This window comes from Kitasatospora sp. NPDC056446, from assembly GCF_042796115.1.
Taxonomy (GTDB): domain Bacteria; phylum Actinomycetota; class Actinomycetes; order Streptomycetales; family Streptomycetaceae; genus Kitasatospora.
This window is the reverse complement of the sequence record NZ_JBHTRF010000011.1, coordinates 1-55,326: the sequence shown is the minus strand read 5'-3', so window position 1 is coordinate 55,326 and position 55,326 is coordinate 1. Positions and strand designations below refer to the sequence as shown.

The 55,326-nt window shown below is 74.4% G+C and carries 52 protein-coding genes and 1 tRNA gene (1 of these 53 only partly in view); 20 read left to right on the top strand and 33 right to left on the bottom strand.

What is annotated here, in order from left to right:
• The 6 genes from ACFQ6N_RS10330 to ACFQ6N_RS10305 form a co-directional block, all read left to right on the top strand.
• Positions 1-339, top strand: partial view of a hypothetical protein gene (locus tag ACFQ6N_RS10330; RefSeq protein WP_380648312.1) — the 3' portion only. Its footprint begins 600 nt before the window's first position; 339 of the gene's 939 nt are visible here — the last part of the coding sequence; the start codon falls outside the window, past its left edge; the stop codon is at positions 337-339.
• A gap of 458 nt (positions 340-797) precedes the next feature.
• Positions 798-1,250, top strand: coding sequence for a hypothetical protein (locus ACFQ6N_RS10325; RefSeq protein WP_380648310.1), 453 nt, complete (start codon positions 798-800; stop codon positions 1,248-1,250).
• Positions 1,237-2,112 (top strand): class F sortase, encoded by an 876-nt coding sequence (locus tag ACFQ6N_RS10320; RefSeq protein WP_380648309.1) that lies wholly within the window; start codon positions 1,237-1,239, stop codon positions 2,110-2,112. Before ACFQ6N_RS10325 ends, ACFQ6N_RS10320 begins: the two co-directional genes overlap by 14 nt.
• Positions 2,113-2,331: 219 nt before the next feature.
• Positions 2,332-3,177 carry a hypothetical protein gene (locus ACFQ6N_RS10315; protein WP_380648307.1) on the top strand — a complete coding sequence of 282 codons (846 nt, stop codon included), beginning with the start codon at positions 2,332-2,334 and terminating at the stop codon, positions 3,175-3,177.
• Complete coding sequence (locus tag ACFQ6N_RS10310) at positions 3,174-3,977, top strand: response regulator (protein WP_380648306.1); 804 nt, start codon at positions 3,174-3,176, stop codon at positions 3,975-3,977. Before ACFQ6N_RS10315 ends, ACFQ6N_RS10310 begins: the two co-directional genes overlap by 4 nt.
• Positions 3,974-5,176, top strand: coding sequence for a sensor histidine kinase (locus ACFQ6N_RS10305; protein ID WP_380648304.1), 1,203 nt, complete (start codon positions 3,974-3,976; stop codon positions 5,174-5,176). Before ACFQ6N_RS10310 ends, ACFQ6N_RS10305 begins: the two co-directional genes overlap by 4 nt.
• Before the next feature lie 180 nt (positions 5,177-5,356).
• Here ACFQ6N_RS10305 and ACFQ6N_RS10300 read toward each other — a convergent pair whose 3' ends face one another.
• Positions 5,357-5,557 carry a hypothetical protein gene (locus ACFQ6N_RS10300; protein WP_380648303.1) on the bottom strand — a complete coding sequence of 67 codons (201 nt, stop codon included), beginning with the start codon at positions 5,555-5,557 and terminating at the stop codon, positions 5,357-5,359.
• Between the two features lie 220 nt (positions 5,558-5,777).
• Positions 5,778-5,851: transfer RNA gene (locus ACFQ6N_RS10295), tRNA-Thr, on the bottom strand.
• Between the two features lie 288 nt (positions 5,852-6,139).
• On the opposite strand from ACFQ6N_RS10295, the gene ACFQ6N_RS10290 reads away from it, so the two are divergent.
• The 3 genes from ACFQ6N_RS10290 (at position 6,140) to ACFQ6N_RS10280 (ending at position 8,815) form a co-directional block, all read left to right on the top strand.
• Positions 6,140-7,231: an ABC transporter ATP-binding protein gene (locus tag ACFQ6N_RS10290; protein ID WP_380648302.1), complete on the top strand. Its 1,092-nt coding sequence runs from the start codon at positions 6,140-6,142 to the stop codon at positions 7,229-7,231.
• Positions 7,232-7,437: 206 nt separating this feature from the next.
• Complete coding sequence (locus ACFQ6N_RS10285; protein ID WP_380648301.1) at positions 7,438-7,881, top strand: hypothetical protein; 444 nt, start codon at positions 7,438-7,440, stop codon at positions 7,879-7,881.
• Between the two features lie 46 nt (positions 7,882-7,927).
• Positions 7,928-8,815: an NDP-sugar synthase gene (locus ACFQ6N_RS10280; RefSeq protein WP_380648300.1), complete on the top strand. Its 888-nt coding sequence runs from the start codon at positions 7,928-7,930 to the stop codon at positions 8,813-8,815.
• 199 nt (positions 8,816-9,014) lie between these two features.
• On the opposite strand, the gene ACFQ6N_RS10275 is transcribed toward ACFQ6N_RS10280, so the two are convergent.
• The 7 genes from ACFQ6N_RS10275 to ACFQ6N_RS10245 form a co-directional block, all read right to left on the bottom strand.
• Positions 9,015-10,688 carry a DoxX family protein gene (locus tag ACFQ6N_RS10275; protein WP_380648298.1) on the bottom strand — a complete coding sequence of 558 codons (1,674 nt, stop codon included), beginning with the start codon at positions 10,686-10,688 and terminating at the stop codon, positions 9,015-9,017.
• Positions 10,689-10,932: 244 nt separating this feature from the next.
• Positions 10,933-11,925 (bottom strand): 23S rRNA (guanosine(2251)-2'-O)-methyltransferase RlmB, encoded by a 993-nt coding sequence (rlmB, locus tag ACFQ6N_RS10270; protein ID WP_380648297.1) that lies wholly within the window; start codon positions 11,923-11,925, stop codon positions 10,933-10,935.
• A 137-nt stretch (positions 11,926-12,062) separates the two neighbouring features.
• Positions 12,063-13,457 (bottom strand): cysteine--tRNA ligase, encoded by a 1,395-nt coding sequence (gene cysS, locus ACFQ6N_RS10265; protein WP_380648296.1) that lies wholly within the window; start codon positions 13,455-13,457, stop codon positions 12,063-12,065.
• Positions 13,458-13,553: 96 nt separating this feature from the next.
• On the bottom strand, positions 13,554-13,949 hold the full coding sequence (locus ACFQ6N_RS10260) for a PPOX class F420-dependent oxidoreductase (RefSeq protein WP_380648295.1): 396 nt from the start codon (positions 13,947-13,949) through the stop codon (positions 13,554-13,556).
• 149 nt (positions 13,950-14,098) lie between these two features.
• On the bottom strand, positions 14,099-14,590 hold the full coding sequence (gene ispF, locus ACFQ6N_RS10255; RefSeq protein WP_380648293.1) for a 2-C-methyl-D-erythritol 2,4-cyclodiphosphate synthase: 492 nt from the start codon (positions 14,588-14,590) through the stop codon (positions 14,099-14,101).
• Positions 14,580-15,335, bottom strand: coding sequence for a 2-C-methyl-D-erythritol 4-phosphate cytidylyltransferase (ispD, locus tag ACFQ6N_RS10250; RefSeq protein WP_380648415.1), 756 nt, complete (start codon positions 15,333-15,335; stop codon positions 14,580-14,582). The genes ispF and ispD overlap by 11 nt, the downstream gene beginning before the upstream one ends.
• Before the next feature lie 343 nt (positions 15,336-15,678).
• Positions 15,679-16,161, bottom strand: coding sequence for a CarD family transcriptional regulator (locus ACFQ6N_RS10245; RefSeq protein ID WP_014136563.1), 483 nt, complete (start codon positions 16,159-16,161; stop codon positions 15,679-15,681).
• 427 nt (positions 16,162-16,588) lie between these two features.
• Here ACFQ6N_RS10245 and ACFQ6N_RS10240 point away from each other — a divergent pair, with 427 nt between their 5' ends.
• Complete coding sequence (locus tag ACFQ6N_RS10240; protein ID WP_380648292.1) at positions 16,589-17,284, top strand: DUF461 domain-containing protein; 696 nt, start codon at positions 16,589-16,591, stop codon at positions 17,282-17,284.
• 146 nt (positions 17,285-17,430) lie between these two features.
• Here the strand turns inward: ACFQ6N_RS10240 and ACFQ6N_RS10235 are convergent, their stop codons facing one another.
• Both ACFQ6N_RS10235 and ACFQ6N_RS10230 read right to left on the bottom strand, forming a co-directional pair.
• Entirely contained in the window at positions 17,431-18,126 is a 696-nt protein-coding gene (locus tag ACFQ6N_RS10235) for a response regulator transcription factor (protein ID WP_030061050.1), read from the bottom strand.
• Between the two features lie 2 nt (positions 18,127-18,128).
• Positions 18,129-19,577 carry a sensor histidine kinase gene (locus ACFQ6N_RS10230; protein ID WP_380648291.1) on the bottom strand — a complete coding sequence of 483 codons (1,449 nt, stop codon included), beginning with the start codon at positions 19,575-19,577 and terminating at the stop codon, positions 18,129-18,131.
• A 305-nt stretch (positions 19,578-19,882) separates the two neighbouring features.
• Between ACFQ6N_RS10230 and phoU the strand changes: the two genes are divergently transcribed.
• Together phoU and ACFQ6N_RS10220 are read left to right on the top strand one after the other, a co-directional pair.
• A complete protein-coding gene (gene phoU / locus ACFQ6N_RS10225) occupies positions 19,883-20,581 on the top strand; it encodes a phosphate signaling complex protein PhoU (RefSeq protein ID WP_380648290.1) in 699 nt (232 codons plus the stop codon).
• A gap of 174 nt (positions 20,582-20,755) precedes the next feature.
• Entirely contained in the window at positions 20,756-20,935 is a 180-nt protein-coding gene (locus ACFQ6N_RS10220; protein ID WP_380648289.1) for a hypothetical protein, read from the top strand.
• Positions 20,936-21,074: 139 nt separating this feature from the next.
• Here the strand turns inward: ACFQ6N_RS10220 and ACFQ6N_RS10215 are convergent, their stop codons facing one another.
• Together ACFQ6N_RS10215 and ACFQ6N_RS10210 are read right to left on the bottom strand one after the other, a co-directional pair.
• Positions 21,075-21,671, bottom strand: coding sequence for a lytic polysaccharide monooxygenase (locus ACFQ6N_RS10215; protein ID WP_380648288.1), 597 nt, complete (start codon positions 21,669-21,671; stop codon positions 21,075-21,077).
• Between the two features lie 334 nt (positions 21,672-22,005).
• Entirely contained in the window at positions 22,006-22,764 is a 759-nt protein-coding gene (locus ACFQ6N_RS10210) for a phosphoglyceromutase (RefSeq protein WP_380648287.1), read from the bottom strand.
• A 149-nt stretch (positions 22,765-22,913) separates the two neighbouring features.
• Between ACFQ6N_RS10210 and ACFQ6N_RS10205 the strand changes: the two genes are divergently transcribed.
• Complete coding sequence (locus tag ACFQ6N_RS10205; protein ID WP_380648285.1) at positions 22,914-24,266, top strand: MDR family MFS transporter; 1,353 nt, start codon at positions 22,914-22,916, stop codon at positions 24,264-24,266.
• A gap of 27 nt (positions 24,267-24,293) precedes the next feature.
• Here the strand turns inward: ACFQ6N_RS10205 and ACFQ6N_RS10200 are convergent, their stop codons facing one another.
• Both ACFQ6N_RS10200 and mshA read right to left on the bottom strand, forming a co-directional pair.
• Positions 24,294-24,824 (bottom strand): YbjN domain-containing protein, encoded by a 531-nt coding sequence (locus ACFQ6N_RS10200; protein WP_380648284.1) that lies wholly within the window; start codon positions 24,822-24,824, stop codon positions 24,294-24,296.
• Positions 24,825-24,928: 104 nt separating this feature from the next.
• Positions 24,929-26,302, bottom strand: a complete 1,374-nt coding sequence (gene mshA, locus ACFQ6N_RS10195; RefSeq protein WP_380648283.1) for a D-inositol-3-phosphate glycosyltransferase — start codon at positions 26,300-26,302, stop codon at positions 24,929-24,931.
• A 235-nt stretch (positions 26,303-26,537) separates the two neighbouring features.
• Here mshA and ACFQ6N_RS10190 point away from each other — a divergent pair, with 235 nt between their 5' ends.
• Positions 26,538-27,371, top strand: a complete 834-nt coding sequence (locus ACFQ6N_RS10190; protein ID WP_380648282.1) for a class I SAM-dependent methyltransferase — start codon at positions 26,538-26,540, stop codon at positions 27,369-27,371.
• Positions 27,372-27,592: 221 nt separating this feature from the next.
• Here the strand turns inward: ACFQ6N_RS10190 and ACFQ6N_RS10185 are convergent, their stop codons facing one another.
• Positions 27,593-28,153, bottom strand: coding sequence for an O-acetyl-ADP-ribose deacetylase (locus ACFQ6N_RS10185; protein ID WP_380648414.1), 561 nt, complete (start codon positions 28,151-28,153; stop codon positions 27,593-27,595).
• Between the two features lie 237 nt (positions 28,154-28,390).
• Between ACFQ6N_RS10185 and ACFQ6N_RS10180 the strand changes: the two genes are divergently transcribed.
• The gene (locus tag ACFQ6N_RS10180; protein WP_380648280.1) at positions 28,391-29,902 is read left to right on the top strand and encodes a SpoIIE family protein phosphatase; all 1,512 of its coding nucleotides are present in this window, start codon (positions 28,391-28,393) and stop codon (positions 29,900-29,902) included.
• A gap of 186 nt (positions 29,903-30,088) precedes the next feature.
• On the opposite strand, the gene ACFQ6N_RS10175 is transcribed toward ACFQ6N_RS10180, so the two are convergent.
• The 7 genes from ACFQ6N_RS10175 to ACFQ6N_RS10145 form a co-directional block, all read right to left on the bottom strand.
• On the bottom strand, positions 30,089-30,439 hold the full coding sequence (locus tag ACFQ6N_RS10175) for a DUF2516 family protein (RefSeq protein WP_380648279.1): 351 nt from the start codon (positions 30,437-30,439) through the stop codon (positions 30,089-30,091).
• A 133-nt stretch (positions 30,440-30,572) separates the two neighbouring features.
• Positions 30,573-31,145, bottom strand: a complete 573-nt coding sequence (locus ACFQ6N_RS10170) for a hypothetical protein (protein ID WP_380648278.1) — start codon at positions 31,143-31,145, stop codon at positions 30,573-30,575.
• 2 nt (positions 31,146-31,147) lie between these two features.
• Positions 31,148-31,555, bottom strand: coding sequence for a helix-turn-helix domain-containing protein (locus ACFQ6N_RS10165; RefSeq protein ID WP_380648277.1), 408 nt, complete (start codon positions 31,553-31,555; stop codon positions 31,148-31,150).
• A gap of 117 nt (positions 31,556-31,672) precedes the next feature.
• Positions 31,673-32,479 (bottom strand): alpha/beta fold hydrolase, encoded by an 807-nt coding sequence (locus ACFQ6N_RS10160; protein WP_380648276.1) that lies wholly within the window; start codon positions 32,477-32,479, stop codon positions 31,673-31,675.
• Between the two features lie 85 nt (positions 32,480-32,564).
• Positions 32,565-33,701, bottom strand: coding sequence for a MerR family transcriptional regulator (locus ACFQ6N_RS10155; RefSeq protein ID WP_380648274.1), 1,137 nt, complete (start codon positions 33,699-33,701; stop codon positions 32,565-32,567).
• An 87-nt stretch (positions 33,702-33,788) separates the two neighbouring features.
• Complete coding sequence (locus ACFQ6N_RS10150; RefSeq protein ID WP_380648273.1) at positions 33,789-33,980, bottom strand: hypothetical protein; 192 nt, start codon at positions 33,978-33,980, stop codon at positions 33,789-33,791.
• Positions 33,977-37,222: an SNF2-related protein gene (locus tag ACFQ6N_RS10145; protein WP_380648272.1), complete on the bottom strand. Its 3,246-nt coding sequence runs from the start codon at positions 37,220-37,222 to the stop codon at positions 33,977-33,979. Before ACFQ6N_RS10145 ends, ACFQ6N_RS10150 begins: the two co-directional genes overlap by 4 nt.
• A gap of 193 nt (positions 37,223-37,415) precedes the next feature.
• On the opposite strand from ACFQ6N_RS10145, the gene ACFQ6N_RS10140 reads away from it, so the two are divergent.
• Entirely contained in the window at positions 37,416-38,024 is a 609-nt protein-coding gene (locus ACFQ6N_RS10140; RefSeq protein WP_380648271.1) for a YceI family protein, read from the top strand.
• A 166-nt stretch (positions 38,025-38,190) separates the two neighbouring features.
• Here the strand turns inward: ACFQ6N_RS10140 and ACFQ6N_RS10135 are convergent, their stop codons facing one another.
• On the bottom strand, positions 38,191-39,171 hold the full coding sequence (locus ACFQ6N_RS10135; RefSeq protein ID WP_380648270.1) for a LysR family transcriptional regulator: 981 nt from the start codon (positions 39,169-39,171) through the stop codon (positions 38,191-38,193).
• Between the two features lie 111 nt (positions 39,172-39,282).
• On the opposite strand from ACFQ6N_RS10135, the gene ACFQ6N_RS10130 reads away from it, so the two are divergent.
• Together ACFQ6N_RS10130 and ACFQ6N_RS10125 are read left to right on the top strand one after the other, a co-directional pair.
• Positions 39,283-40,620, top strand: a complete 1,338-nt coding sequence (locus ACFQ6N_RS10130; protein ID WP_380648269.1) for an MFS transporter — start codon at positions 39,283-39,285, stop codon at positions 40,618-40,620.
• Between the two features lie 9 nt (positions 40,621-40,629).
• Positions 40,630-41,109, top strand: a complete 480-nt coding sequence (locus ACFQ6N_RS10125; RefSeq protein WP_380648267.1) for a macro domain-containing protein — start codon at positions 40,630-40,632, stop codon at positions 41,107-41,109.
• A gap of 143 nt (positions 41,110-41,252) precedes the next feature.
• Here ACFQ6N_RS10125 and ACFQ6N_RS10120 read toward each other — a convergent pair whose 3' ends face one another.
• On the bottom strand, positions 41,253-41,786 hold the full coding sequence (locus ACFQ6N_RS10120) for a GNAT family N-acetyltransferase (protein WP_380648265.1): 534 nt from the start codon (positions 41,784-41,786) through the stop codon (positions 41,253-41,255).
• 183 nt (positions 41,787-41,969) lie between these two features.
• Here ACFQ6N_RS10120 and ACFQ6N_RS10115 point away from each other — a divergent pair, with 183 nt between their 5' ends.
• On the top strand, positions 41,970-42,770 hold the full coding sequence (locus tag ACFQ6N_RS10115; RefSeq protein ID WP_380648263.1) for a TetR family transcriptional regulator: 801 nt from the start codon (positions 41,970-41,972) through the stop codon (positions 42,768-42,770).
• A 79-nt stretch (positions 42,771-42,849) separates the two neighbouring features.
• Here the strand turns inward: ACFQ6N_RS10115 and ACFQ6N_RS10110 are convergent, their stop codons facing one another.
• The 8 genes from ACFQ6N_RS10110 to ACFQ6N_RS10075 form a co-directional block, all read right to left on the bottom strand.
• The gene (locus ACFQ6N_RS10110) at positions 42,850-44,130 is read right to left on the bottom strand and encodes a GNAT family N-acetyltransferase (protein ID WP_380648261.1); all 1,281 of its coding nucleotides are present in this window, start codon (positions 44,128-44,130) and stop codon (positions 42,850-42,852) included.
• Positions 44,131-44,170: 40 nt separating this feature from the next.
• Positions 44,171-44,692: a GNAT family N-acetyltransferase gene (locus ACFQ6N_RS10105; RefSeq protein ID WP_380648259.1), complete on the bottom strand. Its 522-nt coding sequence runs from the start codon at positions 44,690-44,692 to the stop codon at positions 44,171-44,173.
• Between the two features lie 74 nt (positions 44,693-44,766).
• Entirely contained in the window at positions 44,767-46,083 is a 1,317-nt protein-coding gene (locus tag ACFQ6N_RS10100) for a C40 family peptidase (RefSeq protein ID WP_380648257.1), read from the bottom strand.
• A 241-nt stretch (positions 46,084-46,324) separates the two neighbouring features.
• Complete coding sequence (locus ACFQ6N_RS10095; RefSeq protein ID WP_380648255.1) at positions 46,325-47,404, bottom strand: hypothetical protein; 1,080 nt, start codon at positions 47,402-47,404, stop codon at positions 46,325-46,327.
• An 88-nt stretch (positions 47,405-47,492) separates the two neighbouring features.
• Entirely contained in the window at positions 47,493-49,349 is a 1,857-nt protein-coding gene (locus ACFQ6N_RS10090) for a threonine/serine exporter ThrE family protein (RefSeq protein ID WP_380648254.1), read from the bottom strand.
• A gap of 206 nt (positions 49,350-49,555) precedes the next feature.
• Positions 49,556-50,209: a DedA family protein gene (locus ACFQ6N_RS10085; protein WP_380648251.1), complete on the bottom strand. Its 654-nt coding sequence runs from the start codon at positions 50,207-50,209 to the stop codon at positions 49,556-49,558.
• A gap of 143 nt (positions 50,210-50,352) precedes the next feature.
• Positions 50,353-52,710, bottom strand: a complete 2,358-nt coding sequence (locus ACFQ6N_RS10080; RefSeq protein WP_380648249.1) for a tetratricopeptide repeat protein — start codon at positions 52,708-52,710, stop codon at positions 50,353-50,355.
• 61 nt (positions 52,711-52,771) lie between these two features.
• Positions 52,772-54,676 (bottom strand): ATP-binding protein, encoded by a 1,905-nt coding sequence (locus tag ACFQ6N_RS10075; protein ID WP_380648247.1) that lies wholly within the window; start codon positions 54,674-54,676, stop codon positions 52,772-52,774.
• 237 nt (positions 54,677-54,913) lie between these two features.
• On the opposite strand from ACFQ6N_RS10075, the gene ACFQ6N_RS10070 reads away from it, so the two are divergent.
• On the top strand, positions 54,914-55,234 hold the full coding sequence (locus ACFQ6N_RS10070; RefSeq protein WP_380648245.1) for a hypothetical protein: 321 nt from the start codon (positions 54,914-54,916) through the stop codon (positions 55,232-55,234).
• The last annotated feature ends 92 nt before the right edge of the window (positions 55,235-55,326 follow it).

Below are 55,326 nucleotides of genomic sequence, written 5' to 3'. Positions count from 1 at the left end.
TCCGGCGCCACCATCGACACCGTCCTCGCCCTGGACACCGACCACCTCGACCTCGCCGGCCGACGCACCCGCCCCGGCCACAGGCCCCTCCAGTGGGAATCCGGCACCGCCCGCCTCCTCCCCCTCCTCATCGCCGGCCGCGCCAACGGCCCGCTCTTCCTCACCGACCGCCGCGCGCCCGCCGGCACCCCCGCCGCCGACCGCTGCCCCCACACCGGCCGCGCCCGCCTCTCCTACCGCCGCGCCGCCGAACTCCTCGCCGCCCACACCCGGCCGCTCGGGCCGGGGTGGACGCTCCGGCAGCTCCGGCCGGGCCCGGCGCGCTCCGGCGGTGCCTGAGCCCCGGCGGCGGGCCGGGCCGGCCGGGGCTTCGGGCGGCGGGGGTTCCGGACGGCGGGGGTTCCGGACGGCGGGGGTTCCGGACGGCGGGCGGCGGGGCGGGGGTTTCAGGCTTCGGTGACGTCACAAGCCCCGGCGACGTCACGGGCGGCGGCCGTTACGAAGCCGATGGGCGGCCGTGACACGACCGGCCGAGGACCGCGACACGGCCCTCCTACCTTCGGTGTCGACGCCCCGGCCGTACCGGCTGAAGCGGCCGTACCCGCCCTACCGGTCGGAGGGGCGTCCGCGACGAGGACGTGCGCGTCCGGCGCCGACGACGAACGTCCGCGACCACACCGCGCCACGCCGCGGCAGAGGAACCCCGCAGTCCTGAACGACGCGGTCCTCGACGCCGCGCGGGCCGCGGTCCGCACCGAAGACCGACGTGCACCACCGATGCAGATGGAGAACACCGCATGAGCAGGAGCCGTACCCACCGCACCCCCACCCGCCGCGTCCTGGCGGCCTGCGCCCTGACCGGGGCCGCGCTGCTGACCGCCGTCACCGGCGGGCAGGCCTGGGCCGACGGCGCGCCGAAGCCCGTCGCTACCGCCCCGGCCGGCGTCGTCGCCCCGGCTGCGGGTGCCGCGCCCACCGCCACCCCGAGCGCCGCCCCGGCGCCGGGCACCCCGAAGGCCCCGGCCGCCGCCGCCCCGACCGCGACCCCGAGCGCCGGCCAGCCGCAAGCCCCGAACGGCACCCAGCCGCAGGTCCGCGAGGTGCCGAAGGGCGCCGCGCAGGCCGGTGACGGCTCCGGTGCCACCGACAGCTCCGGCCTGATGCTCGCGGGCGGCGGCGCCGTCGCGGCCGTCGGCGCCGGCGCGCTGGGCTTCGCCCTCCTGCGCCGCCGTTCCGGTGCGCGAGGCTGACACCGGTCCCGAGTCCGCCGGGGCCGCCCCGGTGGTGGGGACCGGCAACCGCAGCGGTACCGGGGCCGCACCGGCCCCCGGACCCGGGCAGAATCACGAACGCGAACGCGAACGCGACCGCGGCCGCGAACACGAGAACGAGCACGAGCACGGCCGCAGGCAGGGACACGGCCGGACGCGCGGCCGGGAACGCGGCCGACGGCGGGCCGCCAAGCCCGGCCCGAGCATCCTGCGTCGTACGGCTTTCGGCACGGCGGGCCTGCTCTGCCTGGTGCTGGGCGTCTCGCTGGCGCTGTCCGGCCGTGAGACCCCGGTCGTACGGATCGAGGCCTCCGGTCACGGCGGCGGCACGGACGCCCCGCCGCCGTCGACGGTCGGCGCGTCCCGGCCGAGCGTCCCCGCCCCGAAGCCCCTGCCGGCCTCGCCGCCGACCCGTCTGCTGATCCCCTCCGTCGGGGTGGACGCACCGGTGACCGACCTCGGCCTGAACGCCGACGGGACGGTTCAGGTGCCGGCCGCCGACCGGGGCGACGAGGTCGGCTGGTACCGCAACGGCCCCAGGCCCGGCGAGCCCGGACCCGCCGTCCTCATCGGGCACTACGACACCGTGCACGGCCCGGCGGTCTTCCGGCAGCTGCCGAAGCTGCGGCCCGGCGAGTTGATCACCGTACGGCGGGCGGACGGCAGCACCGTGGACTTCACGGTCCGTACGCTGGTCCAGGCCGCCAAGGACACCTTCCCCACCGAGCAGGTCTACGGTGATACGCCCGGGCCGGCGCTCCGGCTGATCACCTGCGGCGGCCGGATCGGTTCGGACGGCCACTGGACGGACAACATCATCGTGCTGGCGGACCCGGCCTGACCGGCGTCGGCACCGGCGTCAGCGTCGACACCGGCACCGGCACGGCCCTGACGGAACCACCGGGCGCCACCCGGACGACCTAGCCAGGGTGGCGCGGGGCGGCTGCCCGGCTCACGCCCGGCGGCCGCTCCGCGCCGTCCCGTGCCACCCGCCCGACCCCGCACCACCCGACCCGCACCACCCGACCCGCGCCGCAGACCAGGAGGACGAGCACCGACCGTGGCAGCCCCACCCGCACCCCGCCGCCGGCCCGGCGCCGCCCCCGTGGCGGCCCTGGCCGGCCTGGTCGTCCTCCTCGCCCTCGCCGCCCTGGCCTTCGGCCGCGCCACCCCCGGCGGCCTGCGGGACCACGGCCCGGCCGGGACCGTCACGCCGCCGCCCGTCCCCCGGCCGCTCTGGTCGAACCCGGCCTCGCCGACGCCGACACCGACCCCCACCGCCGCGGCCGGCGCCACCCAGGCACCGCCGCAGCCCGTCCCCGACCTGACCGTCCCCGGGCGGGACATCACCACGGTCGACGTGCGCGGCGTCCTCACCAAGGACCCGGCGGTGACGGCGGAGGAACGGCAGGCACTCGGCTCCTCCTGCACCGGGTGCGAGATCCGCAGCCCCGAGTTCCGCGACCTCACCGGCGACGGCCGACTCTCGCTGATCACCACCGTCGTCACCCCCGGACCGGTGGTGCTGCACGTCTACGTCCTCGCCGAGGACCGTCTGCTGCCCGTCCTGCGGGTGCAGGTCCAGCGGACGTTCAGCGCCGAGACCATCGGCACCGAGCTGTGGCTGTACGAGTCGACCAGCCTCTACGTCCGGACCAGCAGCCACTACGGCTGGGACGGGGTCAGGCTCGTCCTGCTGGAGCGGAAGGACGAGGGCCTCGGTGTGCTCCCGCCGACCGGCCCGGACACCGCCCAGGTGCCCAGCGTCGCCCCCAAGTACCCGTCCACACCGTCCGGTTCGAACCAGGTCGGACCGGTACCCGTCGACCCCGGCGCGTCCGTCCCCTCCCCGCGCGCCGCCCGGCCGACCGCCATGCCCACCGCGACACCGGAGCCGAAGCGATGACCCCCGCGCTGTCCCCCGCCGCCCCCTCCCACCCGCACATCCTCCTGGTCGAGGACGACGAGGTGATCCGCGAGGCGACCCGGATGGCCCTGGAGCGCTACGGCTTCCCGGTCACCACCGCCGCCGACGGCCTGGAGGGGCTGGAGGCCTTCCACGCCGTCCGGCCCGACCTGCTGCTGCTGGACGTCATGCTGCCGCTGCTCGACGGGGTCGGCCTGTGCCGCCGGATCCGCGAGGAGAGCCAGCTGCCGATCCTGATGATGTCGGCACGCACCGACCCGGTCGACGTGGTCTCCGGCCTGGAGGCGGGCGCGGACGACTACGTCGTCAAGCCGTTCGAGAGCGCCGTCCTGGTCGCCCGGATCCGCACGGTCCTGCGCCGCGTCCCCGTGACCCCGGCAGCCGACACCGCCGTCCCCGCCGCCATCCCTTCTACCGTCCCCCCCGCCGTCCCCCCCGCCGTCCCCTCTGCCGTCCCCTCTGCCGTCTCCTCCGCCGTCCCCTCCCCCGCCGTCCGCAGCTTCGACGGCCTCCGGGTGGACACCGACAGCATGGAGGTCCGGGTGGACGACCGCCTCGTCCCGCTCACCCCCACCGAACTGCGGCTGCTGCTGGAGTTCACCGCCGCGCCCGGCATCGTCCTGGAACGCTCCACCCTGCTCGAACGGGTCTGGGACTACGAATGGGGCGCCGACACCCGCGTCGTGGACGTCCACGTGCAACGGCTGCGCGCCAAGATCGGCTCCGGCCGGATCGAGACCGTCCGCGGGTTCGGCTACAAGCTGCGGCGCCCGGCATGACCCTGCGCCGCCAGATCGCCACCGCCGTCGCCGCCATCTCCGTCCTGGTCGCGGTGGCCGTCGGCCTGCTGGTCCACCAGGCGATGATCCGCCAGCACGTCGACCAGGCCCGCACCTCCGCGCTCACCGCCCTCGACTCGGCCCTGGCCGGGTACGGCCGCGGCGAGGTGGTCGGCCGGAGCACCGCCGTGGACGACCCGGCCCTCCCCACCGCACTGCGCGAACTCGCCGCCGGCGGCCGGCACGGCACCCTGCTCGCCGCCGACCCGCAGGGCGAATCGATGTGGGCGGCCGGAGCCGTCCGGGACGGGGTGCTCTCCGTCCGGATCGACTTCGGCCAGGACCGGCAGGCCATCGCCGACCTGGACCGCATCATCCTGCTCACCGTCGTCGCCGCGGTCTTCACCACCGTGCTCGTCGGCGTCCTCGTCGCGGACCGGATCAGCCGCCGCCTTCGCACCGCCGCCACCGCCGCCCGGGGCATCGCCGCCGGCGGGACCGACACCCGGATCGGCGAACTCGTCGACGGCAAGGACGAGGTGGCCGACCTCGCCGCCGCCGTCGACCTGATGTCCCGCACCCTGCACCGCCGCCTGGCCGACGAACAACGCTTCACCGCCGACGTCGCCCACGAACTGCGCACCCCGCTCACCGGCCTGGTCACCGCCGCCGAACTCCTGCCGCCCGGCCGCCCCACCGAACTCGTCCGCAACCGCGTCCAAGCCCTGCGCGGCCTGGTCGAGGACCTCCTGGAAGTCTCCCGCCTGGACGCCGACGCCGAAGCCCCCGAACTCTCCGCCGTCCCCCTGGAACGCGCGGTGCGCCGCACCGTCTCCCTCACCGGACTCGACGTCACCGTCGAAGTCGCCGCCGACCTGCGGGTCCGCACCGACCTGCGCCGCCTGGACCGCATCCTCGGCAACCTGATCCTCAACGCCCACCGCCACGGCACCGGCCCGGTCCACCTCCACGTCGACGGCCGCCGGATCACCGTCCGCGACCACGGCCCCGGCTACCCCGACGACCTCCTCCGACACGGCCCCCAACGCTTCCGCACCAACGCCCCCGAACGCGGCCGCGGCCACGGCCTCGGCCTCACCATCGCCACCGGCCACACCCGCGTCATCGGCGCCACCCTCACCCTCACCAACCACCCCACCGGCGGCGCCCTCGCCACCCTCACCCTCCCCCCGGACTGACCGGGGCCCAGTGACCGACCCGACGGCGACGGGCAACCGCAGCTGGAGACCAACCCCGATCCATCGAGACTTCACCCGCAGCGGGCTACCCCAGCGCTACCTCCGCTCCCAACACCTGAGCGGCCACCGGCGAGGACGCCAATGGACAGACCGGCCCTCCTCCACGGACAGGCAGCCCGCTCACAAATCGTGGAAGTGCTCCGGCAACGCTCCGTCGGGGAGCGCACGACTCAGCACCACGTACGCCGGCCCATAGGGCGTTTCGCTCTTCCAGGTCTCCCACTGATCAAGCTCGTGGGACAGATACCGCTTCAGCAGTTGCCGAAGCTGCACGACCTCGGCCTCGACCAACGGCCCGTCCGACTCCAACTCGCTCACCATGGCCGCACACTACAGATCAGGTGCGGCCTCCTCGCCCCGAAAACAACCTGGCCACCCCCGGAGCCGGAGAGGCAAGCAAGGCATGGCATCCGGTTGGCTCGACCCGCCTGCGGCATGTCGAACCCTGGAAGGCACCGAGACACAGACCCACCCGTGGCACAGCCACAGCAAACGGCAAAGGACCGACCCGGTCGTGCCGAGTCGGCCCTTCGGTGCACTGAGCCCCCTGTCGGGTTCGAACCGACGACCCCCGCTTTACAAGAGCGGTGCTCTGGCCAGCTGAGCTAAGGAGGCACGGTGGCCGTCCGCGATGGATCACGGCGGCACCGGGGGCAGTCTACCGGGCCGGGGTGGTGGGGTGGTGGGATATCCGGGGGTTGGCGGGGTGGGGTGGGCGTGATGGAACCGATGCGGAATTCGGGTCGGTGGGGGGCTGACAAGGCGCGGAACCGCAGGTAGCGTCGCCGGGAGTCGGTTCGTGCAGTGGTTCAGACCACTGGCGGGGCGGCGGAGCAAGGCACCACACACCCCCTTTACTCGGATCGTCCGGCACGTTCCTGCCGGTGAAGGAGAGCAACGACCATGGCTTCTGTCACGTACGACCAGGCGACCCGTGTCTACCCCGGGGCGGACAAGCCCTCGGTGGACGCGCTGGACCTGGAGATCGCGGACGGCGAGTTCCTCGTGCTGGTCGGCCCGTCGGGCTGCGGCAAGTCGACCAGCCTGCGCATGCTGGCCGGTCTGGAGGACGTCAACAGCGGCGCCATCCGGATCGGTGACCGGGACGTCACCCACCTGCCGCCGAAGGACCGGGACATCGCGATGGTGTTCCAGAACTACGCGCTGTACCCGCACATGACCGTCGCGGAGAACATGGGCTTCGCGCTCAAGATCGCCGGCGTGAACAAGACGGAGATCCGCACCAAGGTCGAGGAGGCGGCGAAGATCCTCGACCTCACCGAGTACCTGGACCGCAAGCCGAAGGCGCTCTCCGGCGGTCAGCGCCAGCGTGTCGCGATGGGCCGTGCGATCGTCCGCCAGCCGCAGGTGTTCCTGATGGACGAGCCGCTGTCGAACCTGGACGCCAAGCTCCGTGTGTCGACCCGTACCCAGATCGCCGGCCTGCAGCGCCGGCTGGGCATCACCACGGTGTACGTCACCCACGACCAGACCGAGGCGCTCACCATGGGCGACCGGGTCGCGGTGCTGAAGGACGGTCTGCTGCAGCAGGTCGACACCCCGCGCAACATGTACGACCGGCCCGCCAACCTCTTCGTGGCCGGCTTCATCGGCTCGCCCGCGATGAACCTGGTCGAGGTGCCGCTGGTGGACGGCGGCGTGAAGTTCGGCGGCTCGGTCGTCAACATCTCCCGCGAGGACCTGGCCGGCGCCGGCACCGACAAGACGGTGACCGTCGGTGTCCGTCCCGAGCACTTCGAGATCGTCCCGGCGGGCGGCATCGAGGGCGTCGCGGTGACCGTGAACGTGGTCGAGGAGCTCGGCTCGGACGGCTTCGTCTACGGCACCACCCAGATCGGCGGCGAGGACAAGGACCTGGTCGTCCGGGTGCCCGGCCGCCAGATCCCGGCCCGTGGCGAGACCGTCCACGTGGTGCCGATCGCCAACGAGACCCACGTGTTCTCCACCAGCAGCGGTGCCCGTCTGAGCAGCTGACGCCGCCCCGGACGGACGGGCGCGAGCCGCGGAGGCGAGCCGCCGTCCGGAGCGACCCCGCGGAGCCCGTCGGACCCTTCCCGGTCCGGCGGGCTCCGTCCGTAGGCCCCCGCGTCAACACGGCGCAGGGACGAACCCGGACACCGTGTCACTCGATGGTGTAACGGAGGGCGATCCGGGCCGTACGCACCGCTACTCTCCTGAGGGTGAAGCAGCTTGTGCGCCGTATCGGCCAGACCTTCGCCCTGACCCTGCCGGTCGTCCTGGTGACCACCGGCACCCTCGCCGTGACCCGGGTCCCCTGGGCGCCGCCGACGGGGCTCGACCAGCAGGTCGTGGCGGCGTCCACCGGCGACGGCGCCGGTATCGGACGCTCCGACACCGCGACCAGGACGACGGACGGGCTCGCCCCGCAGGAGTCCCTGCGGGTGGCCCTGCTGGACGAGTTGCGCGCGAAGAGCCCGTCCGCCGCGCTGGACCTGCTGGAGCGCTCGATGCGCGAGCAGCCCTCGCTGACGCCGTACTGCAGCTCGCTGGCCACCGAGTTGGGCAAGGCCGCGGTGCGGAAGTACCAGGGCGACGTCCAGCGGGCCCGTTCCTTCGCCCGCCCGGTCTGCGACGGGGCGTTCGCGGCGGGCGTGGTGGGCTGACGTCCGACCCGGGTCGTGGCCGGGGCGGCGGGCCTATTGTTCAGGCATGACCGCTGACTCCGGCCCCACCACCGAACTCACGTCCCCGAACGCCCCGAAGGACCCGAAGGACGCGACCGCCCAGGACACCCAGGGCGCACCGAAGGTCTCGGACGCCCCGCAGGCGCACGCGCAGGCATCGGCGCAGCCCCACCCGCCCCGGCCGACCTCGACGCCTGTCACCCAGGCCGTCATCCTGGCCGGCGGCCAGGGCTCCCGGCTGCGCCCGTACACCGACGACCGCCCCAAGCCGCTGGTCGAGATCCCCGGGACGGGCGTGCCGATCCTGGGCCACCAGTTGGCCTGGCTCGCCGCCGAGGGCGTGACCGACGTCGTGGTGTCCTGCGGGCACCTCGCGGACGTCCTGGAGGAGTGGCTGGACACCGCGGACCTGCCGCTGCGGGTGCGCACGGTGGTCGAGGCGGAGCCGCTCGGGCGCGGCGGCGGGCTCAAGTACGCGGCCAAGGCGCTGCCCCGCCCGGACGAGCCCTGGTACGCCACCAACGGCGACATCTGGACCCGCTTCAGCCTGCGCGACATGGCCGCCTTCCACCACGAGCGGGACGCCGTGGCGACGCTCGCGCTGGCCCGGCCGCGGATCCCGTGGGGTGCCGTGGAGACCGACCAGTTCGGCAACGTGCTGGACTTCATCGAGGCGCCGCCCTCGCCCTTCCTCATCAACGCCGGCCTGTACGTGTTCAGCCCGGAGTTCGCCGAGCTGCTGCCGGACGTGGGCGACCACGAGCGCACCACCTTCCCCCAACTGGCGCGCAGCAAGCGGCTGGCGGGCTACCAGCTGCCGCAGGGCGTGTACTGGCGTGCCATCGACACCGCCAAGGACCTCACCGAGGCCGCCAAGGAGCTCGCCGCCGGAGTCGGCGGCACGCCCCGGTAGTACGCGGCCCGGCTAGGCCGGTAGTACGGCCCGGCTGGTACGCCCTGGCGGCATCCCGCCGCGCACGAGCGCGGGACTCCGGACAAGGGACAAGGGGCGAGGGGAACGCGGGACAACCAGCGCCCGGACGTCGACGGACGACACGGATCGGCCGGGTGCTCCCCCACGGAGCACCCGGCCGATCGGCTCGTCAGGTCCCTCAGGTCGCGGTCGGCGCCCCCGGGTGGGAGGAGCGGCTGCCGCCGGACAGGTCGGCCAGCGGCGCGCTGCCCAGCACCCCGCCGAGCAGCCCGGAGCCGGAGCTCGGGCTGGACTTGGGCGCCGGGCCGGAGCTGCCGGGGCCCGGGGTGCCGCGCTGGGCGGGTGTGGTGCCGGCCGCTCCGGCGGACGGGGCGGCCGGGGCCGGGGAGGAGCCGGTCCCGGTCTCGGGCTTGCCGGAGTGCCCCTTGCCGCTGGGCGTCGGGGTGGCGGGCTTGGTGGCCGGGCCGGTGGACGGCGTGCCGGCGCTCGGCGCGGGGGTGGGCGGGCGGGTCGCGGCGGGCGTGGGCGGGGTGGACTGGCCCTTGCCCCCCGGGGTGCCGGACGGGCCGCCGGACGGCCACACCGGGGTGCCGTAGTCGGTGGCCGGACGGTTCGGTGCCTGGTGCGGACGGGCACCGGTGCGGACGGCGGCGCCGAGCATGGAGCCGAGCAGCAGGGTCAGGCCGACGACGACGGTGGTGACCACCGTGCCCCGGCGCAGCACCCGGCGCCGCAGCGCCCCGGGGGCGTCCGCGCCGAACCGCCGCCAGGCTTCCAGGTTGAGCCGGCCGTCCAGGGAGGCGAACGGCGCTCCCGCGATCAGCAGCGGGCTCCAGGCCGCGAGGAAGATCAGGTCGGGGGTGTCGTAGACCGGCACGGCCCGCCAGCTGACGGTGAACAGCAGCACGGCGGAGAGCACCATCGCCGCCCCGGCCGCGAGCCGCTGCCAGAGGCCGAGGACGGTCAGCACGCCGACCACGATCTCGGTGAACGACACGACCAGGCCGGCGCCCACCGGGTGCGCCATGGCGAAGGCCAGCAGCGGTTCGGCGACCTTCCAGGGGTGCAGCGAGGAGAGCCAGCGCATCATCGAGCCGCGCTCGCCGCCGTCGAAGTACACCGGGTCGCAGAGCTTGCTGAACCCGGCGTAGACGGAGAGCGAGCCGAGGACGGCGCGCAGCGGCAGCAGGACCAGGCCGAGGTCGACGCGGCGGCCGGGGTACCAGGGCTGCTTGCCCTCGGCGTCGGCGGCGGAGACCTCGGGCAGTTCGCCGCTCGGGGTCCAGCCGTGCGGCTCGCCGACCGGGCCGACGCCCGCGTCGGTGGCGGTGCCGCTGCCTTCGCGGGGCTGGCGCGGGACGGTCCGGGCGCCGGCCAGGGACGGGATCACCTGGGTGTCCGCCTCGGCCACGCCGACGCCGCCGCGCATCGGGGTGCCGCCGTGGCGGACGGCTTCCAGGAGCTGGGTGGCCGCGAGGTCCCCGGGGGGTGCCTGGCCGGTCCAGGTGACGGCGGTGACCCGGCCCTTGCGGCGCGGACCGCTCCCGGCCCCGGCCCCGGCGAGCGCCGGGACGGCGGAGGCCGGGACGACGACCTGGGGGGTGACCAGCGGACGGCGGATCAGGCCCTGGTTGGCGTAGGGGTCGCCGAACGCGGCGCCGGTGGACAGCAGTCCGGCCGGAGCCTCGATCAGCGGTGCCACGGGGGAGCCGAGCCGGAGCCGGAAACTCGCCTGGGTGCCGCTGAGCCGCGCGGGGTCCGACTCCACCTTGACGGTGTTGAGGCCGGGGTCCGCGTCTATCCCGGTGCTGCCGCCGCCGAACAGGGGGCGCCGAGGTGTTCTGGTGTCCACGCCCGTCTAACCGGGTGACGGCCGCTTTGGACACTCTCCCGAGTGGATGTCCGGCGCACACTTGAAGTGATCATGAAAAAAGCGATCGGACCCGGTCGGGCCCGATCGCCTTTCACTCGGATTGCGGGCAATTCGGAAGAACGCCTGCGACCCGCCCGTCGAACGTGCTCAGCTCCCGAGCACTCGGCGCCCGAGCGCCCCAGCACTCACCACCCGAGCGCTCAGCGCCCGAGCACCCGAGCACTCAGCGCTTGGCGCGCAGCCGCGAGGCCTCGTACAGCACGATGCCCGCCGCGACACCGGCGTTCAGCGACTCCGTCAGGCCGGACATCGGGATCCGCACCCGCATGTCGCAGGTCTCCGAGACCAGCCGGGACAGGCCCTTGCCCTCGCTGCCCGCGACGATGACGACCGGACCGGTCAGCAGCTCCAGGTCGCCCAGCTCGGCCTCGCCGTCGGCGGCCAGGCCGACCACCATCAGGCCGGCCTTCTGGTAGGCCTCCAGGGTGCGGGTCAGGTTGGTGGCCCGGGCGACGGGCAGGCGGGCCGCGGCGCCGGAGGAGGTCTTCCAGGCACCGGCGGTCATGCCGGCCGCGCGGCGCTCGGGGATGACCACGCCGTGCGCGCCGAAGGCGGCGGCGGAACGGACCACGGCGCCCAGGTTGCGCGAGTCGGTGACCCCGTCCAGCGCGATGATCAGCGCGTCCTGCGCGGAGTCGGCGGCCGCGGCCAGCAGGTCGTCGGGGTGCGCGTACTCGTACGGCGGGACCTGGAGCACCATGCCCTGGTGGTTGAGGCCGCCGGTCATCTGGTCCAGCTGCGGGCGCGGGGCCTCCATCAGCGGGATGCCGCGGTCGTTGGCCGCCTGGAAGGCGTCGCGCACCCGGTCGTCGGTGTCGATGAACTGCTGGACGTACAGCGCGGTGGCCGGCACGCCGCCCTGCAGCGCCTCGACCACCGAGTTGCGGCCGAAGACGAGCTCGGCGCTGCCCGCGCCGCCCCGGCCGCCGCGGCCGGCACCGCCGGCCCGGCGCATGCCGGCCCGGGCCTTGGCGTCCCGCTCGCGCTTGACCGCGGCGTTGGCGGCCCGCTGCTTGGGGTGGCCCTTGCGCTCCTCACCGGGCGGGGTCGGGCCCTTGCCCTGGAGCTGCTTCCGGCTGTGCCCGCCGGTACCGACAGACGCACCCTTCTTCGATCCGGGGTTGCGGCGGTTCCTGCGCTGGCTGTTGCCGGCCATGGCTGTACTTCCTGTCTGTTCGGCATGCCCCGGCCGCCCCGCTCTGTCCGGCGGCGGTCCGCGGCATGCGCTACGTCATGCGGGAGGGCCGCACCGGTCCGGTACGGCCCACCCATCACCCCGATCGTCAGATGGGGTTACTGGCTGTTGATCGTCCAGCGCGGGCCGGACGGGGTGTCCTCGATCGCCAGCCCGGCCAGGCCGAGCTGGTCGCGGATGGCATCCGCGGTGGCGAAGTCCTTGCGCTGGCGCGCCGCCTGCCGCTGGTCCAGGACCAGTCGGACGAGCGAGTCGACCACACCGTGCAGGTCCTCGCCACGGTCCGTCCCGGCCCAGTGCGGGGCGAGCGGGTCGAGGCCCAGCACTCCGAGCATCGCACGGACCTCGGCCAGTCGCGCCACCACGCTCTCCTTGTCGTCCGCGTTCAGGGCGCTGTTGCCCTGGCGGACGGCGGTGTGCACGATGGCCAGCGCCTGCGGGACGCCGAAGTCGTCGTCCATCGCCTCGGCGAAGGCCGGCGGCACCTCGGGCGCCGCGTCGACCGTGCCGCAGCGCTCGACGGCGCGCTGGACGAAGCCCTCGATCCGGCCGAAGCCGGCCTCGGCCTCGCGCAGCGACTCCTCGCTGTACTCGATCATCGAGCGGTAGTGCGGAGCCGCCAGGTAGTAGCGGAGCACGATCGGACGCCAGGCGCGGACCATCTCGGAGACGAGCACCGAGTTGCCCAGCGACTTGCTCATCTTCTCGCCCGCCATGGTGACCCAGGCGTTGTGCACCCAGAAGGCGGCGAAGTCGTCACCGTACGCCTTGGACTGGGCGATCTCGTTCTCGTGGTGCGGGAAGATCAGGTCCAGCCCGCCGCCGTGGATGTCGAAGGCCGGGCCCAGGTACTTGTGGACCATGGCCGAGCACTCCAGGTGCCAGCCCGGGCGGCCGCGGCCCCACGGGGTCTCCCAGCTCGGCTCGCCCGGCTTGGCGGCCTTCCACATCGCGAAGTCGCGCTGGTCCCGCTTGCCGGTCTCGCCGTCGCCCTCGGGCTGGCGCAGGTCGTCCAGCTTCTGGTTGGAGAGCGCCAGGTAGTCCGGGTAGGACTTCACGTCGAAGTAGACGTTGCCGTCGGCCGCGTAGGCGTGGTCCTCGGAGATGAGCGTCCGCATCATCTCGATCATCTCGGGGATGTGCCCGGTGGCCCGCGGTTCGACGGTCGGCGGCAGGCAGCCGAGCGCGTTGTAGCCGTCGTTGAACGCGCGCTCGTTCTCGTAGGCGATCTGCCACCACGGCACGCCGAGCTCGCGCTCCTTGGCGATGATCTTGTCGTCGATGTCGGTGACGTTCCGGGCGAAGGTCACCTGGTAGCCGCGGTAGGCGAACCACCGCTGCATGATGTCGAAGTTGAGCCCGGAACGGATGTGCCCGATGTGTGGCGCCGACTGGACGGTAGCGCCGCACAGGTAGATCGAGACACAACCCGGTACAAGCGGGACGAAGTCGCGTACCTGTCGGGTGCTGGTGTCGTACAGACGAATGCTCACAGCGTCAAGCGTAGTGGGCAGCAGGGGGTGCCCCGCTACATTCCCCGGGACAACGGGGGCGTGATCCCGGGGAACAGCGGGCGTCGGACGGGTGGATCAGATGTTGCCGACCACCTTGCGCGGGCTGAGCCGCACGACCACCCGGACGTCGTCCGGGCCGTCCCAGGTGTACGAGTCCACGCCGCGGTACTTGGCGGCGAGCTCGTCGATCAGCTCCCGGCCGCCCTCGGTGGTCAGGGTGGCCTCGCCCCGGACCTCGAAGTACTCGTACGGGCTGTCCACCGGGTTGACCAGGATCGACAGGCGCGGGTCCTTCACCAGGTTGAGGTGCTTGCGGCGGCCCTGGACGGTGGAGAACAGGATGTCGTCGCCGTCCCGCCGGACCCAGACCACCGAGGACTGCGGACTGCCGTCGGGCTGGATCGTGGACACCACGGCGAAGCTCTTGTCATCGAGCAGGGCCTTGGCACGGTCGGAGAGTTGAGCGCTCATGCGGGAAAACCTCGTCTCGTCGGCGGTGGTACGGCCCGAGCGGAAGCCCGCACGGGCCCGAAGCCGAACACTACCGACTCGGGCCCCCGGGGCACCCGGTGAACACCCGTCAGCTACGGGTTATTCCCCACCGGGCGCCCTTCCCGCGCTCAACGCCGTTCGTACACCAGGGCGGTGGCGATCGCCGCCAGCCCCTCCGCCCGGCCGGTCAGGCCCAGCCCGTCGGTGGTGGTGCCGGAGACGGACACCGGGGCGCCGGCCGCCTCCGACAGCGCGGCCTGCGCCTCGGCCCGCCGCTTGCCGATCTTCGGCCGGACGCCGATCACCTGCACCGCGACGTTGCCGATCTCGAAGCCCGCCTCGCGGACCAGTCGGGCCGCCTCCCCGAGCAGCTTCACCCCGGAGGCGCCGGCCCACTCCGGGCGGTCGGTACCGAAGTGCGCGCCGAGGTCGCCGATCCCGGCGGCCGAGAACAGCGCGTCGCAGGCCGCGTGCGCGGCGACGTCGGCGTCGGAGTGCCCGGACAGCCCGACCCCGGCGTCCGGCCACTCCAGCCCGGCCACCCAGAGCGGCCGGCCGGCCTCGAAGGCGTGGACGTCGGTGCCGATCCCGATGCGGGGGATCAACGGGTCAGTAGGCATCGGCGGCCCTCCGGCGGGCGAGTACGGCCTCGGCGAGCACGAGGTCCAGCGGACGGGTGACCTTGAACGCCTCCTCGTGGCCGGGCACCACGACGACCCGGCCGCCGTAGCGCTCCACCAGGCCGGCGTCGTCGGTGACCGGCGGCGCGTCGGCGGTGCCCGCGCCCTCCTCGGCCAGTGCCTTGGTGTGCACCTCGACCAGGGTGGCGCGGTCGAAGCCCTGCGGGGTCTGCACCGCGCGCAGGGTGGACCGCTCCGGCGTGTCGAGGACGGGCTCGGGACCGCCCGGGTTCGGCTCGACCCGCTTCACGGTGTCGGCCAGCGGCACGGCGGGCACCACGGCCCGCGCTCCGGCCCGGACGGCGGCCGCGACGGCGTCCACCACCTCGACCGGGACGAGCGGACGGGCCGCGTCGTGCACCAGGACGATCGGGACGTCCTCCGGGATCGCGGCCAGGCCCAGCCGGACCGACTCCTGGCGGGTCGCGCCGCCGGCCACCACGCGGATGTCCTTGCCGTCCAGCCCGTGGCTGTCCAGCAGGGCGACCACCTCGGGCACCCCGTCGGCGGGCGCGGCGACCACGACCAGGCCGACCGCCCGGCTGCGGGCCAGGGCCCGGACGGCGTGCACCAGGAGCGGCACGCCGCCCAGTTCCCGCAGGGCCTTCGGGGCCCCCGGCCCCAGCCGCTCGCCGCGTCCGGCGGCGGGCACCACTGCTGCTGCGACTGCTGCTGACGCGTTCAGGTTTCACTCCTTCGGCGAAGTGGGTATGGCCATGGCGTGCCCGGCGGGCGCACCGGGCCCCTTCCGAAGATCCATGGTCCGCTGCCCGCCGCACGACTCCGCAGAGCCCGCGCTCCGCAGAATTCGAGGAATCCACGGAAGGGCGGGTGCAGAAACGGTCTTGCAGGCCTGGACCACCTCGGTCGGGGGGCGTCGTCCGGACACGCCTCAGCGCCCGAAGTGCCACTGCACCACTCCCGGACGGTTCGTCCGAGGAGCGGCGCGCCGGCACCGGGCGCTGTGAGCGTAGAGCGGCAGCCCGACTGCACTGCGCAGCCCGACTGCCCTGCGGTGGGCGCGTGCGCTACGAGGCGAGGACCTCGTCGAGCAGCGTCTCCGCCTTGTCCTCGTTGGTGTTCTCCGCCAGCGCGAGCTCGCTGACGAGGATCTGGCGCGCCTTCGCGAGCATCCGCTTCTCGCCGGCCGAGAGACCGCGCTCGCGCTCGCGACGCCAGAGGTCGCGCACAACCTCGGCGACCTTGATAACGTCGCCCGAGGCGAGCTTCTCCAGGTTCGCCTTGTAGCGACGGGACCAGTTGGTCGGCTCTTCCGTGTACGGTGCGCGCAGCACCTCGAAGACCCGGTCCAGACCCTCCTGGCCGACCACATCGCGCACACCGACGAACTCCGCGTTCTCGGCGGGCACGCGGAGCGTCAGGTCTCCCTGCTGCACCTTGAGCACCAGGTAGGTCTTGTCCACACCTTTGATCTGGCGAGTTTCGATGGCCTCGATCAGCGCGGCCCCGTGATGGGGGTAGACCACCGTGTCGCCAACCTTGAACGTCATGTGACAGGACCCCTTCCGTGGCTTTCCAGAATAACACGCTTCTCGGCGCACCCGAAGGGCGTTTTCGCAGGTCAGGGCGGGTCTCGGGGCTTGACAACCACCCCCATCACGTGCTGCGACCGATGTTCGAGAGGGGCTTCCCGCAGGTCGGAGGCGGTTCCGGGGTTCGACGAAACCCTTGCGCAACACCCCCGCAACCATGATTGGATCTTGAGCTTTCACCCTTTTTCCGGTCGCGGCCCAATCGTTATTCGATCTTGGTCGAAGCTTGTCCGCGATGTGACCGGGACATGGCGGGCGTACGGCCGGACGGCCCCCGGCGGCCCCCGGGAGTGCGACACGGGGACCACCCCGTGAGGACCGCATAAGTGAGGTCGATAATCTGAGACCTGACCTACCGACACGTGACTTAGGAGAAGCCGCCGCCGTGAGCCGCAGCCTTCGACGCGGCAGCATCGCCGCAATCGCCGCCATCGCCATCGCCTCGCTGTCCTCCTGCGCCGCCGGCAACACGCCGGACACGCTGCAGGTCAAGCCGGACAACGCGGCGGCAACCATCGGGACCAACCTTCGGCTGAACAACATCGTGATCGTCACCGGGGAGCACGCCTCCGGCGACTACACCGGCGCGGCCAACGTGGTCGTCAACATCGCGAACACCGCGAACACCCCGGCGGAGCTGCAGTCCGTCACCGTCGGCACGTCCGCCGCCACCTTCACGGACGCCGCGGGTGCCCCGCTGTCCGGCATCGTGGTCCCGGCCGGCGGCTCGGTCGCGATCGGCGGGCAGGGCAACCCGTCCGCCACCGTCGCCTCCGCCACCGTCCACGTCGGCGGCTTCGCCCCCACCACCTTCGCCTTCAAGGACGGCCAGAAGGTCGACGCCCAGGCCGGTGTGAGCCCGGACTCCGGCGAGAACGGCCGCGGCCTCTACAAGGGCTTCGGCCCGACCCCCTCGGCGAGCGCCACGCCCGCCAAGGGCTCCTCCCCCGCCGCGACCGTCCCGGTCCCCGGCGCCACCACCCCGGGCGCCGCGGGCACCACGGCCGCCCCGGGCGCTCCGACCACCGGCGCGGCCGTCCCGGCCAACGCCACCACCCCGGCCGTCCCGGCCGCGCACTGACACCGCGCACTGACACCGCGCACCGCCTCCGGCGGGCCCTCCGGGGCCTGCCGGGAGCAACGCGAAGGCCCCCTCCGGCTGCTGCCGGCGGGGGCCTTCCGCGTGGGTGGGGTACCCGCTGTCCACGGCTCGGTTTACGGCTCGGTTTACGGCTCGAACTTGTAGCCCAGGCCACGGACGGTGACCAGGTAGCGCGGCGCGCCCGGGTCCGGCTCGATCTTGGCCCGCAGACGCTTCACATGGACGTCCAGGGTCTTGGTGTCGCCGACGTAGTCCGCGCCCCAGACCCGGTCGATCAGCTGCATGCGGGTGAGCACCCGGCCCGCGTTGCGCAGCAGCATCTCCAGCAGGTCGAACTCCTTGAGCGGCAGGTCGACCTTGGCGCCGTCCACGGTCACCACGTGCCGGTCCACGTCCATCCGGACCGGGCCCGCCTCCAGGGCGCCCGGGCCGCCGCCGTTCTCGCCGGCGCCGCCGTCCTCGCCGCGGCGGCGCAGCACCGCGCGGATCCGGGCGACCAGCTCCCGGGTGGAGTACGGCTTGGTCACGTAGTCGTCAGCGCCTATCTCCAGCCCGACGACCTTGTCGATCTCGCTGTCCTTGGCGGTGACCATGATCACCGGGACGTTGGAGCGCACGCGGAGCTGGCGGCAGACCTCGGTGCCGGGCAGGCCGGGCAGCATCAGGTCGAGCAGGACGAGGTCGGCACCGTTGCGCTCGAACTGCTCCAGCGCGTCGGGGCCGGTGGCGGCGACGGCCACCTCGAAGCCCTCCTTGCGGAGCATGTACGACAGGGCGTCGCTGAACGACTCCTCGTCCTCGACCACCAGTACTCGGGTCACGATCAGGCCTCCGGGGCAAGCTGAGGGGTTGTGTCTGACAGGTGTTGTTCCCGCTCCCCGGCGGGGAGCGGACGGCCGGAACGGTCCTTGCGGTCCGTACGGTCGGTGGTGAGGGTTCGGGGTGCCGTGGCGGGTCCGGTGAGGGTGCCGGGCCGGCGGCCCGGCAGGTCGCCGGTGCCGTCGTGCCCGTCGGGTCCGTCCGGTCCGTCGGGTCCGTCGTCGGGTCCGTCGTCGACGGGCGCCTGCCCGGCGGGCAGGCGGATCGTGAAGGTCGAACCCTGGCCCTCGACGCTCCACACCGAGACGGTTCCGCCGTGCGAGGCGGCGACGTGCTTGACGATGGAGAGTCCGAGGCCGGTCCCGCCGGTGGCCCGGGAGCGGGCCGGGTCGACGCGGTAGAACCGCTCGAAGACCCGCTCGCGGTCCTTCTCGGAGATACCGATGCCCTGGTCGGTGACCGAGATCTCGATGAGCTCGCCGTCCGCCTCCCCCAGCGCCGCGGCGCTGGAGATCCGGCGGGTGGCGATCGCCACGCGGGTGCGCGGCGGGCTGTAGTTGACGGCGTTCTCGACCAGGTTGCCGAGCGCCGCGGCGAGCTGGCCGCGGTTGCCGTGCAGGTAGAGGCCGGCGATGCCGCCGGCCGCGATGAGGATCTGCTTGGCGGCGGCCTGCTGGCGGCAGCGGTCGATCGCCTCGGCGATCAGCTCGTCCACCGCGACCGGCTCCGGGTCGACCATCAGCCGGTCGTCCTGGACCCGGGAGAGGTCGATGATCTCCTGGACCAGGCTGGCCAGCCTGGTCGCCTCGACCTGCATCCGGCCGGCGAAGCGCTGCACCGCCTCCGGGTCGTCCGCCGCGTCGGCGACCGCCTCGGAGAGCAGCGACAGCGCGCCGACCGGGGTCTTGAGCTCATGGCTGACGTTCGCCACGAAGTCCCGGCGGACGGCCTCCACCCGGCGCCGGTCGGTCTGGTCCTCGACCAGCACCAGCACCAGCCGGGAGCCAAGCGGGGCGACCCGGACGGAGACGGCGAGCGGCTCGGCCGCGCGGGCCGCGCCCGGCCGGGGCACCTCCAGCTCGACCTGGCGGATCTCGCCGTCCCGCCGGGTGGCCCGGGCCAGCGCGAGCATCTGGTCCACGGCGACCGCACCGCCGCGCACCAGGCCCATCGCGTACGCCGCCGAGCTGGCCTTGACCACCTCGTCGCCCTCCCCCAGCACGATCGCGCAGGAGCGCAGCACCGAAAGCACGGTGTCGACCCCCGGCGGCAGCGGTGGTTCGGGGTTGCCGGTGCCGAGCGCCTGGTACCGGCCCTGGTTCTTGCCGCCGGTTCCGCTGTACCTGCCCTTGGCCTGCTCGCGTTCGCTCCAGCGGAATGCGATGGAGGCGGTGAGACCGACGCCGAGCCCGGCTATGGCGCAGGCAGCGGCGGCGGCCACGTTCACGTCCATGTGGTCAGCGTAAGCGCACGGCCAGGCCACTCCCCAAGGGCTGGATCAAGGCATCGACCATGCGTTGCCGAGAATTCACCTTCACGTAGCTGCCGATTCACCGTACTGGCCGTGCATCGTCGCCCTGGCGACCGAAAGTTGGCCGAGCAGCCCGTGTGGGAGAGATCGGTGCGCCGAACAGGGGCCACCGGCTCGGGTGTGCGCGTACGATGCGCGCCACCAGCAGCGGTCACCCGGCCCCGGAAATACGGTCGTACGGGCTGACCGGTCGGCACCGCCACCGACACAGCTACTGAGGAGAGAACATGCGCGACGCGTACCACGAGGAACTCGATGCGATCGGCGACAGCCTGGTCGAGATGGCCCGGCTGGTCGGCTCTGCCCTCGGCCGCGCCACCACCGCCCTCCTCGACGCGGACCTGGCGCTGGCGGAGAGCGTGATCGCCGCCGACGTGAAGGTCAACGAGCTCCACCACGAGCTGGAGAACCGCGCGATCGACCTGCTCGCCCGGCAGCAGCCGGTCGCCACCGACCTGCGCATCGTCGTCACCTCGCTGCGGATGAGTTCCGACCTGGAGCGCTGCGGCGACCTCGCCCGGCACGTCGCCAAGGTCGCGCGGATGCGCTACCCGGACACCGCCGTACCGCGTGACCTGCACTCCACCGTCCTGGAGATGGGCCAGCTCGCCCAGCGGCTGGTCGCCAAGGCCGGCCTGGTGATCGCCACCAAGGACGTCGACAAGGCCCTGGAGATGGAGCAGGACGACGACGCCATCGACACCCTGCACCGCGAGCTGCTCTCACACCTGATCGACGAGCGCTGGCACCACGGGATCGAGACCGCCGTCGACATCACCCTGGTCGGCCGCTACTACGAGCGCTTCGCGGACCACGCCGTGTCGGTCGCCAAGCGCGTGGTGTACCTGGTGACGGGCGAGCACGTGGCCGAGTTCGTGGCCGCCACCGAGGCCGCCGAGGCCGTGGAGGCCGGCGCGGCGGAGTGAGCTCCGCTCCGGCGTTACCCCTCAGGGGTGAGTAAACCTGTGGCGAGGGTGGTGCGGGCGCACGGACTTCCGTACGTCCCACCACTGCGCGCCCGTTGACGCCCCCTCCGTTCGGCGGTTTCACTCGAAGTATCGGGCTCCGGAGTGTGCCCGCTTCACGGAGGGAACAGCTCGATGAAGGCCAACCCGACCCGCCCGGCCCCAGCCCGCGACACCGTCGAGCCGCCCGCCCCGAAGCTGCTGCCCGTCCTCGCCGCCGGCTGCGGCTGCGGCCCGGGGTGCGGCTGCGGCTGCCAGTCCGGTGCGCCCTGCCAGTGCGGCGGTGCGGCCGGCGGCTGCTGCGGCGGCCACTGAGCGGCCCGCCGCGGGACGGCTCCCGAGGTGCACGGCATTCCGGCGGCCGTGCACCTCGTTCGCGTCCGTGCCCGGGTCCGGTGACCGTGCCCGAGTCCGGTGACCGGCGCCGCGGACGGATCCGGGGCCGGGGCCGGCGTCAGAACTGGACGTCGGTGCAGGAGTAGAAGGCGTTCCCGGTGTCGGCGATCGTCCAGACCGCGACGACCACCTGGTGGCCGGTGCGCCCGCCCGGGACGGTCCCGGTGTGGCTGAGCGTGCTCGGCACCTGCTGCCCGCCGTACGGGACGGTCAGGAAGGGCGTCAGGTCCAGGTTCGCCCGGGTGATCGGCTGGCTCGCGTCGTAGCCCGGCTTGGTCAGGTAGTACCGGAAGTCCGTGGTCGCGTGCCGGGCGGTGAACGTCCAGGTGAAGGTGAGCTGTTGGCCCGCCGTCACCGCGGTGGTCGGCCAGGCGCCCGCGTGCGGGTCGTCCAGCTCGGCGAAGCGCGCGTTGCCGCCGGCGCAGATGGTGCCGTCCGAGGGGCCCAGCGCCGGGAAGCCCTTGGGGCCCTCGACGCTCTGCGGCTCCCACTGGATGTCGCCGCAGTCCCAGGGGACGCCGCTGGTGTGCACGTCGCAGAGCGCGGCCCTGCTGGGCGGGGTGGAGATCCAGCCGTGTGACGACGCCGGAAAGGCGAGCGTGAGCGGTACCGCCAGTGCGGCGACCACCGCCCCGACGAGGTGACGTGTGCGCATGGTGCTCCTCCGTGGGGGTGGATGGAGAGTGCACCGGGGCACGGACGCGCACGTGGGGGTGCGGCGGCCCGGACGGGGAGGTCCTCGGCATGCCTGCGCCCGGCCCGGTGCCTACACGGTAGGAGCGGCCGCCGCCACCCGTCAATGGTCTGAACCACTTTGTGGACCGTCCAACTCCCCTGCGGGGCAAGCCTGTTGGATCACTTACGATCCGACGGCCGGACCCGGGCACGGCGGGCCGACGGCCCTCGGACGGCCCGCCGACGGCCCGGGAACGACGACGGCCCCCCGCCGGCGCCGGACGCGCGGGCGGGGGGCCGTATCGGCAAGCGGGTTACTTCTTGCCCTGGTTCTTGACCGCCTCGATGGCTGCCGCGGCGGCGTCCGCGTCGAGGTAGCGGCCGCCGGCGGTGACCGGCTTGAAGTCGGCGTCCAGCTCGTAGACCAGCGGGATACCGGTCGGGATGTTCAGGCCGGCGATGGCCTCGTCGGAGATGCCGTCGAGGTGCTTGACCAGCGCGCGCAGGCTGTTGCCGTGGGCGGTGACCAGGACGGTCTTGCCGGCGGCGAGGTCCGGGACGATGGCGTCGTACCAGTACGGGAGCATCCGGTCGACGACGTCCTTCAGGCACTCGGTGCGCGGACGGAGCTCGCTCGGGATCTCGGCGTAGCGGGCGTCACCGGCCTGCGAGTACTCGGCGTCGTCGGCCAGCACCGGCGGCGGGGTGTCGTAGGAGCGGCGCCACAGCTGGAACTGCTCCTCGCCGAACTCGGCCAGGGTCTGGGCCTTGTCCTTGCCCTGCAGCGCACCGTAGTGGCGCTCGTTCAGGCGCCAGCTGCGGCTGACCGGGATCCAGTGGCGGTCGGCCTTGTCCAGGGCGATCTGCGAGGTACGGATGGCGCGGCGCAGCAGCGAGGTGTGCAGCACGTCGGGGAGCAGGCCTTCGGCGGACAGGAGCTCGCCGCCGCGGGCGGCCTCCTTCTCGCCCTTCTCGTTGAGGTCGACGTCGACCCAACCGGTGAAAAGGTTCTTCTGGTTCCACTGGCTCTCGCCGTGGCGGAGCAGGATGAGTCGGTACGTCGTGTCAGCCATGGCCCCCAGCTTAGTGGAGCCCCGAAAACCCCTGGTGGCGACCTTCGGCCGCTGTGTAATGTGTGCCCCGCGCCAATGACACTTACATGCGTCGGTCGATCGGGCCTGCCCGCGCCGCTCGGCGGACGCCTGCCCCCGGGAGCCCCCACATGCTCGTCGCCCTGGTCGCCACCCCTCGGATCCGAAGACTGGTGAAGGAGACGATGGGCGGGCTGCCGCGGCAGTTCTGGTGGCTCTGGGTGAGCACGCTGGTGAACAAGCTCGGCGCCTTCGTGGTCACCTTCCTGTCCTTCTACCTGACCGCCGACCGGGGGTACCCGGCCTCCTACGCGGGCCTGGTGGCCTCGCTGTTCGGGCTCGGCTCGGCGATCTCGGCACTCGGCGCCGGCGTGCTGGCCGACCGGATCGGGCGCCGCCCGACGCTGGTCGCCGCCCAGCTCGGCACCGCGCTGTCCACCGCCGTGCTCGGCTTCGTGAACGGCCCGGTGGCGATCGCCGCCGTGGTCTTCCTGGTCGGCCTGTGCAACAACGCCACCCGGCCCGCCACCTCGGCGATCATCGCCGACCTGGTCCCGGCCGAGGACCGGGTCCGCGCGTACTCGCTGAACTACTGGGCGATCAACATCGGCTTCGGCCTCTCTGCCGCGGTGGCCGGCCTGATCGCCACCCAGGGCTACCTCACGCTCTTCCTGCTGGACGCGCTCTCCACGCTGGTCTGCGCGGTGGTCATCTTCCTCAAGATCCCGGAGACCCGGCCCGCGCAGCCGCCCGCGACGGCCCAGGGCGCCGCCGGGCCGGCGGTCGGCCTCGGCACGGTGTTCCGGGACGGCCCGTTCATGACGGTGGTCGGGCTCAACCTGCTGCTCGCGCTGATCTTCCAGCAGAGCAGCACCACGCTGCCCGTCGCCATGGGCGGCGCGGGCCTCAGCGCCACCCAGTACGGGCTGGTGATCGGCCTGAACGGGGTGCTGATCGTGGTGCTCCAGATCCCGCTCACCCGGTGGATGGAGGGCCGCTCGCGGACCGGGCTGCTGATCGCCAGCTGTCTGCTGGCCGGCTGGGGCTTCGGGCTGGGCGCGCTGGCGGGCTCCGCCGCGTGGCTGTTCGCGCTCTCGGTGGCGGTCTGGACGGTCGGCGAGGTCCTGAACGCGCCGACCATGATGGGCCTGGTCGCCGAACTGGCGCCGACCCACGCGCGCGGCCGCTACCAGGGCGTCTACTCGCTCTCCTGGTCGCTGGCCTCGTTCATCGGCCCGGGCGTCGGCGGGGTGGTGCTGCAGTACGCCGGGCCCGGGGTGCTGTGGAGCGTGTGCGGGGTCTGCGGCACGGTCGCGGCGCTCGGGCACGTGGCGCTGGGCCGCCGCACCCGGAGGGCGGGCGCCCGCGCCGTGGCCGAGGCGGCCGTGACCGAGGCAGCCGTGATCGAGGTCGCGGCGCCCGGGATGGCGGCGCCCGGGGCGGCTCCTGCCCCGGCGGGCGGGAAGGCTCCGGCGGGCGCCTGAGCCCGCGGCAGGTCAGTCGGCGGCAGGTCAGTCGGCGGTCGGGGAGCCCCCGGCCGCCGGACCCGCCAGGTGCGCGAAGGCGGCCAGGTTGCGGGTGGACTCCCCGCGCTTGGTGCGCCACTCCCACTCGCGCCGGATCGCCGAGGCGAAGCCCAGCTCCAGCAGGGTGTTGAACGGCGCGTCCGCGTTCTCCAGCACCGTCCCGAGCAGCCGGTCCACGACCTCCGGGGTGAGCGCCTCCAGCGGCAGCCGCCCGGCCAGGTAGACGTCGCCGAGCGCGTCGACGGCGTACGCGACGCCGTACAGCCGGGTGTTGCGCTCCAGCAGCCAGCGGTAGACGGCCTCGTGGTTCTCGTCCGGGCGGCGGATCACGAAGGCGTTCACCGACAGGGTGTGGTCGCCGACCCGCAGGGCGCAGGCGGTGTTCAGCTTCCGGGTGCCCGGGAGGGTCGCCACCAGGGTGTGCGGGTCGGTGGCGGCCGGCTCCCAGGCCACCCCGGCGTCGTCCAGGGCGGTGCGCAGGAGGGTCAGGGCCTCGTCCTTGGTGCGGATTGCCATGGAGGTGACGTTACTCGTCGGTACCCGCCGGGCGCAGCCCCGAGCCGCCGCGTCGCGGCTCCGGGTGGCCCGGACCGGCGGCTCCGGCGGCCCGGAGCCGCGCCTCAGGTGAGCCGGCGCCGGGCGGCGGCCAGCCGGCCGGCCGGGCGGGCCAGACTGCCGGCGTAGACCTCGGCGGTGGTCGCTGCGGCGGTGTCCCAGCCGAAGGCGGCCGCGTGCCGGGCCGCCGCGGCACCGCGCCGGGCCACCAGCTCCCGGTCGGTGACGTACGACTCCAGCGCGTACGACCAGTCCAGCGGGTCATGGCCGTGCACCAGGGTGCCCGTCTCGCCGTCCCGCACCGCGACCGGCAGACCGCCGACCGCGGCCGCCACCACCGGGGTGCCGCAGGCCTGCGCCTCCAGCGCGACCAGGCCGAAGGACTCGCTGTACGAGGGCATCACCAGGGCCGAGGCCGCGCGGTACCACTCGGCGAGCCGCTCCTGGCCGACCGGCGGGTGGAAGCGCACCACGTCGGAGATGCCGAGCTGGGCGGCGAGCTTGTGCAGGCTCTCCGGCCGGGCCAGCCCGGTGCCGGACGGCCCGCCGACCACCGGCACCACCAGGCGCTCGCGCAGCTCGGGGCGGCGGGCCAGCAGCGCGGCGACCGCCCGCAGCAGGACGTCGGGGGCCTTCAGCGGCTGGATCCGGCCGGCGAAGAGCAGCACGGCGGCGTCCTGCGGCAGGCCGAGCCGGGCCCGGGCGGCGGCCGTCGCCCGAGCAGCGCCGGGGCGGAAGACGTCCAGGTTGACGCCGGGGTGGACGACGGCCAGCTGGTCCGGCCGGGCGGAGTAGTGCAGGGCCAGCTCGGCGGCCTCCTCGGTGGTGTTGGCGATCAGCCGGTCGGCCGCCTCCACCACCTGGGTCTCGCCGATCACCCGGGCCGCGGGCTCGGGCGTGTCGCCCTCGGCCAGCGCGGCGTTCTTGACCTTCGCCATGGTGTGCATGGTGTGCACCAGGGGGACGCCCCAGCGCTGCGCGGCCAGCCAGCCGACCTGCCCGGACAGCCAGTAGTGCGAGTGCACCAGGTCGTAGTGGCCGGGCCGGTGCCCCGCCTCGGTGCGCAGCACCCCGTGGGTGAAGGCGCACAGCTGGGCCGGCAGGTCCTCCTTGATCAGGCCCTCGTACGGCCCGGCGGTGACGTGGCGGACCAGGACGCCCGGGGCCAGCTCGACGGTCGGGGCGTCGTCCGAGCAGATCGACCGGGTGAACACCTCGACCTCGATGTTGAGGTCGGCCAGGCGCTTGGCCAGCTCGACGATGTAGACGTTCATCCCCCCGGCGTCCCCCGTGCCGGGCTGGTGCAGCGGCGAGGTGTGGACGCTCAGCATGGCTATCCGGCGCGGGCGGCGGCGGCCCGGGACGAGCGACTGGAGCCGGCCGCGCGCGGGCCCGGCGGGCTGGGCACGGCGTACCGAACGGACGGGGTGCTGGATCACCTGGCTGAAGCCTCCTCTGTGCGGCCCGTCTAGGCGGTCCGCGCCGGGCCGCCCGTTGTCCGGTGTGCGCTGCCCCGTCCGGGCACACATCACCACCAGTGTGCCAACCACGCGGGCGGCGTCCGGCATTCCCGGTCCGGCCCACGAGCCCGACCGGTCCGGGGCGCGGTCCGGGCCGAGCGGCATCGCCCCAGGTCAGCACGGTGCCGCCGGCACCCCGACTACCCTTCTGGGCATGGCTGCCTCCTTCGACCCCGCGACCGCCGCGCCCTCCCGTGGGCGGACCGGGCGCCCGGTGGGGACCGTCACCCGGGGCACCACCAACACCAACCGGCTGCGCCGGATGGACCGCTGGATCGCCCACACCCTCGGCCGGACGCTGCGCGCCGCCGACCAGCCCCCGGTCGCGGTGGACCTCGGCTACGGCGCCGCCCCGTGGACGGCCGTCGAGCTGGCCGCCCGGCTGCGCGCGGTGCGGCCGGACGTCCGGGTGGTCGGGATCGAGATCGAGCCGGAGCGGGTCGCGGCCGCGCTGCCGTACGCCGAGCCGCCGCTGCTCACCTTCCGGCGCGGCGGCTTCGAGGTGCCGCTGGACGGCGGCGCGCCGGCCCGGCTGATCCGGGCCGCCAACGTGCTGCGGCAGTACGACGAGGCGGCGGTGGCCGGGGTGTGGGAGCGGCTGTGCGCCCGGCTCGCCCCGGACGGGCTGCTGGTCGAGGGCACCTGCGACGAGATCGGGCGACGGCACGTCTGGGTCGCGCTCGGCCCGGAGGGGCCCCGGACGGTGACCTTCGCGGCCCGGCTGGGCGGCCTCGACCGGCCCTCCGACCTCGCCGAACGGCTGCCGAAGGCACTGATCCACCACAACGTGCCGGGCCGGCCGGTGCACGCCTTCCTGGCCGACTTCGACCGGGCCTGGGCGGCGGCCGCGCCGTACGGGGCCTTCGGGGCGCGGCAGCGCTGGGTGGCGGCCTGCACGGCGCTGGCGGGCAGCTGGCCGCTGGTGGACGCGCGCGGGCGGTGGCGGCAGGGCGAGGCGACCCTGCCCTGGACGGCGCTCGCGCCGTAGGCGCCCGTACGAGCCGTACGGGCGGCAGGTGCCGTGCGGGCCGTACGAAGGGCAGGCGGTGCGGGCGGGGCCGGGCGCGGGAGCTGGTGAGCGACCTGACGCATTCACTCGAACGAGTTATCGAATATCTCTGGCGTGTTGACGCCTCGTCGCGCCACGATGGACGCGACCGAGCGGCGGCACCACACGCCGCTCGGCACGCACCATGCCCGCCTCCGCCCTCAGTCGTCCCGCCCGGGCAGCTCCCGCAAGGCCCGTTCGAACACCTCGTACATCTCCGACCCGAACAGCACGAACCGCACCTCCGCCGACTCCGCGCCCGCCGCCGCGTCACCGCCGTCCAGCACCTCCGCGACGGTGGCCAGCGCGATCCGGGCCGCGTCAGCCGGCGGCCAGCCGAAGATCCCGGCCGACACCGCCGGGAAGGCCACCGTGCGCGCGCCCAGCTCCGCCGCGACGCGCATCGACTCGCGATAGCAGGAGGCCAGCAGCCCCGCCCGCTCCTCGTACTCCTCCGCCAGGTACACCGGCCCGACGGTGTGCACCACCCACCGGGCCGGCAGCCGCCCGGCCGTCGTCGCCACCGCACGCCCCGTGGGCAGACCCTTGCCCCAGTGCGAGGCGCGCAGCCGACGGCAGTCCTCCAGGATCTGCGGCCCGCCCCTGCGGTGGATCGCACCGTCCACCCCGCCGCCGCCCAGGAGGGACGAGTTCGCGGCGTTCACCACCGCGTCCACCTGCTGTTCCGTGATGTCACCCTCGACCAGGGTGATCCGTGTCACCACCGCCTGCCCCCTTCTCCGCCCCACCGGCCACCGCCGGTACGGGCATCCAAGCCGTCTTCCGAGTCCCGACACCACACCGCCACCGGCGTGGCAATAGCCACAACGGCGCCGGTCGGCCAAGAAATCCCCGGAGATCACGTTATGGTCGCGAGAAGTTCCCCGACGCACGGTGCCAGGCGGGCACTGCGGACGGACGTCGACCGTTACGCAGTCGGGGAAAGGGAGGAACCACCGATGCCCGCAACGGGAGACGGGCGGGCACCTGCTGCCGCGGACCTGCCGGGCGCCCATGGCGGCGCCCCCGTCGGCCATGCCCGCACCCGCCCGACCGCCAACGGCCCGACGACGGCGACTCCCCCGATACCCCACCCGCGCTCGCAGGCCGTCCGGGCCGCACACGCCGCCCACCCGTCCCACGTCTCCGAGGTGCCCTCCGGGCCCGGCCCCGACGCGCCCGCCAACGGCAGCGCACCACTGCGCCTGCTGGTCATCGAGGACGACGCCTCGGACGCCCAGCTGATCAAGGACGCGGTGGCCGACAGCGGCACCTCGATCGAGATCCACTGGGCCCGCGGCCTCGACCAGGCCATCGCCCTGCTGGCCGCCACCGCGCTCTCGGCCCGGCGCGGACGCACCCGCGGCCCCGAGTTCGGCTGCGTGCTGCTCGACCTCGCCGCGCCCGCCGACCCGGCCCACCCGTCGGACCCCTCCGACGGGCTGGAGGGCCTGCACGAGCTGCTCCGCCGGGCCCCGCACACCCCGGTCGTGGTGCTCACCGACGCCGCCGGGGCCGAACTCGGCGCGGCCGCCGTCGCCGCCGGCGCCCAGGACTTCCTGATCAAGCACGAGACGGACGGCCCGCTGCTGGCCCGCGCCCTGCGCTACGCCGTCGAACGCAAACGCGCCGACGAGTCCCAGCGCCGCCTCGTCGAGGCCGAACTGCGCGGCCAGGAGAACGCCCGCCTCCAGCGCCACCTGCTGCCCACCCCGCTGCTGGACGGCGCCGGGCTCTCCTTCACCCGGCGCTACCGCCCCGGCCGCCGCCGCGCCCTGCTCGGCGGCGACTTCTACGACGCCGTGCGCACCGACGACGGCACCGTCCACGTCGTGATCGGCGACGTCTGCGGCCACGGCCCGGACGAGGCCGCCCTCGGCGTCGCGCTCCGGATAGCGTGGCGCACCCTGGTCTTCGCCGGGCTCACCGGCGAGGCCCTGCTCACCACCCTCCAGCACGTGCTGGAGCACGAGCGGCGCAGCGACGAGATCTTCGCGACGCTCTGCATGCTCGTCATCGGGCCCGGCGGCACCGACAGCGCCCTGGACTCGCTCGGCACCGGCGAGAAGGCCCGGCTCTACCTCGCCGGGCACCCGGCCCCGCTGCTGCTCGGCCGCGACCACGAGCCGGTCAGCCTGCCCTCCGAGTTCGCCGGTCCCGCGCTCGGGCTGCTGCCGTGCCACGACGGACAGGCCGCCTGGCCAGCCCACGAGGTCGAACTCCGGGCCGGCTGGCGGCTGTTGCTCTACACCGACGGGCTGATCGAGGGCCGGGTCGGGGCCGGATCCCGCCGCCTGGGCCAGGACGGGCTGGCGGGGCTGATCGGCGACCACCAGGCCGCCGGGCTGACCAGGGGGCGACTGGTGGACAGCGCCATCGCCGAGGTCGAGGAGCTGAACGGCGGCGCGCTGACCGACGACGTCGCGGTGCTGCTGCTGGAGCGCAACCCGGTGCAGCTGATCCTCGGCTGACCGACACCGGGGATCCGGGGTCCGGGTCCGGTGTCCGGGTCCGGGGATCCGGACGACGGGGCATCCGGACGACGGGGCATCCGGACATCCGGACATCAGGGCAGCAGGGCAGCAGGGCATCCGGACATGCGACGGCCCGGGCGGGTGAACTCCCCGCCCGGGCCGTCGCGTTGTCCGCCGCTCGTCCTACCAGGGCCCGTACGGGCCGGTGTTGCTCCGGCCGCCCCGGCCGCCGCCCCCGGTCAGCGCCCGGATCGCCGGGCGGACGTCCACCACGTAGACGATCGAGGCGACCAGGCCGGCCAGGGTGCCGATGCCGGTGAAGAAGTTCACCCCGAACAGGAAGTCCCAGCCGAAGGAGATCGCGAGGATCGCGATCCAGAACCCCTTGGTCTTCTTGTCCGCCGCTCGGTAGGCATCCTCCCGGCGGGTGGTCGCGTCGACCAGGGCGTACAACTTGTAGGCCAGGATGGCGATCGTGGCCCACCAGATCGGGTTCAGGTAGGAAAAGGCCAGAATCTGGAGCACTCCGACCATCACGATCTCCTCTGTCTCTCGGCTCCGGCGCTTCGACCGCCGCCCATCCTGGCATGACGACCGTCCGCTGCGGTGTCAACGTTCCGTGGTCACCGGAGGTGCCCCGGTGGAAGGCCTCCCGTGGGGCCTTCGCTCACTCCGCTCCGGCGGAGCCCGTCTTCCGGGCCCGGGCGGACTTCTTCGGCGCCGGAGCGGCGGCGGCGTCCTGCGCCGGCTCGGCGTCCACCGGCACGGCGTCCACCAACTCGGCCTCGACCGGCTCGGCCTCGACGGGCTGCTCGGCCCACCCGGCCCGCTCCGCGGTCACGACGGTCTCGGCGGGCGCGCCCGGGCGGGCCTTGTCCACCACGACCTTGCCGCGCTCGGCCAGCTCGTCGTACGTCTCCTTGGCCTTCACCGCCAGCTCGACCGCCCGGCCGACCTGCTGCAGCGCGAAGCCCTGCGCCCGCTCCTGCAAGGACTTGAGGTCAGTGGGCAGCCCGGTGACGGCCTCGCCGACCTTGGCCGGCGCCCCGACCAGCAGCGTCTGCGCCTCCTGGAGCCTGGCCGCGGCCTTCTCCTGCGCGCTCCTGCGGTCCGCCGCCAGCGCCTCGACCCTGCCCGGCACCTCGCGCAGCTTCTCGTACGCGAGGTCCCCGGCGCCCGCCAGGGCGTACAGCGGGGTCGGGTCGCTGAGGGTCTTCTTGATCTCGTCGGTGATCGGCATGGTTACCGCTCCTCCCGGTGGGTGTTCTGGGTGGCTGAGCCGTCGGTCGTCGCACCGGGGGCCGGAGCGGCGTTCTCCTTGAGGAAGGCGTCGTAGACCGCGAGCAGCGCCTGCTTCTGCCGCTCGGTGATCAGCGGATCGGCCAGGATCGAGGCCCGCAGTTCCAGGCCCTCGCCCCGCCGCTCCTCCAGGATCCCGGCCTGGACGTACAGCGTCTCCGCCGAGATCCGCAGCGCCTTGGCGATCTGCTGGAGGATCTCCGCACTCGGCTTGCGCAGCCCGCGCTCGATCTGGCTGAGGTACGGGTTGGACACGCCGGCGGCCTCCGCCAGCTGTCGCAGCGAGTACTGCGCGTTGCGCCGCTGCTCCCGGATGTACTCGCCGAGCGAGCCGACGTTGAGTGAGGCCATGGGAACAGCGTGCAGCACCCTGCTTGCTTTTGCAAGCAGGGTGCTAGCGGCAGCAAACGCTCCGGGCGGGCGGCCCTGGGCGGCCCGGGGCGGCCGGACGCGGTCGGGCCCGGCGGGTCAGTGGGCCAGGTGGGTCAGCAGGAGGTCGGCGAGGCGTTCGGGGGTGCGCAGCGGGAGGTAGTGGTCGGCGGCCGGAACGAGGTGGCGCCGGGCGCCGGGGATGCCGGCGGCGAGCCGCTCGGCGATCGCCGCGATCTCCGGGTGGTCCCGGTCGCCGTGGACCACCAGGGTGGGCGCGGTGACCTCGCCGAGGCGGGGTTCGGCGGGCCGCTCGGGGGCCCCGGCGAGGAAGTGCTCGCTGACGATCCGGCGGGCCGCGTTCTCCTCGACCATCGCCGCGACCAGCTCACCGCCCGGCGCCGTCCGGCCCATGGCGGCCCAGACGGTCAGCTCCAGTTCGGCCAGGGCCGCCGCGTCGCCCCGGCGGCGGGCCTCGGCGTAGGCACCGGTCTCCGGGGACGGCGGCCAGTCGTGGCCGCTGACCGAGGCGCCGACCAGGCCCAGGGCGGTGACCCGCTCCGGATGGGCGAGGGCGAAGTCCAGCGCCGTCTCCCCGCCCATGCTCAGGCCGACCAGCGCGGCACGCTCCAGACCGAAGTGGTCCAGCACCGCGCGCAGGTCCCCGACGTCGTCGAAGGGCCGCCCCGGCGCGGCGGACCGGCCGAGGCCTCGGGCGTCGTAACGGACCACGTCGTGGTGGCGGACGAGCTCCGGGAGGACCGCGTCCCACAGCCGGGAGTCCATGCCGGAACCGTGCAGCAGGACCACCGGGCTGCCGGAGCCGCCGCGTTCCGCCCACAGCCGGCCTCCGCCGGGGGCGGGGAGCTCGGTTTCGGACCCTGGGCGACCGGTGTGCTGGCTCATGCGGCGATCCTCCCAGAGCGCCGGTTGCCCCGTTCCGACCTGTCGGAACGGGGCAGCGGGGCCGTCCCGCCCGGTCAGACGGGCCCTACGGAAGGCGGATCGGCATCAGGACGTTGAAGGTGCCCGTGCGGCCGGGGGTGCGGATGGCCAGGGGGGCGATGGGGCCGCCGAGTTCGAGCAGGAGCTGTTCGGGCCGACCGGCGTCGAGGGCGTCGAACGCGTCGAGGAGGAAGTCCCGGTTGACGGCGAGCCGGACGTCCTCGGGGGCCGTCGGAGCGTCGGCCGCCGGGTCGTCGGCGACGGTCAGCCGGCCGTCCCCGGTCAGGGTGAGGACGGTGACCGCGCAGTCGGCGCCGTCCGGGCCGGAGGGCAGGGTGCGGGTGGCGCCGGCCGCGACGGCGGCGCGCAGTCCGGCAGCGGGCAGGGCGATCCGGTGCTCCGGTTCGAGCCTGGTGACGGCCCGGTGGTCCGGGTAGTCGACGTCCGGGGCGGCTCCCTCGATCCGGTGCTCCCCCGCCTCGGCGCGGACCAGGCCGCCACCGAGGGTGAGCACCACCTCGGCCGCCGTACCCGAGCCGAGCAGGGCGCGCAGGGCGTCCACCAGCGGGGTCGGGACGATCGTGCCGGCCGTCGGCTGCTCGGGCGGGGCCCCGCTGGCGGCCGGGGCCACCACGGCGGGCAGCTCGGCGAAGGCCATCCGGTAGCGGTCGGTGGCGACCAGGCGCAGCACCGGGCCGTCCGGTTCGAACAGCACCCCGGCGAGGGCGGGTACCTCCGGGTCGCCGCAGACCGCGAAGCGGACCGCGTCCAGGGCGGCTGCCAGGTCCTCGGCCGGGACGGTGAGGCGGATGTCGGCGGGGTCGGTGGTCATCGGCTGCTCCCTCTGGTCGATCATCGCGTGGATCAGGGAGAGCTCCCGGCGGGCGTCGGCGAGGCCGTCCTCCAGACGCCGCAGGTGCACGTCGAGCACCCGGCGGGCCTCGCCGCTGCCGGGGGCGGCGCCGAGCACGGCGCGGATGCCCGTCAGCGGCAGGCCGACCCGGCGCAGCCGGGCCAGCAGCCGGGCGTCGGCGAGCTGGCCGGGCCGGTACCAGCGGTAGCCGGTCTGCGGGTCGACCCAGGCGGGGGTGAGCACCTCGGCGCCGTCGTAGTAGCGCAGGGTGCCGACGCCGAGGCCGCTGGCGCGGGCCAGTGCCCCGATGCTGTGCAGCTCGCTCTCCATGCCGGTCACCGTGCGGGCTCGACCTGGTCGAGGGTCAAGCCCGGCCGGCGCCGGGGCCTGGGCCGGTGCCGATGGCGGCTGCGGCGCTCAGTCACGGAAGGCCTCGTACGCGGGGGCGAGCAGGACGGCGAGGTCACGTCCGTGGACGGTGATGCCGGAGCGGCCGAGGCGGTGCAGGGACGGCTCGGGCGGCTCCTCCTCGGGCGGGGCGGGGCGCAGGGTGAAGTCGCCGCGCCAGTAGGCGGCGATGTTGACCACGGGGTTGGGCTGTGCGGTCACGCGTCCTCCTCGGCGACGGCGTCCTCGCGGGCGAGGGCGACCAGTTCGCGCAGCGCGTCGGCCGGAAGCTCGGTGAGCCAGTGCTCGCCCTCCCCCACCACCGTCTCGGCCAACGACCTTTTGGCGGTGAGGATTTCGTCGATCCGCTCCTCGACGGTGCCGACGCAGACCAGGCGGCGGACCTGGACGTCGCGGCGCTGGCCGATCCGGAAGGCGCGGTCGGTGGCCTGCTCCTCGACCGCCGGGTTCCACCAGCGGTCCAGGTGGATCACCTGGTTGGCGGCGGTCAGGTTGAGGCCGGTGCCGCCGGCCCGCAGCGACAGCAGGAACACCCGTGGCCCGTCAGGGGACTGGAAGCGGTCGACGAGTTCCTCGCGGCGCGCCCGGGACAGGCCGCCGTGCAGGTAGAGCACCTCCTCGCCGAGCCGGCGCTCCAGGTACGGGCGGAGCATCGTGCCGAACTCGGCGTACTGGGTGAAGACGAGCGTGCGGTCGCCCTCGGCCAGCGCCTCTTCCAGCAGCTCGGCCAGCCGGGCGACCTTGCCCGACCGCTCCCCCACCACCGAGCCGTCGTGCAGCAGTTGGGCCGGGTGGTTGCAGACCTGCTTGAGCTTGCCGATCGCGGCCAGCACCGTTCCGCGCCGCTCCACGCCCTTGATCCCCTCGACCCGCCGCAGCAGGTCGGCGACCACGGCCTGGTAGAGGCCGGCCTGTTCGGCGGTGAGGTTGCACCAGACGGTCATCTCCTGCTTGGCGGGCAGCTCGGCCGCGACCGCCGGGTCGGTCTTGAGCCGGCGCAGCACGAACGGCGCGGTGCGGCGCCGGAGTTCGGCGGTGCGCTCGGGGCTGCGGTGCAGTTCGACCGGGATCGCGTAGCGCTCCTTGAAGCGTTCGGCGGGGCCGAGCAGGCCGGGGTTGGCGAAGTCCAGGACGGCGTGCAGCTCGGAGAGCCGGTTCTCCACCGGAGTGCCGGTGAGCGCGATCCGGTGGCGGGCGACGGGCAGGGCGCGGATCGCCCGGGACTGCGCGGTGCCGGTGTTCTTGATGTGCTGGGCCTCGTCGGCGACCACCCGGCGCCAGCGGATCGCCCGCAGGGCGGCGAGGTCGCGCTGGACCAGCCCGTAGGTGGTGATGACGAGGTCCGTGCCGCGTACGGCTTCGGCGAGTCGCGCGGCGCCCAGCCGGCCGGAGCCGTGGTGGACGTGGCACCGGAGGGCGGGGGCGAAGCGCTCGGCCTCCCGCTGCCAGTTGCCGACCAGGGACATCGGGCAGACCAGCAGGGTGGGGCCGGTGTCGCCTTTCGCCTGCTCGGCCCGCCCAGGCCGCCCCGACTGCTCGGACTGCTCGGACTGCTCGGCCGGGCCGGACGGGCCGGACGGGCCGGGCCCCTGCTCGGCCTTCTCGACGGCCAGCAGGGCGAGGGTCTGGACGGTCTTGCCGAGCCCCATGTCGTCGGCCAGCACGGCGCCGAGCCCGAGCCCGGACATCGTCCGCAGCCAGGCCAGCCCGCGCTCCTGGTACGGGCGCAGGACGGCCCGGAAGTCCGGGGGCGGCACCGCCTCGGGGGCGGCGTCGGCACGCCCGGCGAGCAGGTCGCCGAGCGGGCCGTCGGCGCTCACGGACGTGACGGGCAGCCCGCCGACCGTGGCCTGCGGATCGAGGGCGAGCCGCAGCAGGTCGGCGGTGGCGAGCACGCCGTCGCGCCGGTCGGCGAGGAAGGCGAGCGCGGCGGCGATCTGCGCCGGGTCCGCCTCCAGCCAGGTGCCGCGCACCCGCACCAGGCCTTGTTTGGCGGCGGCCAGGTCGGCCAGCTCCTGCTCGGTGAGCGGCGCGCCGTCCGGGCCGATCGCGGCCTGCCAGCGGAAGGCGACCACGGTGTCCCGGTCGACCTGGCTGGTGACCGCGAGCGTGCCGGGCGCGGGCGGGGTGGTGGCGCGCAGGGCGAGTCCGAGCCGGGGGCGGCGGCGCCACCAGGCGGGCAGCAGCACGCCGAAGCCGCCCTCGGCGAGCGCGGGTGCGGCCGTGCGCAGGAAGTCCAGGGCCCCGGCGCGGTCGAGCGGCAGGACGGACGGGCGGGAGCGGTGGCGCAGCCCGTCCAGGACGGGCCAGCGGTGGGCGGCGCGGGCGAGTTCGGAGACCAGGACGGCGGTCGGGTCGCCGTTCGGGTCTCCGGCCGGGTCTCCGGTCTTGCGGGCGAGGGCGGCGTACGCGGCGCCGCCCTCGTGCAGGTCGGCGGCGCGGATCAGCAGGGACGGCTCGTCCACGGCCTGGAGCAGGAACTCCAGCTGCCAGGCGTCGTCGGAGGGGCGGCCCTCGGGGTCGTCGGCGTCGGGGCCGAGCGGTTCGAGCAGGCGGAAGCAGAGCCGCAGCGCGGGATCGCCGGGCTCGGCGGCCGCGTACCAGGCGTCGACCCTGCGGCGCAGTTCGGCGAAGCCGTCGGGCGGGACGCCGTCGAGGCCGCCGCCGGGGGTGGCCAGCGCGTGCAGCCAGTGCTCGGCGACGGCCTCGCCGGGTGCGGGGAAGGGGGTGTCGGCCAGGGCGGCGCGGGCCTCGGCGTCGACCAGCGCGCCGAGTGCGGCGGCCAGCAGGTCCTCTCCGGTGCCGGCGCCGTGCGGCCACTCCCCCAGCAGGACGGGCGGGCAGCCCGCCGCGAGGGCGGCGGCCTCGCGGCGCCCGGACGGGGTGGGGTCGGGCCGCCAGTGGGCCTGCGGGCGACCGTCGGCGAGGACCGGCAGCGGCAGCACCCGGCCCTGGCCGACCGTCCGCCAGGCGAGGTCGTGCACCCCGGTAAGCCAGCGCAGCGAGGGGCCGTGGACGACCTCGGTGCGCCCGGTGCCGGGCAGGTCGGTGCTGGTGACGGCCCACTGCGGGTCGAAGACCTCGCCGAGCAGCTGGGCGGCGGCCCCGGCGTCGAAGAGCAGCGCCGGCACCCGCCAGGGGGTGAGCACGGCGCCGCCGCGCGGCGGGGTGACGGGCAGGTCGGGCGAGGGCGCGGGGGCGGTGCCGACGGTGGGCAGCAGCAGGGTGGTCCAGCGCTCGGGGGCCTGTCCGGCGAGCCAGTCGAGGCCCGGGCCGATGCCGCCGAGCACGGCGGCCAGTGCGTCGGCCGGGCAGGCGTAGGGGTGGGCGCGCGGGGCGGGGCGGTCGGGCTGCGGCTCGGCGGCGCCGGGGTGGGCGCGGGCGTCCTCGGCCCAGAGCGCCAGCTGCCCGTCCGTCCGCCAGAGCGCGTGCAGGACGAACATCGGGGGCCTTCCGGGCTGGTGGCGGGCTGGTGGAACCGTCCTTCGCAGCCTAGCCGGGAGGGCTGACAGAGCCGGTCCGCTGAGCCGTTCGGGGGAAGTTCCGCGCTTGTGGTTGAAACTTGAACGAAACTGCCCTACGCTGGAGCCAACAAGTTGAAGCCTAAACAAATGGCTTCGGACCCGAGGAGGAGCCATGGGCCTTTTCAACCGCACCAAGACCACCGTCCCCGCCACCACCGTCCCGGCCCCGGTCGGCCCCGACCTCGCCCACCTGACCGGCGACTGGACGGTCGACACCACGCACAGCGAGATCGGCTTCTCGGTCCGCCACGCCATGGTGACCAACGTCAAGGGCCGCTTCACCGAGTACGACGGCAAGCTGCACCTGGACGGCGCGACCCCCGGCAACTCCTCGGCCGACCTCGTGATCAAGGTCGCGAGCATCGACACCAACCAGGCCCAGCGCGACGAGCACCTGCGCACCGGCGACTTCTTCGCCGCCGAGACCCACCCGGAGATCCGCTTCCGCAGCACCTCCACCGAGCCGCTCGGCGACGACGCCTACCGGATGGCCGGCGAGCTCACCATCAAGGGCACCACCCGCCCCGTCGTCCTGGACCTGGAGTACACCGGCAGCGCCACCGACGCGTACGGCGCCGAGCGGGTCGGCTTCGAGGGCAAGGCCGTCGTCGACCGCACCGACTTCGGGCTCAGCTACAACGCGGCGCTGGAGACCGGCGGCGTGCTGATCGGCGAGAAGGTCAAGCTCAGCTTCGACATCTCCGCCGTCAAGGCCGCCTGACCCGGACGCGCCGCCGGGCGGGCCCCCGCCCGCCCCCACGAGCACCGCCCCTGCCTACTCCCCCCGAGGCAGGGGCGGTTCGCGTGTCCCGGGCCCGGTCCGTCCGCTCACCGCCCGCCCACTCGTCGCCCGCCCGCCGCCGGCCCGACGGCTCCCGCCGCCCTCGCTACCCGGCCGGGAGCAGCGCCGCGTCCGCCGCCGGGAGCCAGCTGCCCGGCGGGCGGCGCAGCCAGCCCTCGGCGGCGCCGAGCCCGCCCGCCGCCGCGGCCAGCGCCCGCAGCCCCGGATGGCGCTCGCCGGGCCGGTGCACCAGGCTGACCAGGCTCAGCGGCACCGGCTCCACCAGCGGCACGTTCACCGTGCCGGGGATCCTCGGCCCGCCGACGGTGGTCAGCATCGGGTCGCCGTGCCGGACGAGGTAGCGGGCGGTCTCGTCCACGCCGACCGGCGGGACGTACGGGTCGGCCGCCGTCAGTCCGTGGTCGCGCAGCAGCCGGGCGCCGAGGTCGGTCCACTCGGTGGTGGCCGGGTTGCCCGCGCAGATGTCGACCGGGTGCCCGGCCAGTTCCTCCAGCCGCAGCCGCGGACGGGCGGCGAGCGGGTGGGTGTCCGCCATCATCACCGAGACCCGCTCCAACCGCACCGGCAGCTGGACGAGTTGGACGCGCACCGGGGCGGGCAGCCCGGCGAAGCGGCCGAAGGAGGCGTCCAGCCGGTGGGCCAGCAGTTCGGCGGCGGCCGCGGCCAGGCCGCCGTGGAAGCGGGCCAGCAGCTCCCCCTCCGGCCAGGCGGCGCGGGCCCGTTCCAGCACCCGGTCGGCGGTGAGGTCCGGGCCGGTCACGTCGCTGTTGAGGTCGAGCAGCAGCGGACGGGCGGCGCCCGCGCCGCCGGCCTCGGCGAGGATCTCGTCGTGCAGGGCGAGGAGCCGGCGGACCCGGGGCAGCAGTCGCTGTCCGGCCGGGGTGAGGCCGACGCTGCGGGTGGTGCGGGTGAACAGCGGGTCGCCGAGCAGCCCCTCCAGGGTGCGGATGTCCCGGCTGAGCGCCTGCTGGGCGATGTGCAGCCGCTCGGCGGCCCGGCCGAAGTGCAGGGTCTCGGCGGTCGCGACGAAGCCGCGGAGCAGACGGGGGTGCAGGTCACGGGGCATGGGCGGCAGATTAACAACAGGGTGTTGTGAGTGCGGCGGAACAGGTGTTGGACGGCGCCCCGCCCCCGCGCCCAGGCTTGCCGCATCCCCCTCGCCCTGCCCAGGAGCCCGATGCCCCCGCGCGCCCTCCCCGCCTCCTACCGGCGGCTGTTCACGGCCCCCGGCGCCACCGCCTTCACCCTGGCCGGCCTGCTCGGCCGGATCGCGCTGTCGATGACCGGCGTCTCGCTGGTGGTGCTGCTCTCCGAACGGCGCGGCTCCTACGGGCTGGCCGGGGCGGTCTCGGCGGCCGGTCTCGTCACCGGCGCGATCGGGATGCCGCTGATCGGACGGCTGGTGGACCGGTACGGGCAGGCGCGGGTGACGGTACCGGCAGCGGTCGGCAACGCCGTCCCGCTCACCGCCCTGCTGCTCTGCGTCCGGCTCGGCGCACCGGACTGGACCCTGTACCTGTGCTCCGCGGCCTGCGCCGCCGCGCCCAACCTCGGCGGCATGGCCCGCTCCCGCTGGGCGCACCTGTACCGGGACGACCCGGCCGCCCGGCACCTGGCCAACTCCTTCGAACAGGCGCTGGACGAGCTCTGCTTCATGGCCGGGCCGGTGCTCGCGATGCTGCTCTGCACGACACTCGCCCCGGAGGCCGGGCTGGTCACCGCCGGCACCCTCGGCACCACCGGCGCCCTGCTGTTCGCCGCCCAGCGGCGCACCGAACCCCCGCTGCCGCCCGCCGCACCGGACGGACGGGCACCGGGCGGACGGGCACCGGGCGGGCAGGCACCGGACGGGGAGCGGCGCCGCTCCCCGCTGCGGGTGCCCGGGCTTCGGGTGCTGGTGCTGACCTTCCTCGCCACCGGCATGGTCTTCGGCGCGACCGAGATCACCACCGTGGCGTACGCCGACGCGCTCGGGCACAAGGCGGTGGCCGGCGTGCTGCTGGCCCTGGTCGCGGCCGGATCCTGCGTGGCGGGACTGCTGTTCGGGCTGCTGACACCGCGCCGGGCCCCGGGCGCGCGCTTCCTGCTCGGCGCGTCGGCGATGGCCGGGGTGCTGCTGCTGCCGCTCGCCGCCGGGCTGGGCGGGGCCGGGCTCGGGGTGCTCGGGGCGGCGCTGTTCGCGGCCGGCACGGCCACCGCGCCGACCATGGTCACCGGGATGACGCTCGTCCAGGAACTGCTGCCGCAACGGCAGTTCAACGAGGGCATGGCGATGGCGGTGTCCGGCATCGTGGTCGGCATCTCGGCCGGTGCGGCGCTCGCCGGGACGGTCGCCGAGCACACCGCCCCCGGCACCGGCTACGCCCTGCCGGCCTCGGCCGCCGGGATCGCGCTGCTGATCGCGCTCGCCGGGCGGCGGCACCTGGCGGCGCCGAAGGGCGCGGCGGACGGTGCCCACCGGCCCGGGAAGGGGCCGGCGGATAATTCCGAGCGGGTTGTCAGTGGCTCCGTCTAACGTCGTGTCATGGCAGAAATCACCTACGTCCGAGGCGATGCCACCGCGCCCCGCGGCAAGGGCGTGAAGGTGATCGCGCATGTCTGCAACGACCTCGGCGGCTGGGGCAAGGGCTTCGTGCTCGCGCTCTCCAGACGCTGGCCCGAGCCCGAGTCGGCGTTCCGGCGCCGGCACCGGGAGCGGGCGGAGAACGACTTCGGCCTCGGCGCCCTGCAAGTGGTGCGGGTCGAGCCGTACGTCTGGGTGGCCAACCTGGTCGGCCAGCGCGGCATCCGGACCGGGCGCTCCACCGGGGTGCCCGTGCGGTACGAGGCGATCGACTCCGGGCTGGCGGCCCTGGGCGATCGCGCGCTCGACCTCGGCGCCTCCGTCCACATGCCGCGGATCGGCTGCGGGCTGGCGGGCGGGCGCTGGGAGCAGGTCGAGCCGCTGGTCACCGCCCGGCTGACGGCGCGCGGTGTGCCGGTGACGGTCTACGACGTCGACTGACCCGCCTCGACCGACCGGCCCTCCGGCGCCCGACAGCTTCGTCCACCGACTTCGGCCTACGACTTCGACCATCGACCTCGGCCTACGACGCGACCGACCCGACGACACGACTCACCCACGACTGACCCACGACAAGGGCCGGGCTACGGCTGCCCCGGCCAGGCGTACACGTACTCGGGCAGCAGGAACCCGCCCGGGAAGACACCCTCCTGCGCCCGGACCCGCACGGCGCCCTCACGCTCGTAGAAGGCGATCGCGCGGGTGTTGTCCCGCAGCACCTCCAGGAAGAGTTCGGCGCCGGGGTGCCGCTCGGCGACGAAGGCACGGGCCGCGGCCAGCAGGTCGTGCCCGATGCCGGCACCGGTCAGGCCCGGGCGCACGTGCAGGTTGTCGATCAGCACCCGGCCGTCCGGCTGCGGGACGAGGTAGATGAACCCGGCCACCTCGCCCGCCCGTTCGCCGATCAGCAGCTCGGGCGTGTTCTCCGGCTCGCCGTAGTCCGCGTCCAGCCGCAGTTCCCACAGCTCACGCCGCTGGGCGACCATCCCGTCGCCGAGCGCCGCCTCCGGGACGATCCCCCGGTAGGTGGTGCGCCAACTGTGCGCGTGCAGTCCGGCGACGTCGTCGGCGTCCCGTACTCCGCCGCGCCGGATCACGGTCTGCTCTGAACTGATCATGTGACCAGCCTCCCACAGAGATGGAGTTGAACATGTTCAACCGAAGCGTCTACAGTTCTGCCAGGATTTTGAACGTGTTCGAATCACGGGGGATGGTGGACGTGGCACCGGGTGCGGAGGGGGCAGCCGGTGCCACGAACACCGACACCGGATGGAGCCTCGTCTCCGGCTAGGCTCGTCCCCGTGGACGACCTGGCAGCGACGAACCGAGCGGACGGCGAGAAGGGTGCGGCCGAGGACTCGGCCGCACCCGGCGCGGAGAGCGGGCCCCTGCCCGGCGGCCGGGCACAGCCGAAGACCGACAAGAGTGAGGCGACCCGCGCCCTGATCCTGGAGACGGCCATGCGGCTGTTCCAGGAGCGGGGCTACGAGAAGACCACCATGCGCGCCATCGCCACCGAGGCGGGCGTGTCGGTCGGCAACGCCTATTACTACTTCTCGGCCAAGGAATTCCTGATCCAAGGGTTCTACGACCAGATGACGTACGACCATGCGGCGGACGCCAGGAACCGCATGGCCCATACGCGGGACTTCGCCGAGCGCCTGGAGATCGCGCTGACGTCCTGGCTCGACACGGCCGCGCCCTACCACGAGTTCTCCGCGCAGTTCTTCCGGACGGCCGCCGACCCGACCAGCTCGCTGAGCCCGTTCTCCAACGAGTCCCACCCGGCCCGGGCGACGGCGGTCGAGCTGTTCCGCGACGTCCTCCAGGGTTCGGAACTGGCACCGAAGCTGGACGCCGAACTGGTCGAGCTGCTGCCCGACGTGCTCTGGCTGCACCTCATGGTCGTGGTGCTCTACTGGGTCTTCGACCGGACCGAGGACACCGAGCGGACCCGGGAGTTCGTCCGCCGCTCCACCCCGATGGCGGCCCGGGTGATCAACCTCTCGCGCTACCGGGTGTTCCGGCCGATCGTCCGTGATGCCAAGGGGCTGATCCAGGACTTCATCCTGCCGACCATCGGCAAGACGGCGGTCAAGTAGCGCCCGGCGGACGTGGACCGCAGACGCCGGAGGCCGGCCCCGCCACGGGGCCGGCCTCCGGTCGTTCGGGACCTGCCCGTCAGAAGATGTCCGGGTTCCAGGCCCGCAGCGGAGTGCGCAGCAGCAGGTCCGCGGCGGCGACCGCGCCGGGGCGCAGTTCGGTGACCAGCCCGGCCGCGGCCAGCCTCGGGACGGTCTCGCCGCCGAGGTAGAGCGAGCCCAGCTCCGAGGCGCCGAGGGCGAGGTCGGCGTCGTCCGTGGTGCGGGTGCAGCGGCCGGTGCCGTCGGCGGCCGTCCGGAGCTCCCAACGGCCGGACGCGAAGCCGAGCTTGTCCTCGACCTCCAGCACCACCCGCCCGGCGGCGCCGTACGTCCGGGCGCCGAAGGCGGCCTCGACGTCCAGCACCCGGAGCCAGGTGAAGTCGGAGTCCTCCTCGTGAGGGGTGGCCGCACGAGGGTCCTGCAACAGCAGCGGCAGCGGGGAGTCCGGGGAGGCGTTGCCCACCGCGACCCTGGCCACCCAGTCGACGGACAGCAGGAAGCGCCACAGCTCGACCGAGGTGGGCAGGTCGAGGGCGGTGAACTCCTCGACGGTGAGCGTGCAGTCGGGGTAGGAGCCGTCCCACTTGCCGTCGACCCGGTAGACCGCCAGGCCGGTGACCGTGCCGTCGGCGTCCCGGTGGACGACCGCGAACGGCTCCTTGAAGTCGAAGCCCGGCACCTGGACCTCGCCGGTGGTCCGCTGCCACCACAGCTCGTCGCGGTCGATCGCGCCCGGCTGGGTGCGCCGCCAGCGGTCGTGCAGAGCGGGCCCGAGCTCGCGCACCTCCGCCATGGTCACGAAGTCGATCCGGCCGCCGGGAACACCCGGCAGGCCGTCGCGCAGGCCCCGGGTGCGGCGCAGGTCGATGCGCAGGCCGGCGCTCCGGGTGGCCGGGCCGAAACCGAACCGGCCGTAGATGTTGTACTCGGCGGCAACCAGGATGGCGACCGGCGTGCCGCGCTCGGCGGCGGCCGCGAGGTCCCGGCGCATCATCGTGCTGAGCAGGCCCCGGCGGCGGTGGGTGGCGCTGACCGTGACATGGCTGATGGCGTCGGCCGTGACGACCGCCCCGCCGGGGACGGTCAGCTCGGCATCGAAACTGCGGAAGGTGGAGACCTGGCGGTCGCCGTCGAAGCCGGCCAGCAACCGGCCCGGCTGCCACTGCCGGCGGCGCACCTCCGCCGCGCTCTCGATGCTCGAACGCAGGAAGCCGACGGCGAGCGCGCGGTCCCAGACCGCCACCTCGTCCTCGGAAATCGCCCGTACCAGGAGCCCGTTCACCGTGTCGACGGCGGTGTGACCGCTGCTGTTGCCCATGGGGTCACGGTACGGCGGCACCCGCGCGGCGGCACCCGGTTTATTCCGTGCCCCGGCCCCGGTGCTCCCCCGGTTCCACCACCCAGTGGTTGGTCCGCAGGACGCGGTCCGCGAAGTCCAGGTCCCGCTCGCCGACCAGCCGGAAGCCGAGCGCCCGGCAGATCCCGTTGGACGGGCCGTTGGTGGCCCCCGGGTTGGCGTGCACCGTGCCCCAGCGGCCGTCCGCGGCGGCGGCGTCCAGCACCCGGCGGACGGCCGCCTTGGCGAGGCCCCGGCCCTGGTACTCGGGCAGCACCATCCAGCCGATCTCGGAGACCGTCGCGCCGTCCTCCTCGGCCGACCAGAGCGCGACCGTGCCCGCGACCTCGCCCTCCCCGGCGCCGTCCGGGACGATCGCCTTGATCCAGCAGCGGTCCGCCGCCGCCTCGACGACGTCCTTGCGCAGCCGGTCCTCCACCCGCTCCCGGGGCAGCGGCCCGCCCAACTCGGCCATCATCACCGGGTCGCAGCGCATCCGGACGTAGGCCTCCACGTCCCCCGCCTCGACATCCCTCAGCCTCATGACGCCTCCCTGGAAACTCCGCGACGGTCCGGGCGGCCACGCTAGCGCGGGGCACCGACAGACGGCGGCCGGGGTCAGGGGCGGGCGTAGAAGTCCGGGGTGCCCATGATCCAGAGGCTGGCCTGTTTGACCGGCATGCCCGCGCGCGGGGCCTCGATCATCTGGTCGTCGCCGATGTAGAGCCCGACGTGGAAGATGTCGGCGGCGCGGCCGGTGTCGGTCCAGAAGACGAGGTCCCCGGGGCGCAGCTGGCGGTAGCCGATCCGGGTGCTCTGGGCGTACTGGTCGGCGGCGAAGTGGTTGAGCGGCCGGCCGCCCTCGCGCCAGGCCATCATGGTCAGCCCCGAGCAGTCGTAGCCGGCCGGGCCCTCGCCGCCCCAGATGTAGGGCAGGCCGATCTTGGACTTGGCGAAGGCCACGGCGGCGGCGGCGCCCTCGGCGGACCACGGGCGGGCCGGGGCTGCGGGCGGTGCGGCCGCCGGACCTGCGGGCGGTGCGGCGGCGGCCTTGGCGGCGGCTGCCGCGGCCTCGGCCGCCGCCGCTTCGGCGGCCTCGGCCTCCCGGGCGGCCTGTTCGGCGGCGGCCCGGGCGGCGGCTTCGGCCTCCCGGGCGGCGATCGCCTCCAGCGCCTCGCGCCGGGCCCGCTCCAGCTCGACGGTGGTGTTCCGGGCGGCGGCCAGTTCGGTGAGCAGCTGCTCGCGGCGCCGGGCGGAGGCGGCGACCGCGTCCCGCTGGGCGGCCAGCCGCTGTTCGGCCCGCGTCCTGGCCGCGCCGACCTCGACGGCGGCCTTCGCGGCGGACTCGGTCGCGGTGCGGGCGGCGGCGGCGGTGCTCCTGGCGGTGGCGGCCGTGGAGGTGGCGGCGTCCAGGATCTGCCGGGTGCGTTCGCTGGCCACGCCGATCACGGCGGCGCGGTCGCCCGCTTCGCGTGGGCCGTGGGCGCCGAGCAGCGCGTTGAACGCGGACAGTTCGGCGCCCGCGCCCTGACGGTACGTCTCGGCGGCGAGCCGGGCCGCGTCCTCGGTCGCCGCCGACCGCTCGGCCTCGGCGGCGGCGGCGCGCCGGGCGGCGGCGCCCTCCTCGGCGCGGGCCCGGGTGAGGGCGAGCTGGGCGCCGTTGTAGGCCTCGACGGCCTGTTCGGCGCCGCGTCCGGCCCGGTCCAGCTCGGTCCGGGCGGCGGTGAGCGCGGCTTCCAGGGCGGCGGCCGAGGAGGCCTTGCCGGCGGCCTCGGCGCGGGCGCGGTCGATCTCCTCGGTGCTCGGGTACGGCTCCTCCCCGCGCGCCCGGCCCGCGGCCGGTTCGGGGTCGGCCCGGGCGGCCTGGGCGGCGGGCAGCAGCCCGAGCAGGGCGGTGAGCGACAAGAGGAGGGTCGGCAGGAGCCTGCGCGCCACGCCACTTCCCTTCTGACGGGTCCGGAGGGGAGGGCGACGGACGGGTGCGCGGCGCACGGGCGGGCGGTGGCCGGGCGGCAGCAAATCCGACGAATCATCCCATCACGTGACAGAACGGTCACATGACGCTCATGTTCTCAATTCCGAGGGCGTTCACACCTCGAAAGCGCTCCGCCGGTCGAGTGACCATCGGATGATCCGACCAGGGCTCGACTCCGGCCGGACGCCCAGGGTATGCGAACTACCGGTGGATCCGAGGGGTGTGCGTCCGCAGCCGGGGGTGTCGCACGGGCCTCCGCTCCACCCCGGTCGGACCGACCGCGTACGTCCGGCTGCGCCCGGCCCGGACCGTACGGCGGCGCTGCTGCGCCCGGTGGGTGCGGCCCGGGCCGGCCCCCGTGCCGCCGTGCTCCGGGCCGTCCCCGGCCGGTGACTGCGCCGCCCCGGCGGAGGCCGCCGAGCGGCGGTCGGCCAGCCGGGCCCGGCGCCGGGCCAGGGCCCGGGCGGCGTGCGCGTCCAGGTGGGCGCTGGCCCGGGCGGCCATCCGCTCGGCCACCCGGTGCGCGGCGGGGTGGTTGGCGGGCACCTTGTCGGGGGCGCCGGCGATCAGGTCGAAGAGCCAGGTGCGGGCCTGGTCCGCGCGCCGGTGCAACAGGCGCTCGCGCCGCAGCGCGCGCGCCCGGCGCCGGGGGCGCGCGGTGTACCGCCAGCGGGCCCAGGGACTGCTCGGCCGGGCCAGCCTGATCGCGCCGATCCAGGACAGGCCGGGGATCATGATCCCGAGCAGGCCGGTCCACATCTTGCCCTTGAGCAGGGTGATCACCGAGGCCAGCGCGTTCACCGAGATGATCGTGATCAGGCCCCACTTGGTGTCCTCGCCGGGCAGCGCGCCGAACGGCACGTACCCGATCAGCAGCAGGGCGGTGAACAGGATCCCGAAGATCACCGCGTCCACCGACTTGCGGCCCTGCTCGCCCCAGTAGACGTCGTCCAGGTGCAGGATCAGCGCGAACTCGTCCAGCACCAGGCCGCAGCCGATGCCGAAGGCCAGCCCGAACCAGTCCATCCACGGCTGCCCGCCGTAGGTGGCGAACACGCCCACCCCGCCGAGCAGCAGGAAGCCCAGGCCGAACACCATGTGGTGGATGTGCAGGCCGCCGGGGGTCACGTTGCCCGGCCACCAGCTCACCTGGGCCCGGATCATCCGGACGCTGAACCGGATGAAGACGAAGGAGGTGATGAAGCCGACCAGCAGCAGGAACAGCGGTTGCTTGTGCGCGTTGACGATGTGCTCGCGGTAGCTGTCCAGCAGTGTGGTCATGCGTCTTACCTTCGTTCCTGGTCCTGCGTCCTGTCCGGTGTGACATGGCCCGGGGCCCGACGGGCCTCCGACCCGGGTCAACGCGCGGTCAGAACCCTCGGGTGCGCTTGGCCGCCCGGCGCGGCACCACCGGGTACAGCGACGGGAGCTCGGCGCCGACCGGCAGCTTCAGGAAGAGCCGGGCGATCTCCCCGCCGAGGTTCACCCCGATCGCCAGCGCCATCGCGATCGCCGCCGCCCGGAAGACCGACACCAGGCCGGTGCCGGAGTGCCCCTGGGCGAAGGCGAGCATCCCCAGGTAGAGCGCCGAACCCGGCATCAGCGGGCCGATCGCGGCGGTCACGTACGGCAGCGCCGAGCCGTTGCGGTAGCGCGCCATCAGCTGGCCGAAGAGGCCGACCAGGCCGGCCGCCACGCCGGTCGCCGCGATCGGGTTGACGCCCGCGTTGAACACCAGCGCGCCGTAGCTGGCCCAGCCGATGCCGCTGTTGACGGTGACCAGGGCGAGCGTGCGGCGGTCGGTCTGCAGCAGCGTCGCGAAGGCCAGGGTCAGCACCATCGCGGCCACCATCTGGACCGGCGGGTAGTTGACGCCCACCAGGCTCTCGTCCGGGCGCAGCTTCGCCTCGAAACCGACGCCCAGGTAGAGGATCACCATCACCCCGATCACGATGCCCGCGACCAGGTAGATCACTTCCAGCAGCCGGGCCGCGGCGGTGATGTAGAAGCCGGTCAGGCCGTCCTGGACGGCGGCCACCAGGGCGCGCCCGGGCAGCAGGGCGAACAGGCCACCGGTGATCACCACCGACCCGCGCAGGCCCCAGTCGTTGAAGGACAGGATGATCCCGGAGGCCGCAGCGGGCATCGCCGCCGCCACGAACTGGTAGAACTCCGGCAGCCGGCGCTTGGCCAGTGCCGAGGCCAGCCGGTCGCCGAGGACGGCCGCGACGAAGGCGCTGGCGAAGACCAGCCAGGCCTTGTCGTCGATCCGCCCGCCGACCAGGAAGGTCGCCGCGCCGGCCAGCAGGCCGGTGGTCAGGGCCAGCAGCCAGCCCGGGTACGGGTGCCGGTTGCGGCGGATCAGGGCGAGCCGGCGGTACGCGTCGTTGACCGTCACCCGCTCCGCGGTGATGTCCGCGACCAGCTGGTACACCGCGTTCAGCCGGGTGTAGTCCGAGGTGCGGCGGCGCACCACCCGGTCGGCGGTGACCGGCGGCTCGACCAGCGAGGGCTGGTGCGAGATGCCGATCAGGGTGAAGGTCACCTGCGGCTCGCAGCGGTCCAGCCGGTAGGCGTGCGCGATGCCGAGCATCGCCGCCTCGACGTCCTCGGCGGCCTCGCCGCTGGCCAGCAGCAGCTCGCCGATGCGCAGGGTCAGGTCGAGGATGCGGGGGACGTTGCGGGCCGGGTTCGCGGAGGGGTGCATCTCGCGGGCGGTCCGCTCGAAGGCGGGGCGCTCGGACATCGGGGTGCGCAGCAGCGTGCGCATCCGGTCCGGCCAGGGCGCCTCGCCGGGGGCGCCGGCGGTCAGCTCGGGGATCGGGATGCCGGTGGGCGGGGTGTAGCCGGCCGCCCGCCACTCCTCGGGGGTGAGGGTGTCCTCGGCCGAGCGGCGGCGGGCCGGGCGGGCGTCCCGGGGGGCCGCGTCCCGGGGGGCCGCGTCCCGGGGGCGCAGGTCGACGGTGAGCTCGGGGTGCGGCTCCGCGCCCGGCCCCGCTCCCGCCTCCGGGCGCGGAACGGGCGCGAGGGCGGGCGCGGGGGCGGGCGTCGGGGCCGGCCCGGGGGCGGGCTCGGGCTCGGGCGCCGCTACGGGCGTCGGCTCGGGCGCCAGCAGGCCCTTCGTCTCCAGGACGGGCGGGACGAACGGGACGACGACGGTCGGCTCGACGACCGGGGCGGGGTGGCCGAGCAGGCCCTCGGTGGGCGGGGCCTCGGCGGGATGCACCGGCGTCGGCGGCGCCTGCCGCGGCTGGCGGACCGCCCGGCCTCCCCTCGCCCGCTTGCCCGCACCCGGTCGGCCCCGCTTCGGCACTTCCGCTCCTTGCCGCCCCTGGCGGCCGTCGGCCGCCGTTCGATCTCGGGTTACACCTTGCCTGATCGAACAGCCGGACGCACATGTACGCGACGTCCCACGGCCTGGGCGGCGGGCGCCTACCCGGCGCGGTTCCGGACGGCGGGGGCCGCGCCGGACCGGCGGGCCCGCAGCAGTTCGACCGCCACCGGGACCACGGAGAGCAGCACGATCCCGACCAGGATGGCCTCGATGTTGTCCCGGACGAACGGGATCTGCCCCAGGAAGTAGCCGAGCACGGTGACACCGCCGCCCCACAGCACGCCGCCGACCACGTTGAACAGCACGAAGCTGCGGTAGTTCATCCTGCTCACCCCGGCGACGATCGGGGTGAAGGTCCGCACGATCGGCACGAAGCGGGCCAGCACGATCGCCTTGGGCCCGTGCCGCTCGAAGAAGGCGGCGGCCTTCTCGACGTTCTCCTGCTTGAAGACCCGGGAGTCCGGGCGGCGGAAGAGGCCCGGTCCGACCTTGCGGCCGAAGAGGTAGCCGACCTGGTCGCCCGCCACCGCCGCCACCACGATCAGCGCGCAGACCACCCACAGCGGCTGGTGCAGGTAGGTGCCGCCGGCCACCAGCAGCCCGGTGGTGAACAGCAGCGAGTCGCCGGGCAGGAAGAAGCCGATCAGCAGGCCGGACTCGGCGAAGACGATGGCCAGGATGCCGACCAGGCCGAAGGTGGAGATCAGGGTGGTCGGATCGAGCCAGGACGGGCCGAGGGCGAGGCTGGTCACGGTGCGGGCACTCCCGGAGGTCGAGTCTTGGCAATGGAATGGTAAAGCATTGACAAAGACTCGTCCCGGGGGCGGATGGTTCCCGGGCCGGGGGCTCGCCCCGGCGGCGAAGCAGCCGGGGCGAGCAGGAGGAGCCGGAGGCGTCAGAGGCCGTAGCGCTCGACGATCTCCTCGTGCCGGGCGACGTCGGCACCGGCCGCCTCGGCCAGCGCCGACCAGGCCAGCGGGTGCGGCCAGTCGCCCGTCAGCCGGTGCAGCAGCGCGTCGGCCTCGGCCGCCGAGGCGGTCGGCGGCACCCCGACGGCCGCGTAGATCCCGGGCAGCGTCTCCTCGTCGGCCGCCGGGTCGGTGATCCGGTACTGGTCCCCGCTGTAGGCCCAGACCGCGTAGCCGGCCTCCTGCAGCCGCTCGCGCAGGGCGGCCCAGGTGTCGTCGCCGGGCCAGCCGCCGTCGATCCAGTAGGTGGTGTACCCCGCCGGGTCGAGCAGGGTCAGCTGCCGGAACACCGGGCGCCAGCGCCGGCGCTCCTCCTCGGGGGCGTCCTCGGCCGGCGGGTGCTCCAGCAGCGCCGGGGCGAAGACCACCACGTCGCCGTGGTTGAGCGTCAGGTCCTCGCCGAGCACCGGCAGGATGCGGGCGGTGGCCGGTCCCGTCCGGACGGCGGGCAGGTCGGCCGTCGTGCCGTTGGTGCGGGTGGCCCTGACCGTGACCAGCTGCCACTCCTCGTCCACCGGGCCCTCGGGCTCGTCGAACTCCAGGTCGAGCAGCGCGCCGGTGGAACGGACCACGGCCCAGTCCCGGTTGGCGGTGGCCGCGGTGATCAGGTGCCAGAGGTCCGGCTCCTGGACCTGCCGGTGGACCTCCTCCGCCGGGGCCGCGTCGACGGGCAGGGCGCGCTCCAGCAGCTCCTGGTAGAACCGCTGCGCGGTCGCGTGCTCGCCCAGCTCGGTGGCGGCGCGGGCGGCCAGCCGCCGGGTGTTGAGCACCTCGTCGTCCAGCGCCAGGATCGTCCGGCACCGCTCCAGCGCCTCGGCCCAGCGGCCTTCGGCGGCGGCCCAGCGGGCGCGTATCCAGTGCCCGTCGGCCGGCGCGTCGGCGGACAGCCGGTCGGCGAGGCGGCGCACGCCCTCGGCGTCCCCGGCCTCGATCAGCACCTCGCCGAGCGTGCCGGTCAGCTCGCGGTCCCCCGGGTCGGCGTCCAGCCGCTGCCACAGCAGGTCGGCCGCGGCGCGGTCGTGGCCGAGGCCGCCCAGCACGGTGGCCAGGAGCACCGCCAACCCGGTGGCGCCGGCCTGCTCACCCCGGTACCGGTCCAGGGCGACGGAGAGCAGGTCGGCGGCGGTCTCGTAGGGCACCCCGGCCTGGGCCAGGTGGGCCTCCAGCTCGCCCGGCGGGACGGGCAGCTCGGGCTCGGGCAGCGCCTCGGCGGCCGCGCGCAGGGCGGCGACCTCCTCCGACACGCCGTCGGTGCGGCGCAGGCTGGTGAGCTTGCGCTCCCCGGTCGCGGCGAGCGTCAGCGCCACCGTGCGGGCGCCGCGGGCGAGCGCGAGCCGGCCCGCCGCCAGCAGCAGGTCCACGCACGGGCGGTGCGCGCCGACGCCGTCCAGGTACCCGGCCCAGCCGGCCAGGACGGCGCCCAGCTCGGCGTCGTTCTCCCAGGCGCCGGCCGTGACCAGCAGCTCGACCGTCTGCGTCCAGGTGGCCCGCAGGTCGGCGTGCCGCTCGGCCTCGGTGCGGTCCGGGAGCAGGGCGATCGCCTCCTCGGTACGGCCGAGCGCGGCGAGCGAGCGGGCGCGCAGCGCGGCGCCCCAGCGCCGGTCGCGCTCGTCCAGCTGGTTCCCCTGCGCCTGCTCGGCGCGCTCCGCCGTGTCCAGCAGCTCCAGCACCTCGTCGTACCGGCCCAGCAGGTGCAGGGTGCCGGCCCTGGCCTGGTGGAAGCGGAGCGAGACCTGCTGGCCGGCCGCGCGCATCCGGTTGGCGGCGGTGTCCAGGTGGTCGAGCGCCTCGGCGGCCCGGCCGTCGTCCTCCAGGGCGTCGGAGTACTCGCGGGAGAGGCAGTCGTAGCAGGCCCGGGCGGGCTCGATCCGGTCCAGCGTCTCGCCGACCACCTCCAGCCGCTCGGCCACGTACCCGGGCCCGTCGACCCGGGCGTGGCAGATCGCGAAGTCCTGCACCACGCAGACGGACTGCGGGCAGCCGGCCGTCTCCTCCCGGTGGGCGAACTCCAGCAGGTCGATCGCCTCGGGCAGCACCGCCTCGCCCTGCTGGCGCTTGTTCAGCAGGTTCTGCATCCGCCAGTGCCGCAGGTAGACCTCGACCCAGGGCAGGCCGAGCGCGCGGGCGGCGGCGACCGCCTCCGGGTGGAGCGCGTCGAGCTGGTCGTTGCGCCCCTCGGTGGCGTGCCCGGGCAGCTCGACGATGGCGTCGGCCAGCCGGTGGTGGCCGGCCTCGGCCAGCTGCCGGTGGGCGTCGCGCACCCAGGCCCAGATGTCGGTGGTCATGCTGCTTCCCCCTGCGTCGTACCGATGAGTTGTCTACCGCGGGCCACTGACAGTCCGTCCGTCACGCTTCGTCCGACAGGGCGCCGGGGCTGTCCGGGACGTCCGGCAGGCCGGCCGGGACGGCGGCGGTCAGCGCGGAGACCGCGGTGCCGATGCCGGTCAGCGCCGCGGTGAGGTCCCCCTCGGCGGGGCCGGCGGAGGCCGCCGCCATGATCACCTTGAGCGAGCGGAGCAGTCCGGCCGCGGTGGCGCTGCCGGTGTGCCCGGTGCGGTAGGCGGCGAGCAGGTCCAGGACCGCCGGGCAGGCCAGGTTGAGGTAGAGCCGGGCCCTGACCTCGCCGTCGGTGCGGGCGGTGAAGGCGCGGGCCAGCCGCAGCGCGGCGGACGGGATCCGGGCGTCGGCCCGGTCGTCCTCGATCCGCGCCTTCAGCTCGGCCTCGCGGTCCGGGACCAGCACCAGCGGCAGGCCGGGCGGGTCGAAACGGGCCGGGACGAGCTGCTCGCCCGGGTCGGCGAGGGCGCCGGCCAGCCAGGCCGCCTCGCCGTCCGGCAGCGGGCGCTCCGGGTCGCGGAACAGCTCGCGGTCGCCCCGCTCGCTGCCCAGTTCGACCAGCCGGCAGCCGCGCAGCTGGGCGTAGCGGCGCAGGAACGGCAGGACGGCGTAGCGGTCGCCGCGCGCGATCGGCACCCGCATCGCCCGGTACAGCATCTCCTCGAAGCCGCCGCCGCTGCCGAGCGCGACGTGCACCGCTCCGCCGCCGGCGGCCCGCAGCGCGCCGGCGGTGAGGTCGCCCTGCGAGGTGGGTACCGGGACGTCGTCGGCGAGCAGGGTGAACAGCCGCTCGTCGCAGAGCGCGGCGCCGAGCAGGTCCTGGCCGTGCCGGGTGAGGATGCGGCGCCAGGCGGCGGGGCGCAGCCGGGCGGTCTCGTACAGTCCGTCGACGATGGCGTCGGTGAGGGCCTCGCGGAGGGCGCGGTAGTGCTCGTCGCGCTGGAGGTCCTCGCGGCTGGCGGTGGGGGTGAGCCGGTTGGACTCGACCACGCCGCCGATGAACCCGGCCCAGCTGGGCAGCAGGTCGCGGGCGTCCTCGGCGAGCAGCATGCCGCGCAGGTAGACGGCGAGGTCGCGGTTGTCGCTGCTGCCGTAGGTGCCGCCGTCCTGGACCCAGAGCAGGCCGACCGCGTCGGTGGCGCCGTCGACCGGGTGGACGGGGAAGGCGGTGAGCGGCTCGAAGCGGCGGCCGAAGGCGGTGGCGAAGCGCATCCGGGCGGCGTACGGGTCCCCGTCCGCGCTCCGGCGCCAGGGCACCTCGACGGAGTTGACCGGCTGCTCGTCCTCGCCGACGTACACCGGGATCGGCAGCAGCACGCAGTAGCGGCCGAGGACGTCGCGCAGGGTGTCCTCGTCGGCGAGGTGGGCGTGCTCGGCCTTGAGGGCCAGCTCGACGACCGTGCCCGGGCGGTGCCGGGCGGGGACGGGGTCGACCTGGTACTGCTCGCCGCCGCGGCTGCGGTAGCGGTGGCCGAGGTGCGGCTCGCGGTGCGAGGTGGTGGTGACGGTGACTTCGTCGGCGACCGAGAAGGCGGACAGGAAGCCCAGCCCGAAGGCGCCGATCAGCTCCTGGTTGCCGGTCAGTTCGCGCAGCATGCGGGTGTAGCCGGTGCCGACGGTGGCGAGGTAGGAGTGGATCTCCGGCTCGGTCAGGCCGGCCCCGGTGTCCTCGATGGCGACGGTCCGCCGGGCGGCGTCGGCGCGCACCCGGATCAGCGGGCGGTGGTCGCCCTCCGGGTCCTCCAGGAGTCGGCGGGTGTGCGAGTCGTGCGCGTTCTGGACCAGTTCGCGCAGGGCGACCAGCGGGGTGGAGTAGAGGTGGGTGGCGAGGACGTTCACCAGGCCGCCGAGATCGACCTCGGTCGTCCGCAGATCCTCGGCAGGGGTGGGCTCGGGCGGGGCACCTTCAGACATGGGTCCCCAGTGTGCCAGTGCGACAATCGGCCCACCATTTCTTTCCTCTTGACGGAATGACGGAATGCGGTCAACTCCCAATTGACCAGGTCTCCACCATCGGGGGAATTGCCACCCGTCCGGTGGAGTTCGTCCACACCGCTGGTGAATGCTGGACGGGCGACGCCAGGCAACGGCGCTCCGGAGCGGCCACTCCGGACGGCGCCACAATTCGCACGTCCAGTCAGGGAGACCAGCGTGTCCCGTTTCCGCGCAGCCGCCTTCACCGCCCTCGGGGCGTTCCTCCTCGTCGGCGTCGGTGCCGCCACCGCGCACGCCGACAACGGCGCCGCCGCGACCGACCACTCCAACGGCAGCGTCGTCAGCAACACCGGCTCCGACAACATCATCGGCACCGTCCACGGAAACGTGGTCAACACCCAGCAGGCCGCCACCGGTTCGGGTGCGAGCAACCAGAGCAACGGGCTCGCCGCGGCCGGCAACGGCGGCAACATCGGCGCCCTCCAGGGCAACGGCAACGTCGACGCCCGGGTCTACTACCCGCACGTCCTCTACTAGGGCCCGTATTTGGTTGTGATCAATTTGCGTGATTCGCCTGCGTGGGCAGGCCCTGATCCGGTAGACCATGTTGCGTGACGCGAGCGCAACTA

What these genes read in the sequence shown, in the direction of transcription:
- ACFQ6N_RS10280 (WP_380648300.1), top strand. Translation starts at nt 7,928, where the DNA reads ATGACCGCTGACTCCGGCCCCACCACCGAACTCACGTCCCCGAACGCC.
- ACFQ6N_RS10215 (WP_380648288.1), bottom strand. Translation starts at nt 21,671, where the DNA reads ATGCGCACACGTCACCTCGTCGGGGCGGTGGTCGCCGCACTGGCGGTA.
- ACFQ6N_RS10305 (WP_380648304.1), top strand. Translation starts at nt 3,974, where the DNA reads ATGACCCTGCGCCGCCAGATCGCCACCGCCGTCGCCGCCATCTCCGTC.
- ACFQ6N_RS10075 (WP_380648247.1), bottom strand. Translation starts at nt 54,676, where the DNA reads ATGTCTGAAGGTGCCCCGCCCGAGCCCACCCCTGCCGAGGATCTGCGG.
- ACFQ6N_RS10120 (WP_380648265.1), bottom strand. Translation starts at nt 41,786, where the DNA reads ATGATCAGTTCAGAGCAGACCGTGATCCGGCGCGGCGGAGTACGGGAC.
- ACFQ6N_RS10145 (WP_380648272.1), bottom strand. Translation starts at nt 37,222, where the DNA reads ATGTTCGTCCTGCACGCGCTCTGGCGGACGGACGGGCAGCTGGCGCTC.
- ACFQ6N_RS10290 (WP_380648302.1), top strand. Translation starts at nt 6,140, where the DNA reads ATGGCTTCTGTCACGTACGACCAGGCGACCCGTGTCTACCCCGGGGCG.
- ACFQ6N_RS10080 (WP_380648249.1), bottom strand. Translation starts at nt 52,710, where the DNA reads ATGACCACCGACATCTGGGCCTGGGTGCGCGACGCCCACCGGCAGCTG.
- ACFQ6N_RS10160 (WP_380648276.1), bottom strand. Translation starts at nt 32,479, where the DNA reads ATGAGCCAGCACACCGGTCGCCCAGGGTCCGAAACCGAGCTCCCCGCC.
- ACFQ6N_RS10130 (WP_380648269.1), top strand. Translation starts at nt 39,283, where the DNA reads ATGCCCCCGCGCGCCCTCCCCGCCTCCTACCGGCGGCTGTTCACGGCC.
- ACFQ6N_RS10125 (WP_380648267.1), top strand. Translation starts at nt 40,630, where the DNA reads ATGGCAGAAATCACCTACGTCCGAGGCGATGCCACCGCGCCCCGCGGC.
- ACFQ6N_RS10175 (WP_380648279.1), bottom strand. Translation starts at nt 30,439, where the DNA reads ATGGTCGGAGTGCTCCAGATTCTGGCCTTTTCCTACCTGAACCCGATC.
- ACFQ6N_RS10135 (WP_380648270.1), bottom strand. Translation starts at nt 39,171, where the DNA reads ATGCCCCGTGACCTGCACCCCCGTCTGCTCCGCGGCTTCGTCGCGACC.
- ACFQ6N_RS10325 (WP_380648310.1), top strand. Translation starts at nt 798, where the DNA reads ATGAGCAGGAGCCGTACCCACCGCACCCCCACCCGCCGCGTCCTGGCG.
- ACFQ6N_RS10245 (WP_014136563.1), bottom strand. Translation starts at nt 16,161, where the DNA reads ATGACGTTCAAGGTTGGCGACACGGTGGTCTACCCCCATCACGGGGCC.
- ACFQ6N_RS10260 (WP_380648295.1), bottom strand. Translation starts at nt 13,949, where the DNA reads ATGAGCGCTCAACTCTCCGACCGTGCCAAGGCCCTGCTCGATGACAAG.
- ispF (WP_380648293.1), bottom strand. Translation starts at nt 14,590, where the DNA reads ATGCCTACTGACCCGTTGATCCCCCGCATCGGGATCGGCACCGACGTC.
- ACFQ6N_RS10140 (WP_380648271.1), top strand. Translation starts at nt 37,416, where the DNA reads ATGGGCCTTTTCAACCGCACCAAGACCACCGTCCCCGCCACCACCGTC.
- ACFQ6N_RS10110 (WP_380648261.1), bottom strand. Translation starts at nt 44,130, where the DNA reads ATGGGCAACAGCAGCGGTCACACCGCCGTCGACACGGTGAACGGGCTC.
- ACFQ6N_RS10205 (WP_380648285.1), top strand. Translation starts at nt 22,914, where the DNA reads ATGCTCGTCGCCCTGGTCGCCACCCCTCGGATCCGAAGACTGGTGAAG.
- ACFQ6N_RS10170 (WP_380648278.1), bottom strand. Translation starts at nt 31,145, where the DNA reads ATGCCGATCACCGACGAGATCAAGAAGACCCTCAGCGACCCGACCCCG.
- ACFQ6N_RS10310 (WP_380648306.1), top strand. Translation starts at nt 3,174, where the DNA reads ATGACCCCCGCGCTGTCCCCCGCCGCCCCCTCCCACCCGCACATCCTC.
- phoU (WP_380648290.1), top strand. Translation starts at nt 19,883, where the DNA reads ATGCGCGACGCGTACCACGAGGAACTCGATGCGATCGGCGACAGCCTG.
- ACFQ6N_RS10155 (WP_380648274.1), bottom strand. Translation starts at nt 33,701, where the DNA reads ATGGAGAGCGAGCTGCACAGCATCGGGGCACTGGCCCGCGCCAGCGGC.
- ACFQ6N_RS10220 (WP_380648289.1), top strand. Translation starts at nt 20,756, where the DNA reads ATGAAGGCCAACCCGACCCGCCCGGCCCCAGCCCGCGACACCGTCGAG.
- ACFQ6N_RS10180 (WP_380648280.1), top strand. Translation starts at nt 28,391, where the DNA reads ATGCCCGCAACGGGAGACGGGCGGGCACCTGCTGCCGCGGACCTGCCG.
- ACFQ6N_RS10200 (WP_380648284.1), bottom strand. Translation starts at nt 24,824, where the DNA reads ATGGCAATCCGCACCAAGGACGAGGCCCTGACCCTCCTGCGCACCGCC.
- ACFQ6N_RS10095 (WP_380648255.1), bottom strand. Translation starts at nt 47,404, where the DNA reads ATGACCACACTGCTGGACAGCTACCGCGAGCACATCGTCAACGCGCAC.
- ACFQ6N_RS10105 (WP_380648259.1), bottom strand. Translation starts at nt 44,692, where the DNA reads ATGAGGCTGAGGGATGTCGAGGCGGGGGACGTGGAGGCCTACGTCCGG.
- ACFQ6N_RS10230 (WP_380648291.1), bottom strand. Translation starts at nt 19,577, where the DNA reads ATGGACGTGAACGTGGCCGCCGCCGCTGCCTGCGCCATAGCCGGGCTC.
- ACFQ6N_RS10210 (WP_380648287.1), bottom strand. Translation starts at nt 22,764, where the DNA reads ATGGCTGACACGACGTACCGACTCATCCTGCTCCGCCACGGCGAGAGC.
- ACFQ6N_RS10190 (WP_380648282.1), top strand. Translation starts at nt 26,538, where the DNA reads ATGGCTGCCTCCTTCGACCCCGCGACCGCCGCGCCCTCCCGTGGGCGG.
- ACFQ6N_RS10300 (WP_380648303.1), bottom strand. Translation starts at nt 5,557, where the DNA reads ATGGTGAGCGAGTTGGAGTCGGACGGGCCGTTGGTCGAGGCCGAGGTC.
- rlmB (WP_380648297.1), bottom strand. Translation starts at nt 11,925, where the DNA reads ATGGCCGGCAACAGCCAGCGCAGGAACCGCCGCAACCCCGGATCGAAG.
- ACFQ6N_RS10165 (WP_380648277.1), bottom strand. Translation starts at nt 31,555, where the DNA reads ATGGCCTCACTCAACGTCGGCTCGCTCGGCGAGTACATCCGGGAGCAG.